This is a genomic window from Corynebacterium pollutisoli (genome assembly GCF_900177745.1).
Taxonomy (GTDB): domain Bacteria; phylum Actinomycetota; class Actinomycetes; order Mycobacteriales; family Mycobacteriaceae; genus Corynebacterium; species Corynebacterium pollutisoli.
Genome location: NZ_FXAR01000001.1, coordinates 623,486 through 667,646, shown reverse-complemented (window position 1 = coordinate 667,646; position 44,161 = coordinate 623,486). Strand labels below are relative to the sequence as shown.

Here is a 44,161-nt window from a genome sequence, read left to right as displayed (position 1 = left end):
CGGTCATGGCCCGCAGGGCCTGCAACGCAGCAACGGTGTTCATGCCCCGGACACTAAACCGGAAACAACGCGGCGTCGACAAGCAACCAACCCGGCCTGTGGATAACCACCAACCATCCACAGAAACGGTGCCTCTCGGCGACCTAGTCCTTGACAATCCCCTCGAGCCATGATCTCACGGAGGCGAGGACGCCGTCGTGGTCGAGGCCCACCTCGGCGAGCAGTTCGGAGCGCGAACTGTGCATCGGGAACACGGAGGGGAAGCCCAGGCGGCGCAGCGGCGTGTCGACCTCGGCGGCGGAGAGCACCTCGGCGAGGAGGGAGCCGACACCCCCGCGGACGATGCCGTCCTCGATGACCACCACGAGGTCGTGGTCGTCGGCGAGGCCGACGAGCGACCCGGCGACGGGGACGATCCAGCGGGGGTCGACGACGGTGACGTTGACGCCCTCCTCCTCCAGCGCGGCGGCCACGGTCAGCGCCACCCCGGCCATGGAGCCGACGGCGACGAGCAGCACGTCGAGGCCCTCCGCCGCGTCATCCGAGTAGCGGAGCATGTCCACGCCGTCAGCCAACTGCATGAGCGCGGGGATCTCCTCGGGCAGGGCGCCCTTCGGGTAGCGGACGACGGAGGGGCCGTCGGTGATGTCGAGGGCGGCGTCGAAAAGCTCCCGCAGCTGGGCGCCGTCACGGGGGGCGGCGACCCGGATGCCGGGGACGATGCTGGTGAGCGCCATGTCCCACACACCGTTGTGGGAGGCGCCGTCGGGGCCGGTGACGCCCGAGCGGTCGAGGACGAAGGTGACGGGCAGGCGGAGGAGGCCGACGTCCATGAGCAGCTGGTCGAAGGCGCGGTTGAGGAACGTCGAGTAGATCGCCACGACGGGGTGTTTGCCGGCCAGCGCGAGGCCGGCGGCGGAGGTGACGGCGTGCTGTTCGGCGATGCCCACGTCGAAGAAGCGGTCCGGGTAGGCCTCGGCGAAGGCGGCCAGCCCGGTGGGTCCGGCCATGGCGGCGGTGATGGCGACGATGTCGTCGCGACGCTCGGCGGCATCGAGTACCGCGGAGGTGAACACGGACGTCCAGTCGGGCTTGGCCTGGCTCAGTGCCTCACCGGTGAGGGGGTCGATGACACCCGTGGCGTGCATCTGGTCAGCGACGTCGTTGACGGCCGGCCCGTAGCCGTGTCCCTTCTCGGTGATGGCGTGGACGATGATCGGCCCGTCGTAGTCGCGGGCGTAGGTCAGTGCGTGCAGCAGGGACTTGAGGTCGTGGCCCTTGACGGGGCCGACGTACTTCATACCCAGTTCGGGGAACATCTCGGTGGGGATGATCTGGGACTTCACGCCCTCCTTGAAGGAGGCGAGTGCCTCGAAGGTGCGCTCCCCGACCCAGCCCATGGATTTCAGGGTCTTCTTGCCGTGCTCCATGATCTCGTCGTAGGAGCGTTCCATGCGGAGGCGGGCGAGGTTGTCGGCGAAGCCGCCGATGGTCGGCGAGTAGGAGCGGCCGTTGTCGTTGACGACGATGACGACGTTGCGGTCGTGGCCGGAGGCGATGTTGTTGAGTGCCTCCCAGCACATGCCGCCGGTCAGTGCCCCGTCACCGACGACGGCGACGACCTGGCGGTCGAGGCCGGACAGTTCGAAGGCCTTGGCCATGCCGTCGGCGACGGACAGGGCGGCGGAGGCGTGGGAGGACTCGGTCCAGTCGTGCTCGGATTCGCCGCGGGCGGTGTAACCGGAGATGCCGCCCTTCTGGCGCAGCGTGTCGAACTCCCCCGCGCGTCCGGTGAGGATCTTGTGCACGTAGGACTGGTGGGAGGTGTCGAAGATGATCGGATCGTGCGGCGAGGTGAAGATCTTGTGCAGGGCGATGGTCAGTTCGACGACGCCGAGGTTCGGGCCGAGGTGGCCGCCCGTCGCGGACACCTTCTCCACGAGCAGCTGCCGGATCTCCTCCGCGAGCTCCTCGAGCTGCTCCAGCCCGAGGTTATTCAGGTCTACGGGTGACGACAGTCCACTGAGAATACCCATCGTTGTCTGCTCGACTCCTTACAACCTTGTTCGACCGGTTCCGATCATCTTACCTGTCCCCGATTCAGCGGGACAGTTGCGCCATGACTTCGAAATGATGCGTTCCGGGGAACGCGTTGAGCACCGCCAGGCGGGTGAGCCGGTAGCCAGCCTCGCCCCAGGCCGCGGCGTCACGGGAGAAGGTCGCGGGATCGCATCCGACGTGGATGACGCGCTCCGGGTTCTGCTTCGCGACGCCCGCCACTACCTCGTCGCCCGCGCCCGTCCGGGGCGGGTCGAGGACGACGACCCGCGGCGCGGGCAGCGAGCCGATCGCCTTCTCGACGAGCGTGTTGTGCCACTCCACCCGGTGACCGTCGAACTCCTGGTTGCGGGCGGACGTCGAGTAGTCGACGGAGTGGATGACCGCCCCGTCCCCCAGCGCGGAGGCCAGGGCGGGCACGAACAGGCCGACGCCGCCGTAGAGGTCCCAGCCGACGCCCTCGCCGGCGGGCAGGTCCGCCAGCCACTCACGCACGAGCGTGGTGTAGGCGTCGGGGGCGGCGACGTGCGCCTGCCAGAAGCCGGTGGCCGGGAAGTGGAAGGTGTGGCCGTCGGCGTGCTCGGTGACGGTGCCGGATCCCTCGAGCACCTGCTGCACGTTCTCGACACGACGCCCCCGCGGGGCCCGGCGCGTCTCCACGACGTGCCGCTGACCGGCGGAGTCGCGGACGGCGACGATCTCCGCGCCCGGGGTGTAGGTGCGGTCGAGGAGGTCGTCGACAAGCCCGGGGACGACCTGCGTGCACGGCACCGAGATGATCTCGTGGGAACCGTGCGCGCGGAAACCCGCCCGTCCCTGCTTGTCGACGCCCAGCCGCACCCTGGTCCGCCAGCCCCGCACGGGCGGGAGGGGGTGGAGTTCCGGGGCGGGCGGCTCGCTGACGCGACCGAGGCGGGTGAGCTGGCTCAGCAGGATGTCGGCCTTGAGGCCGGTCTCGGCCTCGGGGTTGAGGTCGCCGAAGTCGCAGCAGCCGGCCCCGGCGGCGGCCGCCGGGCAGGCCTGCTCGACGCGCAGCGGCCCCGGGGTGAGCACCTCGGTGACTTCGGCGCGGGCGAAACGCTTCTTGTCCTGGGTGAGGCGCACGCGCACCACGTCGCCCGGGTAGGCGCCGCGCACGAACACGACCCGCCCGTCCAACTCGGCGATGCCCTCACCGCCGTGCGCCATACGGGTGATCTCAAGGTCGGTCACGAGCAGCTCCTGGGTTCAGCGACGAAGGGAAAGAGGTCAGCCTACACGCCCCTACTTCTCGGTCGGCTCCTCGGTGGGGACCTCGTCGACCTGCTGGGACTGTGCCTTGAGTGCCTGGGCGGCCTGCTGCTGGGCCTGCTCGGCGCGCTGCTGCATCGCCTGCTGCACCTGTTCGACGAGCTGCTTCGGCAGGACGACGGGCAGGGAGTTGCCGGCGAGGATCGGGTCGGAGCCGCGGTAGACGAAGGTGCGGGCGGTGATCTCGCGGGCCAGGTCGCGCAGGCCCTCGGCGCGGTCGTGCGGGGCGGTGGTGGTCATGCGCAGCATCCAGCGCGGACCCTCGACGCCGATGACGCGGATCTTGCCGTGCTCGCCCTGGCCGATGATCTCCGGGCCCCACGGGCCCTGGTCGACGTCGGTCTCCAGGCCGTCGCCCATCATGCCCTGGGTGATCTGCTCGCCCGCCTCGGCCCACTGGCCGGCGGAGTTGGGGGCGGCGAAGGCGACGGGGGTGATGCGGCCGAACTCGGTGACGATGTGGACCATCTTCGGGCCCTGCTCCCCCATCTCCACCTGCACCTGGGAATTCTTCGGCAGGGGGATGCGCATGGAGCCGAGGTCGAGGATGCCGAGGGAGAAGTCGGAGAAGTCGAACTCGGCGATGTCCACGGTGTCGCCGTCGAAGGGGCCGGTGTCCCCCGCGACGGTGGCCTCCTGCGGCTCGACGTCCTCCGGCACCTCCGGGGTGGGGTCCTCGTAGGTGGACTCCGCCGCTTCCTGCTTCTTACCGAACGGCCACATAGCCATGGTTGATCGTCTCCTCGTGGTGTACGTTGCCGCCCACTGTACTAGCGGCTAATGGGTGCCGGTGGATCCGTGGCCCCCCTCGCCACGCTCGGTGACGTCGAGATCCTCGACCTCCGCGAAGTCGACGAGCTCGACCCGCTGGACGACGAGCTGGGCGATGCGCATGCCGCGGGTGATCTCCACGGGGGTCTGCGGGTCGAGGTTGATGAGGCTCACCTTGATCTCCCCGCGGTAGTCCGCGTCGACGGTGCCGGGGGCATTGACGATGCTCAGCCCCTGCTTGGCGGCCAGCCCGGAGCGCGGGTGGATGAGGCCGACGGTGCCCAGCGGCAGGGCCAGGGCGATGCCGGTGCCGACGAGCTGCCGCTGGCCGGGGGCGAGGGTCACGTCCTCGGTGCTGTAGAGGTCGACGCCGGCGTCGCCGCGGTGGGCGCGGGCGGGCAGGGGCAGGTCCTTGTCCAGTCGCTTGATGCGGACCGGGCTGAATTCACTCATGTACGTCACGGGACCAATCTAGGCCATGGATCGATGGGTTAGAGTGGTGAATCGTGAGTGACACCGGTTCAGCTTCTTCCGCCGCCCCCCGCACCCTCTACCGCGAGCGTCAGTGGGTGCCTGTCTACTGGTGGGCCCTGGCGGCGTTCCTCGTGATCCTGACGGCCCTGCAGCTGTACCAGAACCGCACCATCGCCTGGCTCATCGTGCCGCTCATCGTGCTCTCAGCCGTGGCGGTGTGGATCCTGGTCAGCTGGTCGTCGACCGTCATCACGGTGGAGCAGGATCCGGACGGGACGCGGTGGCTGTCGGTGAAGTCGGCGAACCTCCCCCACGACGTGGTGTCCCGTTCCCTGGCGGTGCCCGCCACCGCGAAGCGCAACGCCATGGGCCGCCAGCTCGACCCGGCGGCGTTCGTCGTCTCGCACGGCTGGATCCACGAGATGGTCATGCTGGTGCTCGACGATCCGGAGGACCCCACCCCCTACTGGTTGGTGAGCACCCGCCACCCGGAGAAGCTCCTCGAGGCGTTCCTCCCGGAGCAGACGGACACCTCCCTGGCGCACCTGGAGCGCTGACCGGCGGAGACGCGGATACGCGAAGGGCCCGGCAGGATCACTCCCGCCGGGCCCGACGTGTGCCGTCTAGGCGCAGTCCTGGCAGATCTCGGAACCGTCGTCCTGGGTGAAGGCGACACGGTTACGACGCTGCACGAGGAAGCACTCGGCGCAGGTGAACTCGTCGGCCTGCTTCGGCACGACGGTGACGTTGAGTTCCTCACCGGACAGGTCGACGGCCGGGAGGTCGAAGGGCTCGACGATCTCGCCGTCGTCGTCGATGCCGGGGCTCTGGCTCTCAGCGGCCTTGAGACCCTCGAGGGAGTCGGTCTCCAGCTCGTCCTCAACGCGACGTCGCGGTGCGTCGTAATCAGTCGCCATACGTCGTACATCCTTCACGTGTTGATCAACCGCGTCCACGGCCGATGTGCGTAGTGTCGAGGCGCATATTAAGCCACAAATTCCTCCATGTCATACTCCCAGGCCACCGGCGTGTTACCGGCCCTGAAGGGGACGCATGACACCGGCGTCGGCGACCAGTTCCTGCCAGGCCGCTGACAAGGGGCCGGCGGCGACGGAGACGGGCTCGCCGGCAGAACCGGGCGTCGACAAGCGGGGGGTGTGGGCGACTGCCCCCGCCTCCCGGGCGATGAGTGCGCCGGCGGCGAAGTCCCAGCAGTGCAGGCCGTGCTCGTAGAAGGCGTCGACGGTGCCCTCGGCGACGCGGCAGAAGTCGAGGGCGGCGGCACCCATGCGGCGGATGTCCCGGACCCGGGGCAGCATCTCGGCGAGCAGTGCCGCCTGCTGCGCGCGCCACGCGGAGGAGTAGGAGAAGCCGGTGGCCACGAGCGCCAGCGCCGGGTCGGTCACCTCGTTGCACGCCAGGCGCACCCGCTCCCCGTCGCGCTCGACGTGGGCACCCTGCCCCACCGCGGCGGAGTAGACGTGGCCGCGGGGGACGTTGACGACGCAGCCGGCGAGCACCTCCCCGTCGACGGCCGCGGCGATGGACACGGCGTACTCGGGCAGGCCGTAGAGGAAGTTGACGGTGCCGTCGATGGGGTCGACGATCCACGACACCCCGCTTGTCGACGCCCGCGAGCTGCCCTCCTCGCCGATGATCCCGTCGTCGGGACGCAGGGTGAGCAGGCGGTCGGCGATGAAGTCCTCGGCGAGCGTGTCGACGATGGTCACCGGATCCACCGCCGACGACTTCGTGGCGGAGTAACTGCGGATGTCCCCCAGTTCCGCCCGCTTGGCGAGGATCTTCCCGGCGGCCTCGACGGCGACCTCGACGGCGATGTCCTTGAGCGGCAGGGGATCGTGTTTCGTCATGGGCCCCATTGTGCCCGCAGTTTGTATGCTTGGCGCCATGAGCACAATCGGCTTCGGTATCGACATCGGCGGGTCGGGCATCAAGGGTGCCCGCGTGAATCTGGAGGACGGCGAGTTCGTCGGCGACCGCATCAAGATCAAGACGCCCCGGCCGGCGACCCCGGAGGCGGTGGCCGAGACCGCCGCGGAGATCGTGCGCCTCGCCGAGTGGGACGGGCCCGTCGGCCTGACGATGCCCTCGGTGATCAAGGGCCAGATCGCCCGCACCGCAGCGAACATCGACGAGTCGTGGATCGGCACCGACGTCCATGAGCTCTTCGCCCGCCACCTCGGCGAGCGCGAGATCTCCGTGCTCAACGACGCCGACGCTGCCGGCATCGCCGAGGTCGCCTTCGGCGATCCGCGCTCCCGCCAGGGCTCGGCACTGTTTCTCACCTTCGGCACCGGCATCGGTTCCGCCCTGCTTGTCGACGGCCACCTCTTCCCCAACACCGAACTCGGCCACATCATCATCGACTCGGTGGAGGCGGAACGGCGGGCGTCGTCCGCCGCGAAGGACCGCGACGAGCTCAGCTACAAGAAGTGGGCGAAGCGCGTGACGAAGGTGCTGCGCGAGTACGAGCGCCTGCTCAACCCGGGCGCGTTCATCGTCGGTGGCGGAATTTCCCGGGAGCACGAGAAATGGGTCCCGCTTCTCGACGTCGAGGCCCCTGTTTTCCCCGCCCAGCTGCGTAATCGCGCCGGCATCGTGGGCGCGGCGATGGCCGTGGCGGCACACGTCGCACCCTGAGGCGGTTGAACCGTCACGGAATAATTGATCTATACTGGGCGGTTGATTGCGAGGGCGGTGCACCGCACCGTCGCAGCGGTGATCGCCCCGTCTCTGGTACGGGGCCGACACATTCAAGTAGGCAAGGCGAAAGGGCGTACGTGGCAGCCACCGATTCTTCAGGCAATGCAGCGACTGACAACGCAGACAACTCTGCGGTCGAGTCAGCCGCCGATACTCCGGTGAAGAAGGCCGCCAAGAAGGTGGCCAAGAAGACGGCCCGCAAGGTCGCCAAGAAGACCGCGCGCAAGGCGGCGAAGAAGACCACCCGCAAGGTGGCCAAGAAGACCGCCAAGAAAACCACCCGCAAGGCCACCACCAAGGCCGCGACCGACGCCGAGGCACCGGAGGGTGCAGAGGACGAGCTCGAGGATGAGCTCGAGCCCGCCGAGCCCGACTTCGACGAGGCCAACCTCGAGGAGGATGAGCTCGGCGAGGAGGGTGTCGAGGAGGAAGAGGAGGAGGACACCGGCGCCTCCGTCTGGGACGAGGACGAGTCCGCCGCCCTGCGCCAGGCCCGGAAGGACGCGGAGCTCACCGCCTCCGCCGACTCCGTCCGCGCCTACCTCAAGCAGATCGGCAAGGTCGCCCTGCTCAACGCGGAGCAGGAGGTGTCCCTGGCCAAGCGCATCGAGGCCGGTCTGTACGCCACCTACCGCATGGAGCAGATGGAGGAGGCCTTCGCCGGCGGTGACAAGGACGCCAAGCTGACCCCGGCGGTCAAGCGTGACCTGCGGGCCATCGCCCGTGACGGCCGCAAGGCCAAGAACCACCTGCTCGAGGCCAACCTGCGTCTCGTCGTCTCGCTGGCGAAGCGCTACACCGGCCGCGGCATGGCGTTCCTCGACCTCATCCAGGAGGGCAACCTCGGTCTCATCCGCGCGGTGGAGAAGTTCGACTACACCAAGGGCTACAAGTTCTCCACGTACGCCACGTGGTGGATCCGCCAGGCCATCACGCGCGCCATGGCCGATCAGGCCCGCACCATCCGCATCCCGGTGCACATGGTCGAGGTCATCAACAAGCTGGGCCGCATCCAGCGTGAGCTGCTGCAGGATCTGGGCCGCGAGCCCACCCCGCTGGAGCTGGCGAAGGAGATGGACATCACCGAGGAGAAGGTCCTCGAGATCCAGCAGTACGCCCGCGAGCCGATCTCCCTCGACCAGACCATCGGCGACGAGGGTGACTCCCAGCTCGGTGACTTCATCGAGGACTCCGAGGCCGTCGTCGCCGTCGACGCCGTCTCCTTCACCCTCCTGCAGGATCAGCTGCAGGACGTGCTGCAGACGCTGTCCGAGCGTGAGGCCGGTGTCGTCCGCCTGCGCTTCGGCCTCACCGACGGCATGCCGCGCACCCTCGATGAGATCGGCCAGGTGTACGGCGTCACGCGTGAGCGCATCCGTCAGATCGAGTCGAAGACGATGTCCAAGCTGCGCCACCCCTCGCGTTCGCAGGTGCTGCGCGACTACCTGGACTAATTGTTCAGCTTATCGACGCCCCCGTTCAGGGTTGAACGGGGGCGTTTCCGATTCACATGACACGGCGAGAGTTTCCGCGGTAATAGAACGAGGGGGAAGCAAAACCTTCCTACCGAAAGGCACACATCATGTTCAACGACCTCTCCTACATCGCCGAGATCCCCTCCTCCTGGGTGGAGTACGGTGGCCTCCAGTACATCGGTGCCGGCATCCTGGACATGTTCGCCGAGTTCGCCGAGTGGTTCAGCTCCGGCTCCTCCTACGAGCAGCCACCGGCCCCCGCGTGTCCATGAGCACGCGGGGGTCGCGCGATTCCGGGCCTTCTACCGCGGCTCGCGTGCGACTGGCACGGCCAGTTCCTGTGGCCGGTAGACGGCGGGCAGCCCCTCGCGGCCGTAGCTGAGGCGGCGGTGGACCCACTCGATCGGCCCGGGCCAACCGAACAGGTCCCAGACGAACGCCCACAGCAGGGTGGCCAGCCACACACCGAAGGCGAGGCCCATCTGCGGCAGGATACCTGCCTCGCTGCCCCAACCGAGCAGGAAGGACTGGGTGATCACCATGAACAGGATCGACTGCAGGATGTAGCCCGACATGGAACGCTGGCCCAGGGCGACGAAAGCCCGGAGGGCCGGGTTGAGGGTGTCGACGGTTCCCTGGAACAGCAGCGCCACCAGTGCCAGGGCGGCGGGGCCGGTGAGGAGGCCGACGCCGGTGTTGATGACGGAGAACGGGACCTCCCAGGTCTCGGGCAGGACGCCGATGGCGGCCAGACCCCAGGGCAGACCGACGATGAGGACGACGGCCGCTCCGACGGCCACCCAGGAGCGGAGGAGGGTGCGGTGGGCGGCAGCGTCGATGAGCACGCCCCGGCGGGCCCACACGAACCCGATGATGACCAGCGGGCCGAGCATGAAGACGAGGATGGGGAAACTGGCGACGGCCGCGAGGCCGGCGGCGGCGTTGAACCCGAGGTAGTGGAGGTAGGAGTCGGCGGACGACTGGAATTCACCCGGTGTCATCGCGAAGTCCGTGACCGCGGGGAAGAACATGAGGGCCACGCCGATGGCAGTGTAGATGACGACGTTGAGGCCCAGCATCACCCACGCGATGATCATGAGGGTCCGGTCGCGGAGCGTGATCATCGAGATGAGCACCAGGGCCACCAGCGAATACTGCAGGATGATGTCGCCGAAGAACAGCAGCACCAGGTGCACCACGCCGATGAGTGCCAGGAACCCGTAGCGCCGCCACAGCACCCGCTTCGCCTTGCCCGGCGGGAAGCCGCGCCGCCACAGGCTCAGGGTGATGAGCCCGACGCCGAAACCGAGGAGCGTGGTGAACAGGGGCAGGCCGCGGACATGGACGAACATCGCGTGGAGGACCACGGCGATCTGCTCGGCCATGCCCGCGTCACCGTGGATGCCGCCGAAGTAGCCGGCGGAGTCGGCGGTCTCCGGAGCGGCCCAGGCGGTCGGCAGGTTGGCCAGCGCGATGCCCAGCAGTGCCAGGCCACGGGCGAGGTCCGGGGCGATGTAGCGGACCTTCTGGGCCGGGGCGGGGGCGGCGACCGGAGTGGACATGGCTAACTGTCCAGCCAGGTGTTGAACGAGTTCTCGATGCAGGTCTGCTGCTGGGCGGGGTCGGAGATCTCGAAGCACTCCATCATGCCGGTCTCATTGATGATGAAACCGGCGAACACCCAGAACAGGATCGAGATGACGATGGCGATGAGCGAGAGAATGAGGCCCGCCACCGACATACCCATGCGGCGGCCCGGGCCCGGGATGCGGCGGGCCCGGACGATCGCCACGATGGCGATGATGAGGCCGATGAGCCCGGGGATGAAGGCGAAACCGGAGAACAGGATGCTCACGCCGCCGATGAGGGCGACGATGCCGACACCGAGGGCCCACGGGGCGACGCGGTTCTTCTCCTCCTCCATCGCCCAGGTGGAACCGCCGGGGCCGACGCCGTAGCCGGCCCCGCCGTAACCGGCACCGTAGTCCGGCTGCGGGGTGGTCCCGCCGCCGTACCCGGCCTCCGGGGTGTTGTCACCGCCGGAGGGGTACCGGTAGGCGTCGTAGTTCGGTTGCCCGCCGGTGGGCCGGTTCGGGTCGTTCTGGTCGAAGGGGTTGCTCATCGCGGGCACCTTTCAGAGAGATACGTTTTGTCCCCTCAGGGTAACCGCCCGAGTGGTGAGTTTTCCTGTCTGAATCCGTAGAATCGGGCAAATTCCGGGCAGAATCAGGGTATTCCCTGACTCCTCTCACCACTGCCGCAGATAGGCGATGCGGTCGCGGAGCTGTTCCTCCGTGCACAGGGCGGTGGGCGGGCCGCCGCAGGCGTTGCGGGCCTCGGTGTGGATCGCCCCGTGCGGGCGCCCGGTGCGCCCGGCAGTGATGGAGACGATCGCGTTGAGCTCCTTGCGCAGCTGCGGCAGCACGTCGCTGGCGACGCGCTCGGCGGCGGCCTTGTTGCCCTCCGACTGGCGGGCCTGCTCGTTGGCGGCGGCGACGGCGTCGCGGGCGTCGAGCTGCTCCTCCTGGCGCTTACGCAGGAGGGCCTTCATCTGCTCGGCGTCGAGCAGCCCGGGGAGGCCGAGGTAGTCGGCCTCCTCGTCGGAACCGGTGAAGGTGGCGGTGCCGTAGGTGGAACCGTCGTAGATGAGGGAGTCGAGCTCGGCGTCGGCGCCGAGGGATTCGTAGGACTTCTCCTCGTCCTTCTCGTTCTGCTCGCGGTTGGCCTCGGCGAGCGCCTCGTCGTCCCAGCCCTCCTGGGGGCGGTCGGGTTTGCCGAGGACGTGGTCGCGGGAGGTCTCCAGCTTCTCCGCCAGGCCGAGCAGGACGGGCACGGAGGGCAGGAACACCGACGCGGTCTCACCGGGCATGCGCGACCGCACGAAACGGCCGATGGCCTGGGCGAAGAACAGCGGTGTCGACGCCGAGGTGGCGTACACGCCGACGGCCAGGCGCGGGACGTCGACACCCTCGGACACCATGCGGACGGCGACCATCCACTCGTCGGTGCTGTTGGAGAACTCCTCGATGCGGGCGGAGGAGCCGGGCTCGTCGGAGAGGATGACGGCCACCGGCGTGGAGGACAGGTTCCGGAGGATCGCGGCGTACGCGCGCGCCGTCGTCGTGTCCGTGGCGATGACGAGGCCACCGGCGTCGGGCATGTTCTTGCGCAGCTGCAGCAGGCGGGTGTGCGCCGCCTGCAGCACCGCCGGGATCCAGTCGCCCTTCGGGTCGAGCGCCGTCTTCCAGGCACGGGCCGTCTGCTCCGCGTTGAGCGGCTCGCCGAGGCGGGCGGCGTACTCCTCACCCGCGGAGGTGCGCCAACGGGCCTCACCCGAGTAGGCGAGGAACACGACGGGGCGGACGACGCCGTCGGCCAGCGCATCGGCGTAGCCGTAGGTGTGGTCGGAGCGGGACACCAGGTGTCCCTCCCCGTCCTCCTCGTAGCGGACGAAGGGGATGGCCGAATCGTCGGAACGGAACGGCGTACCGGTGAGCGCGAGGCGGTGCTCGGCGTCGGCGTAGGCCTCGCGGATGCCGTCGCCCCAGCTCTTGGCGTCACCGCCGTGGTGGATCTCGTCGAGGATCACCAGGGAGCGCTTCGCCGTGCACACCGCGTAGTGCTTGAAGGGGTGCATCGCCACCTGCGCGTAGGTGACCACGACGCCGTCGTAGGACGGGTTGACCGCGGAGGCGTTGGTGAAATGCGGGTCCAGCGCCAGGCCGACGCGGGCCGCGGCCTGGGACCACTGGATCTTCAGGTGCTCGGTGGGCACCACGACGATGACGCGGTCCACGGCGCGCGACGACTTGAGCTCGGTGGCCACGCGCAGTGCGAACGTGGTTTTACCGGCGCCCGGCGTCGCGACCGCCAGGAAATCCTTCGGTTTGTGGAGCAGGAACTTCGTCAGTGCCGACCGCTGCCAGGCGCGGAGCTGCCCCTTGCTTCCCTGTCCTCCCCCACTCACTTGCGACGCAGGCCCTTGTAGATCCGTTCGCAGTCGGGGCACACCGGCGAGCCCGGCTTGGCCTGCTTGGTCACCGGGAAGGTCTCACCGCACAGGGCGACGACCATGTTGCCGCTCACGGCGGACTCGACGATCTGGTTCTTCTTGACGTAGTGGAAGAACTTCGGGGTGCCGTCGTCGAGGTCGGTGTCTTCCCTGATGTCTGGGCGTTCGATGGTCTTCGTACTGGTCTTCACGCGAACCATCATGCCCCACATCTGACCTGATTGGCACACAGGGCTACCCTGAGCAGTATGGATCAGGACACCTTCGGCTCTGTGGAGGACCCGGGAGAGGAATCCTCCTCCCGGGCGGCGCGGCGCTTCCGCCTGCGCCGTCGCCGCGCGGAGCTGATCACCACCGCGCAGCGCTCCCCCGCCGAGAATCTGCGCCACCGCGAGCGGGTGTACACGTGGCTGCAGGCCTCCCGCCTGCCGGCGCTGCTCATCAGCGCCGGCAGTTATCTGTGGCTGGGTGACTGGATCTTCTCGGGCATCCTCTTCCTCATCTCCGTGCCGTTGCCGTGGATCGCGGTGGTCATCGCGAACGGCAAGGGTGAGGTCCGGGACAAGCGCACCCGCAACACCTACAAGCCGCAGGTCGCCCGCGAGTACTACGCCGCCGTGGAGGCCGAGCGCCGCGCGCAGCTGGAGTCCCCCGCCCGTCCGGAGCTGGAGACGGGGCAGTCCGACATCATCGACCATGACGACACCGAGGAGAATCCGACGTGAGCCTCGCCGCCCTCGCCCCCGAGCTGACCGCCCTCTTCGCCGACGCCGGGTTCACGGCCGACGGCATCGCCGCCCACCTGGGCCCGGACGCCACTGAGGCCCTCCACCGCGGTGAGCCGGCCGCCGTGCGTTACGCCGCCGCGGATGATTCGACCCTGTCGCGTCTCATCCGGGTCTTCGTGCTGCGCGACGCGGTCCCCGCCACCGAGCTCGCCGAGCTGCTCGGGGCCACCCTGGCGACGAAGCTCATCGACGCCCGCGCCGTCACCGTCGACCGTTCCGGCACCGTCCGCCTCGTCCTGGACATCCGCCCGCACGTCATCGTCGGTGAGAACCGGTGGGTGTTCTCGGACGCGGACGCCTCCATGACCGAGCACGTCCCCGGCCCGGACCACGTCCTCGGCGTCGGCGCGGCCAGTCTCTCCCTCCTGCAGTCCACGCCGGTCACCCCGGTGGACACGGTCCTCGACCTGGGCACCGGCTCCGGCGTGCAGGCTCTGGGCCAGCTGGGCACCGCCGAGCAGGTGACGGCCACGGACATCCATCCGCGGGCCCTCGAGCTGGCGGCCGCCACCTTCGCCGGGGCGGGCGCACAGGTGGAGCTGCTGCAGGGTGCCTGGTTCGAACCGGTCGCCGGTCGCCGTTTCGACCGCATCGTGGCCAACCCGCCGTTCGTCGTCGGCCTGCCGGAGGTGGGCCACGTCTACCGCGACTCCGGCCTCAACCTCGACGGGGCCTCCGAGCTCGTCGTCTCCCGCGCCCCGGAGCACCTCGCGCCGGGTGGTACCGCGCATCTGCTCGCCGCGTGGGTGCACACCCACGAGCAGTCCTGGGCGGCGCGGGTGGCGTCGTGGCTGCCCAAGCGGGGTGTGGCGGCATGGATCATCGAGCGCGACGTCGCCGACCCCGCGCACTACGTCGGCACGTGGCTGCGTGACGAGTCCATCGACCCCCGCTCCCCCGCGGCCGCCGCCCGCACCGAGGCGTGGCTGCGCCACTTCGACGAGCACGGCGTCACCGGCATCGGTTTCGGTTTCGTGGCCATCCGCGACATCGGCGACGAGCCGTCGGACATCATGGCCGAGCCCATGCCGCAGGCCTTCACCGATCCCCTCGGCCCGGAGATCGAGGAGTACTTCGACCGCATCGGCTGGCTGCGGGAGCGCACCGCCACCGAGCTTGCCGACGCCACATACCTCGCCCGCCCCGGCCTGGCCCGGGAGGACATCTCCCAGGCCGACACGGACGCCGGCGTGGGCTTCGCCCCCGCCGCCCTCCGACTGACCCGTACGGACGGACCACGGTGGAGGCACGACGTCGACAAGCATCTCGCGGCGATCGTCGCCGGCCTGCACCCGCACGGGCTCTCGCTGCGGGAGACGGTCGGGCTCTACGCCCTGGCCAACGACCTCGAGGAGGAGGCCCTGTTGGATTCCGCTGTGCCCGCCGTCGTCGACCTGGTCCGCCACGGACTCGTGCTGCCGGCGGAGGTGATCCTGTGAAGGCCGTCCTCACCCGGGTGAGCTCCGCGTCCGTCGCGGTCGACGGCGAGGTCGTCGGCGAGATCGGTCCCGGCCTGCTGGCGCTCGTCGGCGTCGGCCGGGAGGACGCGCCCGACGCCTGGGAGACGATGGTGCGCAAGATCGCCGAACTGCGCATCCTCGACGGCGAGCGCGGCGTCGAGGAGGCCGGTCAGTCGGTGCTGCTCGTCAGCCAGTTCACCCTCCACGGCCGCACCGCCAAGGGCCGCCGCCCCAGCTGGTCGGACGCCGCACCCGGGGAAGTCGCCGAACCGGTCATCGGGAGGATCGCCGCCGGGCTGCGCGCGCGGGGCATCCACGTCGAGGAGGGCGTGTTCGGGGCGATGATGCAGGTCGCCTCCGTCAACGAGGGCCCCTTCACGGTGCTGGTCGAATGCTGATTCACCGCCCGGGAACAAAACCGGGCGCCCGCGCGTTGAGCGGATAGTACCCGCGAACTTAGGAGGCCTCCCGATGACCAACCCTTCCCTGCAGGATCCTGACGTAGAGACCACCGACCGTGGAAGCCGCCGCGGCCAGACCAACGACAACCCGTCCGCGGACCTGGTCCGCGTCTATCTCAACGGTATCGGCCGTACGGCTCTGCTCAACGCGGAGGAAGAGGTGGAACTCGCCCAGCGGATCGAGGTCGGCCTGTACGCCGCCCACCTGCTGGAGACGGACAAGAACCTCACCCGCGCCATGAAGCGCGACCTCAAGGTGCTGGCGAAGGACGGCAACAAGGCCCGCGCCCACCTGCTGGAGGCCAACCTCCGCCTCGTGGTGTCGCTGGCCAAGCGTTACACCGGCCGCGGCATGCCGCTGCTGGACCTCATCCAGGAGGGCAACCTCGGTCTCATCCGCGCGATGGAGAAGTTCGACTACGCCAAGGGCTTCAAGTTCTCCACCTACGCCACCTGGTGGATCCGCCAGGCGATCACCCGCGGCATGGCCGACCAGTCCCGCACCATCCGCCTCCCCGTCCACCTCGTGGAGCAGGTGAACAAGCTCTCCCGCATCAAGCGTGAGATGTACCAGCACCTGGGCCGTGAGGCGACGAACGAGGAGCTGGCCGAGGAGTCCGGCATCGAGGAGTCCCGCATCGAGATGCTGCTGCGCCAGTCCCGTGACCCGGTGTCGCTGGACATGCCGGTCGGCGCTGACGAGGAGGCCCCGCTGGGTGACTTCATCGAGGACGCCGAGGCGACCGACGCGGAGTCCGCCGTCGTGGCCACCATGCGCCACTCGGACATCCGTTCCGTCCTGGGCACCCTGGAGGAGCGCGAGCAGGACGTCATCCGCCTGCGCTACGGCCTCGACGACGGTGTGCCGCGCACCCTCGACCAGATCGGCCGCCGCTTCGGTCTCTCCCGCGAGCGTGTCCGCCAGATCGAGCGTGAGGTCATGAGCAAGCTGCGCGACGGCCACCGGGCCGCCCGCCTGCGCGAGTACGCTCTCTAGACAATTTCTCCCACCACCACCGAGCCGCCTTCCCGACCCCCGGGAAGGCGGCCGTTTGTGGGGTAGGCTTCTACCCATTGTCGGACATGTAATGCAGAAAGGCGTTGTGGCCGTGAAAGACCTGGTCGATACCACTGAGATGTATCTGCGGACCATCTATGAGCTCGAGGAAGAGGGCATCACCCCCCTGCGTGCCCGCATCGCCGAACGCCTCGAGCAGTCCGGCCCGACCGTCAGCCAGACGGTCGCCCGCATGGAGCGCGACAACCTCGTCGTCGTCCGCCCCGACCGTTCCCTGGAGATGACCCCCGAGGGCCGCGAGCTGGCCACCGCCGTCATGCGCAAGCACCGCCTCGCCGAGCGGCTGCTCACCGACATCCTGGGCCTCGACATCCACCAGGTCCACGATGAGGCCTGCCGTTGGGAACACGTCATGAGTGAGGCCGTCGAGGAGCGGGTTGTCGCCGTCCTCGAGGACGCCTCCCGCTCCCCCTTCGGCAACCCGATCCCGGGCCTCGCCGACCTCGGGGTCGTCGCCCCGGTCACCGTCGACCACGGCATCCGCGCCGTCGACCTGCCGGAGGGCACGCCCACCGAGGCCCGCATCGTGCAGATCAACGAGATCCTCCAGGTCGATCCGGAGCAGTTCGCCCTGCTGGTCGACGCCGGGATCACCGTCGGCTCCACCGTCACCGTCACCCACGAGGGCGGCACGGTCCGACTGTCCTGCGGTGCCGCCGAGGTGACGATCCACCCTGACCTGGCCCACGCCGTCCGGGTGGAGATCGTCTGATGAAGCTGTTGGTCACCGGCGGTGCCGGTTACGTCGGTTCCGTCTGCGCGCAGGTCCTGCTCGAGGCCGGCCACGAGGTGGTCGTCGTCGACAACTTCACCACGGGCAACCGGGCCGCCGTCCCTGCCGACGCCCGCCTCGTCGAGGGTGACGTCCGCGACGTCGCCGCCGAGGTGCTCGCCGAGGGCGGTTTCGACGGGGTCATCCACTTCGCCGCCCGCTCCCTGGTGGGTGAGTCGATGGAGAAGCCCGAGGAGTACTGGCAGCACAACGTGGTCACCTCGCTGGCGCTGCTCGACGCCATGCGCGCGAACGGCGTGACCAACCTGGTGTTCTCGTCCACGGCCGCCACCTACGGCGAGCCCGAGGTGGTGCCCATCACCGAGGACATGCCGACCTCCCCGACCAACCCCTACGGGGCGTCGAAGCTGGCGATCGACTACATCATCACCTCCTACGCGCAGGCCCACGGCCTCGGTGCGACGAGCCTGCGCTACTTCAACGTGGCGGGTGCCTACGGGCAGATCGGTGAGAACCGCGAGATTGAGACCCATCTCATCCCCCTCGTGCTGCAGGTGGCCCTCGGCCACCGGGACAGGATCTTCATGTTCGGCGACGACTGGCCCACGCCGGACGGCACCCCGGTGCGCGACTACATCCACATCCGGGACCTCGCCGACGCGCACGTCCTCGCCCTGGAGACGAATGAGCCGGGCACCCACCGGATCTACAACCTCGGCTCCGGCGACGGCTACTCCGTCCGGCAGGTCATCGAGATGTGCCGACAGGTCACCGGCCATCCCATCCCCGCCGAGGTCGCACCCCGGCGCGCCGGCGACCCGGCCACGCTCATCGCGTCCTCGGCGAAGATCCAGGAGGAGCTGGGCTGGAACCCGACGCGCACGGACCTGGAGACCATCGTCACCGACGCCTGGGCCTTCACCAGCCGGCTCGGCGACGCGTCCTGGTCCGCGAAGAAGCGCTAGCCGGCCCACCCCCACTTTCGTGGGGGATCCTCCACCCCGTGCTGGGCGCGGACGATCCGTGATCCCTCGCGCACCGAGGCGAGCATAAACTCGAACTTCCCGCACTGCGCCGGGGCGATGAGCAGCCGCGAGAGCATGTGGGTGGGGTCCTCCTCGAGGGCGGCCAGGAGTGCGTGGGTGGTGCGCATCGTCAGCTGCAGCCGCACCATGCACAGGGCGTGGATGCACAGCGCGTTGTGCCGGATGACGCCGGTGAACGTGCGGGCCACGGCCAGCATGAGCTGCCCGCCCGTCTCCGGCGCGCGGAGCACGTCCTCGATGATGAGGTCGCGCAGTTCCAGCGTGCCCAGCAGGGTTGCGGTGGTGAGCAGCACATCCTCCTCGGCGAGGAGGTCGTCGAGGGGGACGTCCCGCGCTTCGTCGATGAGCAGCCGCAGGTCGGCGGCCAGCGCCGGGTAGTCCATCGGGGACAGGTCGCGCGCCCGCCCGAGGGCGAAGGACGTGAGCTGCTCACACCCGTCCGCGTCGTGGTGCGGGGTGCCGTGCCGGAAGTGCTCCTGCGCCTCCTCCCGGGTGAGGTCCGGCAGTGTCCCCTGCGCCAGCAGCGGCTCCATCGCGCGGGCGCCGGACACCGGGGCGACGACGTCGCGCGACCACGCCGGGTCGAGGTCCGCTAGCAGCCGGGGTGAGCCGTAGCCGATGGTGACGGGTTCACCGGTGAGGATCTCCCCCACCACCCACGCGAGGTCCAGGTCGAGCATGCCGATGTGGGACATGTGCACGAGGGCGTCGATGATCTCGTTGATCTCCTCCTCCGGGCGGGTGGTGACGAGGAACCCGAACACCATGTCCGGGTCGATGTCCTCCACCACCTGCGCCAGCTCGGGGAGCATCCGCAGGTCGTCGAGGTCGATGCGCAGGACGGGGCCGAGGGAGTAGCAGTCGGTGGGCGAGGTGGATGTGAAGGTGACGAGGACGAGGGAGTCGTGCGGGTAGAAGCCGAGGATGCCCGGCAGGTTGGCGGCGATCTGTCCTGGAGTGGTCAACGCGGAGGTGGCTGTCGTCATGCCTCTCACCCTGCCCCGGATCGGGGCGGGAGGGAGGGGCGTCGATAAGCATCGGGCCCGGATCTGTGGATAACCGGACGTTGTCCACAGGCGCGCCGGGCCCCGGGTGGCGGTTCATTGACCGACAGGGCAAGATGGTGCGGCTACACTGGACCCTCATTGGAATAACACCCGCGTGAGGTGCGTTGAAAGCGGATGTATGCCGCATGAAGCCGAAGGAGGATAATGGGTATGCAGGACAACGAGCGCCGGATGTACGAGCTCGAGTACCCGGCCCCGGAGGTGGGAGCCGGGACGCCGGAGGGTCCGACCCTGATCGTCGCCCTCCAGGGCTACGCCGATGCCGGCCACGCCGTCGAGTCGAGCGCCGACCATCTGCTCGCCGCGCTGGACTCCCGTCCGGTGGCGTCGTTCAACAATGACGAGCTGATCGACTACCGCTCGCGCCGCCCCGCCGTGACCATGGACAACCACCAGATCACCGGCATGGAGAACCTCGACCTCGGGATTCGTGTGCTGCGCGACACCGAGGGCCGTTCCTTCCTGCTGCTGTCCGGACCTGAACCGGATCTGCGCTGGGAGGCGTTCACGGAGGCCGTCGCGGACCTGGTGGAGAAGTTCGGCGTGCAGAAGACCATCTGCCTCTACGCCGCCCCCATGGCCGTGCCGCACACCCGCCCGCTGGTGGTGTCCGCGCACAGCAACACCCCGCAGCTGGTCAACTCCATGTTCACCTATGACTCGAAGGTGATCCTGCCGGGGTCGGCGTCGATGATGATCGAACGCGCGCTGCACAAGCGCGACCTCCACGTCGCGGGTTTCACCGCGCACGTGCCGCACTACCTGGCGGCGTCACCGTACCCGGCCGCCACCCACGAGCTTCTCGACGCCGTGGCACGCGCCGCCGAGCTCTCCCTCCCGCTGCGCGCCCTCGAGCATGACATGACGCGCGTGACCCAGCAGCTGTCCGAGCAGGTCGACGACAGCCACGAGATCCAGCAGGTCGTCGCCCACCTCGAGCGCCAGTACGACGAGGAGCTGGAGCGCTACCGCGCCTCCAACCCGAAGGCGATGCTGCCCGGGGAGCACGAGATGCCCTCCGGCGATGAGATCGGTGAGGAGTTCGAGCGTTTCCTCGCCGCCCTCGACGCCACCGAGGAGGACAACCGGACCGAGGAGGTCGGTGGCCCGGCGGAGCTGCCGGAGGCCGATCCCGGGGACGAGTTCCCCGACGACGAGTAAACGGTTGCAGATGCAGCGCCCCGGCGGCCCCCTGGTGGGGTCGGCGGGGCGTTGTCGTGCGTGTACCTGTCACCACGCCCCCAGGGGCCGTACGGCTAGGGTGAATAGGTGTGAACCTCGCCCAGATGCTGCCTGACCTGTCCGACGTCCCGGAGTCCCTCCTCGACGAGTCCATCTTCGACAGTTTCCTCAGTTGGGTCCGCGGGCGCGGGATCGAGCTGTACCCGGCGCAGGAGGAGGCGGCACTGGGCATCCTTGCCGGCGACAACGTCATCCTGGCGACACCGACCGGGTCGGGTAAGTCGATGGTGGCCAACGCGGCGCACTTCATCGCCATGGCCCGCGGGCAGCGCTCCTTCTACACCGCCCCCATCAAGGCGCTGGTGAGCGAGAAGTTCTTCGCGCTGTGCGAGATCTTCGGCCCCGAGAACGTCGGCATGATGACCGGCGACGCCACCGTCAACGGAAAGGCCCCCATCATCGCGGCGACGGCGGAGATCGTCGCCAACATCGCGCTTCGCGACGGCGCGGACGCTCGCATCGACCAGGTCGTCATGGACGAGTTCCACTACTACTCCGACCCGGAGCGCGGCTGGGCGTGGCAGGTGCCGCTGCTGGAACTGCCACAGGCGCAGTTCCTCCTCATGTCCGCCACCCTCGGCGACACCACCTTCCTGCAGGAGGACCTCACCTCCCGCACCGGCCGCACCACCTCCCTGGTCGCCGGCTCGACCCGCCCGGTGCCACTGGATTTCTCGTACGTCTACACCCCGGTCCACGAGACGATCGAGAACCTGCTGGAGGACGGCAAAGCGCCGATCTACGTAGTGCACTTCTCCCAGCGGGAGGCCACCGAACGCGCCCAGGCGCTCACCAGCCTGAAGATCATCGACGACGAGACCAAGGAGAGGATCGTCGCCGAGATCGGCAACTTCCGCTTCACCACCACCTACGGCAAGACCCTGTCGCGGCTGCTGCGTCGCGGCATCGGCGTCCACCACGCGGGCATGCTGCCGAAGTACCGCCGCCTCGTCGAGCGCCTCTCCCAGACCGGCCTGCTCAAGGTCATCTGCGGCACCGACACCCTCGGCGTCGGCATCAACGTGCCCATCCGCACGGTGCTCATGACCGGGCTGGCGAAGTTCGACGGCACCCGCCAGCGCATCCTCAAGTCGCGTGAGTTCCACCAGATCGCCGGCCGCGCCGGGCGTGCCGGCTACGACACGGAGGGCACCGTCGTCGTCGAGGCCCCGGAGCACGAGATCGAGAACTGGCGCCTGCGTCAGCGCGCCGGCTCCGACCCGAAGAAGCTGAAGAAGCTGCGCCTGAAGTCCGTCCGCGACGGCGAGGTCACCTGGTCGGAGAAGACCTACGAGCGCCTCACCGTCGCCGAGCCGGAGCCGATGAGCTCGCAGTTCCGCATGACCAACTCGATGCTGCTCAACGTCATCGCCCGCCCCGGCAACGGCTACGAGCACCTCAAGCACCTGCTGCGCACCAACCACGACACCCGCGCGAAGCAGAACCGCGACATCCTCCACACCCTGGAACTGTTCAAGGGCCTCATCAACGCGGGCATCGTGGTCAAGGCCGAGAACGGTACCGACGACGAGGGCCGCCCCTACCACCTCACCCAGGAGCTGCAGCGCGACTTCGCCCTCAACCAGCCGCTCTCCCCCTTCGCTCTGGCGGCACTCACGCTGCTCGACAGCGAATCCGACTCCTACACCGTCGACGTCATCTCCACCTTCGAGGCCATTCTCGACGACCCCCGCCCCCTCCTCCAGGCCCAGCAGAAGCAGGCCCGCGGTGAGGAGATCGCCGCCCTCAAGGCCGAGGGCGTGGACTACACCGAGCGCATGGCGATCGTCGAGGACATCACCTGGCCGCAGCCCCTCGCCGAGGAACTCGAGGACGCCTACGAGACCTTCACCGCCGGTGCCCCCTGGGCCCGCGAGTTCGAACTCTCGCCGAAGTCCGTCGTGCGCGACATGATCGAGCACGCGATGACGTTCTCCGACCTCATCGCCACCTACGGCCTGGCCCGCTCCGAGGGCGTCGTCCTACGCTATCTCACCGACGCCTGGCGCACCCTCCGCCAGTCAGTCCCCCTGGAGTCGCTCAACGACGAGCTCGAGGACGTCATCGAGTGGCTCGGCGAGCTCATCCGCCAGGTCGACTCCTCCCTCATCGACGAATGGGCCCAGATGGGCGACGAGGACACACCGATCTCGAAGGAGGATCTGGAGCGCGAGCTCGCCTTCGGCCTCGAGGATCCGACGGCGCTCACCGCCAACAAACGTGCCTTCACCATCATGGTCCGCAACCTCATGTGGCGCCTGGTGGAGCTGTTCGCCTGGGAGAAGGAGGACAAACTCGCCGACCTTCTCGACTACCTCGAGCGCGACGAGAAGCCCGACTGGGGTGCCGAACTCGACGCCTACTTCGACGAGTACGCCGACCTCGACACCGGCCAGGACGCCCGCTCCGGTGAGTACTTCACCCTGTCCCAGGACGGCCGCGAGTGGACCGCCCGCCAGATCATCAAGGACCCCGAGGGCGACAACTCCTTCCAGCTCGTCGCCGTCATCGACCTCGACGCCTCCGACGCGGAGGGCGAGGTGCGCCTGAAGTCGCTGGAGATGGTGCGGCGTTAGGTGGCAGCGAGGGTGGTGTACAGGCTCACCCCGATCATGCTGAACCAGGCGGAGGATCCGACGGGGCGTCGCAGCTTTATCGGCCCCCACGAATCAGCTAAAGCACGCCTCGGGCCCCCTGCCCCCGGCCACTCCGGGCAGCTCATCGCGGGGCACGCCCGAGTCGATCACCAACGGATGATGCCGCCACGGTGCGGGCGGGTTTCGTCTCCTAGGCGTGGATCCCCTCCACGATCCCCCGCATGGTCTGCGCGGTCTCAGTGGGGGTCGTGCCGACGCGCACGCCGACGGCCTCGAGTGCCTCTTTCTTCGCCTGCGCGGTGCCGACGGAACCGGTGACGATCGCCCCCGCATGCCCCATGGTCTTCCCCTCCGGGGCGGTGAAGCCGGCGACGTACCCGACGACGGGTTTCGACACGTTCTCGGCGATGAACTCGGCGGCGCGTTCCTCGGCGTCACCGCCGATCTCACCGATCATGACGATGGCCTGCGTGTCGTCGTCTCCCTCGAAGAGGGTGAGGGCGTCGATGAAGTCGGTGCCGATGAGCGGGTCGCCGCCGATGCCGATCGCGGTGGAGATGCCGACGTCGGAGAGCTCGTTCATCATCTGGTACGTCAGCGTGCCCGACTTGGAGATGAGCCCCACCGGGCCGGAGCCGGTGATCGTCGCCGGGATGATGCCGGCCAGGGACGTCTCCGGGGTGATGAGGCCGGGGCAGTTCGGGCCGATGATCCGCGAGGTGTCCCCCGCGCGGGCCAGCATCTCGGCGGTGTCCTGGACAGGCACGCCCTCGGTGATGACGACGATGAGCGGCATCTGCGCGTCGATCGCCTCGATCACCGCATCCTTGACGTACGGCGCCGGGACGAAGACGACGGAGACGTTCGCGTCGGTGGCCGCGCGGGCGTCGGCGACGGTGGCGAACACCGGGAGGTCCTCGCCACCCAGGGCCACCGTCTCCCCCGCCTTCTTCGGGTTGGTGCCGCCGACCACGCGGGCGCCGGCCGCGAGCATGCGCTCGGTGTGCAGGCGACCTTCCCGTCCGGTGATGCCCTGGACAATGATGCGGGAGTCGGCGTCGAGAAGCACTGCCATGTCAGATCCTTTCGCTATGCGACGCTCGGCGTCATCGCGGCCAGTTCGGTCACCTTGTCCCCGGCCTCTTCCATGTCCGCGACGACGGTGACCAGCGGGTGGTCGAAGTCCTCGAGGATGGCGCGGCCCTCGTCGACGCTGTTGCCGTCGAGACGCACGACGATCGGGCGGGAGGCGTCGTCGAGCCTGGTGAGGGCCTCGACGATACCGGTGGCGACAGCATCACAGGAGGTGATGCCGCCGAAAACGTTGACGAACACGCTGCGGACATCGTCGTCCGACAGCACGATCTCCAGCGCCGCGGTCATCGTCTCCGGGGACGCGCCGCCACCGATGTCGAGGAAGTTCGCGGGCTTCTGCCCGCCGTGCTTCTCGCCCGCGCCGGACACGACGTCGAGGGTCGACATGACCAGCCCGGCACCGTTGCCGATGATGCCCACGGAGCCGTCGAGGGTGACGTACTTGAGTCCGTGCTCGCGGGCGCGCTTCTCGACGGGGTCGAGGTGGCCCGCGGCGTCGGCGAGCTCGGCGCGGTTGTCATGACGGAAGGCGGCGTTGTCGTCGAGGGTGATCTTGCCGTCGAGGGCGATGACCCGCCCGTCGACGGTGAGAACCAGCGGATTCACCTCGACGAGGGTGGCGTCCTCGGCGCGGTAGACGTCGAGAAGCTGGTGGAGGACGGGGATCACCGCCGGGCGGACGTCCTCCGGCAGCGCGGCGACCAACGCCTCCGCATCGAGCTCCCCGAGGGGATCGACCTCGACGCGGGTGATGGCGTCGGGGCGCTCCTCGGCCAGCTTCTCGATATCGACGCCACCCTCCACCGAGAACATCGCCAGAAAGGTGCGGGCCGCACGGTCGAGCAGGATGGAGAAGTAGTACTCCTCCTCGATGTCGACGCACTCGACGACCATGACCTTCTCGGCGCGGTGGCCGCGGATGTCCAGTCCGAGGATCGCGTCGGCGGCGGCGTGGGCGGCGTCGGGGGTCTCGGCGACGCGGATGCCCCCGGCCTTGCCGCGCCCGCCGATCTTGACCTGCGCCTTGACGACGACCGGGCCGCCTATCTGTTCGGCGGCCTCCCGGGCTTCCGCGGGCGAGGTAGCGACGGTGCCCTGGAGGACGGGCACTCCGTGCTCCTCGAAGATGTCACGGGCCTGGTACTCGAAGAGGTCCATGCGCCGAGTCTATAGATCATCACAAAGATGCGACGGAAACCGCGGCTAACCTGAGACTATGAACAACAGGGACGACGTGCTCGAGTATTTCGGGGCCCGAGACGCCGAGCTGGCTCTCTACGACGCTTTCGAGTCTGCGGTCCTCGAGCGGTGGCCCGACACCCGCATCACGGTGCACCGGACGCAGGTCAGCTTCTACAACCGTTACCTGTTCGCGGTGGCCTCCCTGCCCTACCGGCGGATGAACGGCTGGCCGGAGCACTGTCTGGTGATCACCTTCGGGGTCACGGACCAGCTGACCTCCCCGCGCATCGCCGTGGCGACGGAACCGTACCCTCGTCGTTGGACCCACCACGTGGTGGTCTCCCGCCCAGAGGAGATCGACGACGAACTCATGGGGTGGGTGGGTCAGGCATGGACGTTCTCGATGGAGAAGTGACCGCCCGGTCGACCGCCTGAGCCAGGTCCTCGAACGCCACCTTCTCCGTCTGTACCCGCGCGATGAGTGAGGACAACTGGATGGACCGCTGCGCGCCCAGCATCTCGGTGAGTCGCGCCGAGGAGGTGACGTGGAACTCCCACTGCCGGGTGTCGAGCGGGTTCGCCGTGCAGCGGTCCCGGGCCAGGAAGACGCAAAACACGTACACGTCAGCGGCGCGGGTACGCTCTACCGCCCATGTGTTCTCCGCGGCATTCCATCCCCGCGCCTCCCGGATGGAGAAGGTCGGGGCGGAGAAATCCACCTGCTGCCACGACTGCAGGTAGGCGGTGGACTTCACCTCCACCTTCAGCCCCGAGGTGGTGACCAGGTCGAAGGCATCCCATTCGACCCGGGTGTTCTCCCGACCACTCCCAGTGCGAGGCCGACGAGGTACTCCGCCAGGATGCCCCGCAGTGCGTTGTCGAGCGTGTGGGAATAGGCCCAGCTCCAGAAATCCTGCAGCGTCGCGACGCCGAGACCGTCGCCGCCGATCACCGGTTCACCGCCGGTCTTCCTCGTCGGCGGGAGGGGTGGTCCAGGTGTGGCGGGGCTGTCCATGGTCCACCATTCTAGAGACCAAAAAAATGAACAACATATAACAATCCGACAGTTTATTTTGGCAATCTCACGTGCACCTTTCGTTAAGCATGTACGGTGGGTCATACAACCGAATACTTATGCATCCGATTATCAACTGAGGAGTCACCATGACTAACCGACTGATCAAGACCATCGCCGTCGCCGCCACCGCAGGCCTGCTCGTCACCGCCTGCACCGACACCGGCGACGACACCGCCGCCGAGGATCCGGGCACGGTGACCACCACCACCCCGGCCGGCGAGGACCCGACGGAGACCACCGTCACCACTGCCGACACCGCCGACCAGGTGGAGGGCGAGGACCCGGTGTTCCGCGCGATCGACGCAGTCATGGCCGAGTACCCGGACGGCGTCATCGTCAGCATCGACCGCGAGGACGACGCCGACTCCTACGAGATGGATGTCGTCCAGGGTGAGGAGGTCGTCAACCTGCAGGTCGACTTCGACGGCACCCTGCGTGAGGATGACCGCGAGGGCGACGACGACGATGTCGCCAACGCCCAGGCCTCCACCGTCTCCGCCACCGACGCCATCAACGAGGCGCTCGAGCTGCACCCGGAGGGCCTGCTCGACGAGCTGGACCTCGAGGATGAGGACGGCGCCCTGCTGTGGAAGGTCTCGCTTGACGACGCCGACCGCAACGACCTGGCCGAGCTGGACGTCGCAGCCAACTAATCACGCTGCCCCATCGTGCGACCCCGCCACCGCCTTCCCGGTGACGGGGTCGCCCCCTGTCCGGGTCTGTTTCTGAAACCTTCCTCCCTCACGATTCATCTTCGTTTCATGTGTGCTTCCTAGGGTGGAAATCAGTACCCCCGGAAACCAAGGAGAGAACCATGAAGATCCGCACGACCCTCGCCCTCGCCGGCATCGCCGCGCTGACCCTCGGCGCCTGCACCGACACGGGCACCACGGAGACCACCGTCACCGAGACGACCACCGCCGAGGCCGCCCCCACAACGGCGACCACGGCGACCACGGCAACCACAGCGGCGGCCGAGACCACCGAGACCACCCAGGATCCCACCCCCGTCACAGGCGAGGATCCGGTCTTCGCCGCCATCGACGCGGTGCTTGCCGACCACCCGGACGGCATCGTCACCGACATCGACCGCGAGGACGGGCGCGTCGTCTACGACATCGACGTGGTGGTGGGCGACCAGGTCATCGAGCTCGAGGTCGACGCCGACGGCAACGTCCGCGAGGACGAACGCGAGAGCGATGACGACGACGTCGCCGATGCCCGCGCAGCGACGGTCACCGCCGCCGACGCCATCCGCCAGGCCCTCGACCAGATCCCGGACGGCGTACTCGACGAGGCCGAACTCGACGAGGATGACGGGGCGCTCAGGTGGGAGATCGAACTGGACGACGCCGACGGCAACGACCTGGCCGAGATCACCATCCCCGCCAACTGACCCCGGGAACGACGAATGCCCCGCACCAGACGGTGCGGGGCATCGACGTGGGTCGTCGATAAGCAAAGAGCTTAGCGAGCGGCCTCGATCTGGACGGTCTGAGCGACTGCCTGGATGACAGCGGCGACCTTGACGGCCTCCCAGACCTGCTCCTTGGTCAGACCCTCCTCACGGACGGTCTTGTCGTGGGCGACGACGCAGTTCTCACAGCCGTTGATGGTGGAGACGGCGAGGGACCACAGCTCGAAATCGGCCTTCTCGACGCCCGGCTTGGAGATGATGTTCATGCGCAGGCCGAACTTGACGTTGGTGTAGTCCTCACCGAGGAAGTGCTTCGCACGGTAGGCAACGTTGTTCATGGCCATGACGGTGGCGGAACCGAGAGCAGCCTCGAAAGCCTCGTCGGACAGGTGCTCCTTGGCCTCCTCGGAGACCTCGGCGAACACGGTGTCGTTGCGGGTGGCGGCGGCGGAGGCGAGGAGGGTGCCCCACAGCTGCTGCTCGTTCAGCTCGGTGGACCGGGTCAGGGAGCCCAGGTTGAGCTTCTGATCCTTCGCGTACTCGGGAAGCGCGCTGCGCAGGTTATCGATCGACATTACTTGAGGGACTCCTGAACGACATCCATCTTGTTGATGTTCTTGGTCGGGTCGTTGGCCTCCCAGTTGCAGGCGCAGACCTCCTCGGACTGCAGAGCGTCGAGGACGCGCAGGACCTCGTCGACGTTGCGGCCGACCGCGTCCGGGGTGACGGAGACGAACTGGATGATGCCGTCCGGGTCGATGATGAAGGTGGCGCGGTCGGCGACACCGTCAGCGTTCTCGACGCCGAGGGCACGGATGAGCTCGTGCTTGATGTCGGAGAACATCGGGAACGGGACGTCCTTCAGCTCCTCGTGGGTCGCACGCCAGTTGAAGTGGGAGAACTCGTTGTCGACGGAGCCGCCGAGGATCTGGGTGTCGCGGTCCTGGAACTCCTCGTCGAGCTTGCCGAAAGCGGCGATCTCGGTCGGGCAGACGAAGGTGAAGTCCTTCGGGTAGAAGAAGACGACCTTCCACTTGCCCGGGTAGGTGTTCAGGGACACGGTCTCGAAGTAGTCCTCCGGCTGCTGGGCGTTGGCCTCAGCCAGGTTGCCGCCCTTGAGGGCCAGCAGCTCGAACTCCGGGAACTTCTCTCCAACGGTCATGATTGCCATGCGAATATCTCCTCAGAAAAAGTGGGGGATGTGACGGCCGTCACGGAAAGGTCTTACTAATTCGCCTTTCCGAAGCCGGTACCCATTATGCCCCCGATTCCCCGATCCGTCAATAGCCAATTCCGATACCCGCATTGTAAAGTGATAGGCATGAACAATAAGGAGTACCGTCCCACCCTCTCTCAGCTGCGCACCTTCGTCACCATCGCCGAGAACAAGCACTTCGGCACCGCCGCAGCCAAGCTCAGCATCTCCCAGCCCTCGCTCTCCCAGGCGCTGGTCGCACTCGAGCAGGGACTGGGCATCCAGCTCATCGAGCGCTCCACCCGCCGCGTCATCGTCACCCCCGCCGGCGAGGAACTCCTCCCCTACGCCAAGGCCACCCTCGACGCCGCCGAGGCCTTCCTCACCCACTCCCGCGGCGCCCACGGCACCCTCATCGGTCCGCTGACCATCGGCATCATCCCCACCATCGCGCCGTACATCCTGCCGTCGCTACTCACCTCCGCGATCGAGCAGTACCCGGAACTCGAGCCCCGCATCGTCGAGGACCAGACCCGCCACCTCGTCCAGATGCTCCGCGACGGGCAGATCGACCTCGCCATCATGGCCCTGCCCTCCGAGACCACCGGTGCCACCGAGATCCCCCTCTACGAGGAGGACTTCGCCGTCGTCGTCCCCGAGGGCCACGAACTCGCCGGCCGCACCGATCTCGGCCTCGCCGACCTCGACTCCCTCGATCTACTGCTTCTCGACGACGGCCACTGCCTCCACGACCAGATCATCGACCTGTGCCGCAAGGCGGACCTCAACCCCACCGATGCCACCAACTCCGTCACCCGCGCCTCCTCGCTGACGACGATCATGCAGCTCGTCGCCGCCGGCCTCGGCGCCACCCTGGTCCCGGTCTCCGCCGTGGAGACCGAATGCCACCGCCCGGGCCTGGCCATCGCCACCTTCAAGGACGACGTCACCGCCTCCCGCCAGATCGGCCTGGTGTTCCGCAACTCCAGCTCGCGGGCGGAGGAGTTCGCAGCCCTCGGCGACATGGTCACCGAGTCCTTCCGCGGTTCCCTCCAGACGGCCTGACCCGGCCCGGCCTACGGCCGCGGGGCCGGCAGCGGACCCTGCGCCGCCTGCCGGTACAGGTGGGCCTGCGCCAGCAGCAGCGCCGGACCGATGACGATCATCGCCAGGCCGAACGTCACCATCGCCAGCACCATCGCCGCCACACCGGAGACGAAGGTGAACAGCAGCAGCGGCAGGTAGTTGCGGGCACCCGCGCGGAGACCCGCGCCGAAGGCACCGCCGAAACCGGCCCGACGGTCCACCGCGAACCACACCATGAACATGGTCAGCGGAGCGACGAGCAGCGCCAGGAACAGCACGATCATCAGCCCGGCGAACAGACGCGACAGGGTCGCCAGCGCCTCGTCCTGGGTGGCCATCTGCATGTTCGCGATCTCATTGCCGCCCATGAGGATCGGCCCGATCACCAGCGACAGGATGATGCCGGAGATCACCTGGATGACCACGAACACCCCGAACGCCGGCCAGAAGTTGACGTTGCCGGTGAAGTCACCGAACCCCATCTTCTCCTTGTCCACCTGCCGCAACGCCCCGTGGTAGATGAAGATCGACAGCACCCCGAAGATGAGCCCCATCACCGCCTGCGCGGCCTGGTAACCGAACCCCGCCTGGTACGCGAGATCCGCCGAGGGACCGCCGAAGGCGACGTCCATGCCGATCGACAGGGCGAACACGGCGACACCCAGCGCGAGCGCACCGAGGATCCACACCTGCCAGTTCCGGAAGGTCTGGCCGAACGCCCAGCTCACGGCCTCCATCGGGCGGACCTTCCCGTCACCGGTCGGCTGCCCGCCGCCGTGGGGCGCGGACTCCCGGTACCCGGCGTAACCCTGGTAGGGCTGGTAGGGCTGCTCACCGTAGCCGGGGGCGTCCTCCGGGTGCGGGGTCGACGGGTACGAGGGGTAGGACGGGTACTGATTGTCCGGCCGGTTCTCGGGGTGGTCGAACCGGTCGTCGTGCGGGTCATTCGGGGTCGTCATGTGCACCACAGTAGGCCACGCCCCCGGAGACGGTAGGATTCAACGTCAGCCATGACTACCCGTGAAGATCTTTACGCCCGCCTCCAGGACGTCTCGCTTGCCGACGAGCGCTCCTTCCGCCGCCGCCTCCACAAGGCCCGCGCGCCGCAGGCGCTCGCCGCGATTGCGGCGGACCTCGACCGCGCCGTCGAGAAGCAGCAGCTCATCGACGCCGGCATCCCCGAGATCACCTACCCCGAGACCCTGCCCGTGTCCGCGCGGCGCGAGGACATCGCGGAGGCGATCGAGAACAACCAGGTCGTCATCATCGCCGGTGAGACCGGCTCCGGCAAGACCACCCAGATCCCGAAGATCTGCCTCGACCTGGGGCGTGGCCGCCGCGGGCTCATCGGTCACACGCAGCCGCGCCGCCTGGCGGCCCGCACCGTCGCCGAGCGCATCGCCGAGGAGCTGGGGCAGGACATCGGCGAGACCGTCGGCTACGCCATCCGTTTCGACGACCGCGTCTCCCCCACCTCCGCCGTCAAGCTCATGACCGACGGCATCCTGTTGGCGGAGATGCAACGCGACCGCTTCCTCAACGCCTACGACACCCTCATCATCGACGAGGCCCACGAGCGTTCCCTCAACATCGACTTCATCCTCGGCTACCTGCGCCGCCTGCTGCCGAAGCGACCGGACCTCAAGGTGATCATCACCTCCGCCACGATTGACCCGGAGTCCTTCGCCCACCACTTCGCCGACGCCGACGGCAAACCAGCCCCCATCATCGAGGTCTCCGGCCGCACCTTCCCCGTGGAGATCCGCTACCGGCCCATGGAGTTCGAACGCGACGGCAAGGTCATCGACCAGGATCCGCTCGACGCCCTCTGCGAGGCGTGCGAGGAGCTCATGCTCGAGGGCCCCGGCGACATCCTCTGTTTCTTCCCCGGTGAGCGCGACATCCGCGACGCCATGGAGGCGATCGAGGGACGGAAGTGGAAGGGCGTGGAGGTCACCCCGCTCTTCGGTCGCCTGTCCAACCAGGAGCAGCACCGAGTGTTCCAGCCGCACTCCGGCCGGCGCATCGTCCTGTCGACGAACATCGCCGAGACCTCGCTGACGGTGCCCGGCATCCGGTACGTGGTGGACACCGGCACCGCCCGCATCTCGCGGTACTCCACGCGCAACAAGGTACAGCGCCTGCCCATCGAACCGATCTCGCAGGCCTCGGCCAACCAGCGCTCCGGTCGCTGCGGCCGTGTCGCCGACGGCATCGCCATCCGCCTGTACTCGCAGGAGGACTTCGACTCCCGCCCCGAGTTCACCGACCCCGAGATCCTGCGCACCAACCTGGCCAGCGTCATCCTGCAGATGGCCCTCATGCGGCTGGGTGACATCGCCGAGTTCCCCTTCGTCCAGCCGCCGGAGAACCGCGCCATCCGCGACGGCCTGCTTCTGCTGCACGAACTCGGGGCCCTCACCGACGAGGAACGCGACGGCCAGCCCGTCCTCACCCAGACCGGCCGGGACATCGCCCGCATCCCCGTCGACCCCCGCATGGCACGGATGCTCGTCGAGGCCAACCGCCTCGGCGAGCTCGACGCCGTCATCGTCATCGTCGCTTCCATGACCATCCAGGACGTGCGCGAACGCCCCCTCGAGCAGCAGGCCCAGGCCGACCAGAAGCACGCCCGCTTCAAGGACACCACCAGTGACTTTCTCAGTTCGCTGAAGCTGTGGGACTACATCAACCAGTCCCGCGACGACCTCTCCGGCAACGCGTTCCGCCGCCGCATGAAGTCCGAGTACCTCCACTACATGCGCATCCGCGAGTGGTACGACCTGGTCCGCCAGCTCCGCGAGGTCACCCGCCAGCTCGGCTGGTCCACCCGGGCCGAGGTTGCCGGGGACCGCGCCGCCGACGCCATCCACCAGTCGCTGCTGTCCGGTCTGCTCTCCCACATCGGTGCCCGCGACGGCAACACCCGTGAGTTCAAGGGTGCCCGCGGCACCCGCTTCATGATCTTCCCCGGATCCTCCCTGGCCAAGAAGCCGCCGGAGTTCCTCATGGCCGCCGAACTGGTGGAGACGTCCCGCCTGTGGGCCCGCGACGTCGCCAAGATCGAGCCCGCCTGGGTGGAGAAGCTCGCCGGCCCGCTGCTCAAGCACCAGCACTCCGCGCCGTCCTGGTCCCGGAAGCGGGCCTCGGGCATCGCGCACCAGAAGTCGACCCTCTACGGTGTCACGATCGTCGCCGACCGGATCGTGCCCTATCACCGCGTCGACGCTGAGGCCGCGCGTGACATGTTCATCCGGCACGCCCTCATCGAAGGTGACTGGACGACGCACCACACGTTCTTCCACTCCAACGTGGAGAAGCTCGAGACCGCCGCCGAAATCGAGGAAAAGGCCCGCCGCCGTGGCCTCGTCATCGACGAGGAGGCACTGTTCGACTTCTACGACTCCCGCCTGCCCGAGAGCATCACCACCGGTCGTCACTTCGACTCCTGGTGGAAGAAGGAGCGGCAGAAGAACCCCGGTCTGCTCGACTTCGACCCGGAGTCCCTGCTCGGCGACGAGGCCGAGTCCATTACCGAGGAGGCCTTCCCCGACCGCTGGCGCAAGGGCAGCATCGTCTACGACCTCGAGTACCGCTTCGAGCCCGGCCACCCGCAGGACGGCGTCACCATCCTCGTTCCCGTGCCGCTTCTGGCCGGTATGGACCGCGAGGGCTTCGACTGGCTCGTCCCGGGTCTGCGCGAGGAACTGCTCACCGAGCTCATCCGCACCCTGCCGAAGGACAAGCGCCGCACCGTCGTGCCCGCCCCCGACGTGGCCGCCCGCGCGCTGCACAGGCTCGTCCCCTACCAGGGGTCCCTCGTCGAGCAGTTCACCCAGGTCCTGCACTCCCTCGGTGGTCGCCACATCTCGGTCGAGGACTTCCGCCCCGCCGCGCTGCCCCCGCACCTGAAGATGACCTTCGGTGCGGTGGACAAGCGCGGCAAGGTCATCGACGCCGACAAGGACCTCGGTGCGCTCATCCAGCGCCAGGCCGGCTCGATCAAGTCGTCGGTGAGCAAGGTGTCCCGCTCCTCGGAGGCGAAGGCCGTGCCGAAGTGGACCGCCGACACCCTCGGCACCGTTGCCGAGGAGGTGAGCACCGTCGTCGACGGCCACGAGGTGACCGCCTACCCGGCGCTCGTCGCGACGAAGGACGGCGTGGAGATCCGCGTCCACCCGACGAAGGCCGCCGCCGATGCCTCGATGATGACGGCCACACTCACGCTGCTCCTGCGGGAGATCTCTGTCAACGCCGGTCAGATGACGAAGGGGCTGCCCCTCCAGCAGCGGGTCGCCGTCGACCACTACCCGCACGGCGGGGCCGCCGGGCTCGTGGAGGACGCCCGCGTGGCGGCCATCCGTGACCTCATGCTCGCCCACGGCGGACCGGTCCGGTCGCCGGAGGAGTTCGAGGAACTGCGGAAGAAGGTCGCGCCGGAGGTGCCGGGAGCGGTGCGCCGCACCGTGGTGTCCCTGGCCCCGGCGCTCATCGAGTACCAGTCCGTCGCAGACGAACTCAGCTCCTGGAGCGGAGAGGCCATCGACGACATGAAGGCGCAGCTGGAGTTCCTGCTGCCCCGCAACGCCGTCACCCTGCACGGGGCAACGCAGCTGCGTCACCTGCCGCGCTACCTGCAGGCGATGCGCATCCGCCTGGAGGAGATGGCGCAGGACCCGGACAAGGACGCCGACCGGCAGGACGAGGTCGAGGAGGCTCAGTCCTACCTGCAGATGCGTCTGGCCAAGCTGCCCGCCGGGCGGGAGAAAACCCGGGAGGTCAGGGACATCCGCTGGATGATCGAGGAACTGCGCGTCAGCCTCTTCGCGCAGCGACTGGGTACGGCCCGCCCGATCTCGCTGCGCCGGATCCAGAAGGCCGTCGACAAACTGCGGTGACCGGTCAGCCCTCGAGTGCCGCGGCCTCCTCGCGGGCGCGGCGGCGCATGAGGCGGATCTCCGACTCGAAGTCCTCGGCTGACTCGAAGGACTTGTACACCGAGGCGAAACGCAGGTAAGCGACCTCGTCGAGGACGCGGAGCGGTTCGAGGATGGCCAGGCCGATGTCGTTGGCGTTGACCTGGGAACTGCCGTGCGACCGCACGGTCTCCTCGACCTCCTGCGCCAGGCGCTTGAGCGCGTCATCGGAGACATCACGCCCCTGGCAGGCGCGACGGACACCGAGAACAACCTTGTCGCGGCTGAACGGTTCCGTGACGCCGTTGCGCTTGATGACCAGCAGGATGGCCTTCTCAATCGTCGTGAAACGGCCTTCACAGGCCGTGCATTCACGACGCCGACGGATCGACGCCCCCGAGTCGATGATGCGCGAGTCGATGACGCGCGAGTGATCGTGATGGCAGAACGGGCAGTACACGGCGTGCCGTCACCACCTTTCCTTGGACCGATGACGAAGCTTTGATCAGCCCCCGATCCTACCCCTGCCCCCAAGCTCCCCTGCACCCCCGTGAGGTTCTCCGCCTAGCGGACTTCGACAGCCGGCACCGGGGCGGGTGCGTGGGCCGGATAGGCGGATTCGCCGGAGTCCCCCAGGATGGCGGCACCGATGAGGGCGCTACCGAACAGAGCGCCGACCAGGTAGGTCGTCCACACATCCCGGCGACGGCGGGCACGGTCCTCCCACGTGGCATTAGGGCGTGGAAGCACGGGGTCGATTACTCGGCGCTGCGTTCGATCGGCGGGCTGCAGGGTTCGAACACCGCGCTCTGCCGCGGTACCCTCCTTGAAACCGGAGGGCTCCCAGACAGCAGCTCCCGGAACACGGACCTGCTGCGAACCTCGGACGGCGCTACCTGCATGGGAGTCGTTGATGAAGATGGTCATGATGTGGTCCTTTCGTTGTCTGCGGCGAGAATATCGGGGCCACCCGACACACTCGAACAGCGCTACCGTTCACATGTTCGAACTAGCTGCTATGTTCGATTTATAGCAGCCGTTCGAAACTTTGTCCACACTCGCCCGCGATCAGTCGAACATCCGTACCAGGACGTGGTAGACATGTATCAGGTGAATGGCACACTGACGTACCGCCGTTCGACAACCGTCCAGCACGCCATCCAGCATCCAGCCCCGACAAGGAGCGCACGACCATGACAGCCTCAACCCCCACCCCGACGGGCAAGCCGGACCCGTCGTCCCTGTCCGACCGCCAGCGACGCATCCTCGAGGTCATCCGGGACGCCGTCGTCCTGCGCGGGTACCCGCCGAGCATCCGGGAGATCGGCGATGCCGCGGGCCTGCAGTCCACCTCCTCGGTCGCCTACCAGCTCAAGCAGCTGGAGAAGAAGGGCTTCCTGCGCCGCGACCCGAACAAGCCCCGCGCGGTCGACGTGCGCACCCTCCCCTCGACCGAGTCCCCCCGCAAGCCGGGGCGCAAGGCCGCCGCCAAGCCGGCCTCCACCCCGGAGGACGCCAGCCCGGCGAACTTCATCCCGGTACTCGGCCGCATCGCCGCGGGTTCGCCGATCCTGGCCGAGCAGACCGTGGAGGACTACTACCCGCTGCCGGCCGACCTGGTCGGCGACGGCGAGCTCTTCATGCTGCAGATCGACGGTGAGTCCATGCGCGACGCCGGCATCCTGCACGGTGACTGGGTCGTCGTGCGGTCGCAGCCGGTGGCGGAGCAGGGTGAGTTCGTCGCCGCCCTCATCGACGGGGAGGCCACGGCCAAGGAGTTCCACAAGGACTCCACCGGCGTGTGGCTGCTGCCGCACAACGAGGACTTCTCCCCCATCCCGGGTGACAAGGCGGAGATCATGGGCAAGATTGTGTCGGTGTTCCGCAAGCTCTGACGCCCGTCGGCCACCCCCGCCGGTTCGGGCACTCCCCACCCCGAAGAGTCACACCTTCCCAAGCGAACGGGCATGTCACGGCGTCATGGTCCGCCGTGGAGTCCGCTCGTTCGACCCGCGTCTCTCCCCCGTTGCCGCTGGCCAATAGGTGAACGTCTGACCTGTAAACCCGAATTTTGCGACAATAGCAGAAACGGACATTTATCCATGTCCGATTCCCACGGGCACGGCGTTAGAGGAGACTCCATGTACGCAGAAGAGCGGAGGCGGCAGATCGCCTCCCTCACCGCCGTCGAGGGGCGGGTCAATGTCACCGAGTTGGCCAACCGTTTCGATGTGACGGCCGAAACTATCCGACGTGATCTCGCGGTGCTGGACCGCGAGGGCGTCGTCCACCGCGTCCACGGCGGCGCGGTCGCCAGCCAAACGTTCCAGACCACCGAGTTCTCCCTCGACGCCCGTTTCCGCTCCGCGCCCACCGCCAAGTCCGCCATCGCCCGGGCGGCTCTGCGCTACCTGCCCGAGCCGCACGGTGGCCTGTTCCTCGACGCCGGATCCACCATCGGCACCCTCGCCGACCTCATCGCGGAGCAGCCGAACGCCTCGCAGTGGTCGATCGTCACCAACAGCCTGCCCATCTCCCTCAACCTGGCCACCCGTGGTCTCAACGAGGTGCAGCTGCTCGGCGGTTCGGTCCGCGCCATCACCCAGGCCGTCGTCGGCGACACGGCCCTGCGCACCCTGGCGCTCATGCGCGCCGACGTCGCCTTCATCGGGACCAACGCCCTCACCCTCGACCACGGCCTGTCGACGGCCGATGCGCAGGAGGCGGCCATCAAATCGGCGATGGTCACCAACGCCCACAAGGTGGTCGTGCTGTGCGACTCCACGAAGCTGGGCACCGATTACCTCGTCAGCTTCGCGGGCATCGACGACATCGACGTCGTCATCACCGATCCCTCGGCCCCGGAGTCCTTCGTCACCGCGCTCCGCGAGCGCGAGGTCGACGTCATCATCGCCGAGGACTGACCGGCAGACAGCAACGCCCGCGCTCCCCCTCCCTGGGGCAGCGCGGGGGTTCCTGTCTGTCGAGATCTAGCCGAGGATCATCTCCGCGGCGATCTCGCGGGCGGCGGTGGCGCCGGAGGCGTCCAGCACGGCCTCGGCCACCTCCTGACACTGGGCGAGGTCGAGGTCGGCGAGCTGGGCGCCGACGCCGGCCACGGCGGTGGAGGCGGCGGACAGGGAGGTCACACCGAGTCCGGCCAGGACACACGCCAGCTTCGGGTCGGCGGCGGCCTCACCGCACACGCCGACGGGAGTCTCGGTGAGCTCACCGACGCGGCAGGTCTCCTTGACCAGGCGCAGCACTGCCGGTTGCCACGGGTCGGTGAGGTACGCCAGCGAGGGTGAGAGGCGGTCCGCGGCCATCGTGTACTGAGTGAGGTCGTTGGTGCCGATGGACACGAAGTCGAGATGCGGCATGATGCGGTCGGCCATGATGGCGGCGGCGGGGACCTCGATCATCGCGCCCGGGGTGAGGCCGCGCTCGCGGCACAGCTCGGCGAACCACTTGGCCTCACGCTCACGGGCCACCATGGGAGCCATGACCCAGGTGGGGGCGTCCTCGCCGCGGCCTTCGGCGGCGAGGGCGATGGCGTCGAGCTGGCGGACCATGATGCCGTCGTTGCCCCAGGCGATGCGCAGTCCACGGACGCCGAGGGCGGGGTTCTCCTCGTGCTCCATGTTGGCGTAGGCGATGGGCTTGTCGGAACCGGCGTCGAGGGTGCGGATGACCACCTTGGAATCCGGGAAGGCGTCGAACACCTTCCTGTACACCGCGGCCTGTTCCTCGACGGTGGGCTCCTTGGAGGCGGAGAGGAAGCTCATCTCGGTGCGGTAGAGGCCGATTCCCTCGGCCTGAGTGTCGGCGGCGACGCGGGCGGCCTGTCCGTCGGCGACGTTTGCCAGCAGCTGCACGCGGTGGCCGTCCTTCGTCTGGGCGGGGCCGCGCCACTGGGCGACGATGGCGGCGCGCTCCCGGGAGGAGGCGACGGCCGCGCGGGCGGACTCTTCGTCGGCGTCGAGGGTGATGGTGCCGCTGGCGCCGTCGATGAGCACCGGCTCGCCGTCGGGGATCTCGTTGATGCCCTTGCCGGCGGCGACGATGCAGGGGACGTTGAGCTGGCGGGCGATGATGGCGGTGTGACTGGTGGGGCCGCCGAGCTCAGTGACCAGGGCGACGACGAGCTCCGGGTTGAGGGTGGCGGTGTCGGCCGGGGAGAGGTCGTCGGCGAAGAGCACCTTCTCCGAGGTGATGTTCGGCAGGCCCGGCTCGTCCTCGCCGCGCAGCTCGGCGATGACGCGGTCGCGGATATCCCTGAGGTCGGTGGTGCGCTCGGCCATGAGCCCGCCGGCGGCCTCGAACATGTCCACGAACTTCTGGGTGGCGGCCACGGTGGCGTAGTCGGCGGGGTGTCCTCCGCTGATGTTCTTCTTCACGGCCTTGCGCCAGCCGCGGTCGTTGACCATGCCGACGGTCGCCTTGAGAACCTCGGCGGCGGCACCGTCGACGGTCTCGGAGCGGGCGGTGAGCCGCTCGGCGACGGTGTCGGCGGCGACGGTGAACCGTTCAAACTCGGCGTCGCGGGCGTCCTCGGCGACGGTGGCCCCGGATTCGGGGAGCTCGGGTCGGGCGTGGACCCAGATGGCGGGGGCGTAGGCGATTCCGGCGACGACGCCGGTTCCCTTGACGAACGTGGATTCAGTGGCCATGGCGATGTAGTCCCATCTCACAGTGCAGAAGTCGTGTGACCTCCAGAACACCACAAAATCCACCCTTTAGCAACGATACAGACACGCCCATCTTGACAACCAAACACATTCGGACAATGATGAGGTCACAACCAGACATGTAGTGTGACTTACGTCATCATTTTCGTAACGACCCGCCGCAGACGCGCCCCAGGTGCCTCGGGAACACCCGACCGCCCCCTACGATTGATCCAGCTCAGGCGACCGCCACCCCCGCGGGTGGCCGGTGACCTGACGTTGACCGCGTCGACCACAGTTTTTCCGAACGGACAGAACGGACAGGGAGCCCACCGTGATTCTCACCTTGACCCCCAACCCCAGCATCGACGCCACGATGCAGCTGGCCGACAGGCTCCGCCGCGGTCTCGTCCACCGCCCCACAACCATCTCCCAGGTCGCCGGCGGCAAGGGCGTCAACGTCACCCACGCGCTGACGCTGGCCGACAAGCTGAGCCTCGCGCTGTTCCCGGCGGACGGCAACGACCCCTTCGTCGCGCTGGCCCGCCAGGCGGGGATCCCCTTCCACTCCATCCCGGTGTCCGAGGGCGTCCGCATCAACACCACCCTCACCGAGCCGGACGGCACGACCACGAAGATCAACGGTCACGGCGCCACCATCGAACCGCCGACCCGCCGCATCATCGAGGAGACCGTCACCCGCCTCGCCGGCAACGCGTCCTGGCTGGTCATGGCCGGTTCGCTGCCGCCCGGGGTCCCCGAGGACTGGTACACCACGCTCATCGCGACGGTTCGCGCCACGCACCCGGATCTGCTCATCGCCGTCGACACCTCCGACCGGGCGATGCACTCCCTCGGCGCGGGTCTTGAGACCGCCGCCCCGACCCTGATCAAGCCGAACGGCCTCGAGCTCGGGCAGCTCGTCGGCCGGGACGGCGAGGCGATGGAGGCGGCGGCCGCGCGTGGCGACATCGCCGACGTGGTCGAGGCCGCCCGCATCGTCGTCACGCGGGGTATCGACGAGGTCCTCGTCACCCTCGGTCCCGCCGGCGCCGTGCTGGTCACCTCATTCGGTGCGTGGATTGCCACGCCCCCGCCGGTCGACGTGCAGTCCACCGTCGGGGCCGGCGACAGTTCCCTGGCGGGTTACCTCATCGCCCGCGCCGAGGGTGCGGACCCGGCGGGTTGCCTCGCCCGGGCCGTCGCCTACGGCACCGCGGCGACCGGCCTGCCCGGCACCACCATCCCCTCCCCCTCGCAACTGAATCTCAAGGAAACCCATGTCCGTCATCTCCCCTGACCTGGTGCGACTCGACGTCGACCTCGGCGCAGGCACCACCGACGTCATCTCCGGGCTGGCCCGGGTCGTCCATGCCGCCGGCCGTGCCGACGACGCCACCCTGCTTGCCGACGCCGCCCTCGCCCGCGAGGCCCAGAACCCCACCGGCGTGCCCGGGCAGGTCGCGATCCCCCACTGCCGGTCCGCGGCGGTCACCGAACCCACCCTCGCCTTCGCCCGTCTCTCGCGCCCCGTCGACTTCGGCGGCCCGGACGGTGACGCCGAGCTCGTCTTCCTCATCGCCGCGCCGGAGGGTGGTGGCAAGGTGCACCTGAAGATCCTCTCCAAGCTGGCCCGCGCCCTCGTGCGCGGCGACTTCCGCGAGCGCCTCCGCGCCGCCGCCACCCCGGAGGAGGTCGTCGCCGCCGTCGACGACGTCATCGGCGATCTCCCCGCGACCACCCCGCCGGAGAAGACCCGCATCGTCGCGGTCACCGCCTGCCCGACGGGCATCGCGCACACCTACATGGCGGCGGACTCCCTCACCCAGACCGCCGCCGCCCGCGCGGACGTCGAACTCCACGTGGAGACCCAGGGATCCTCGTCCACCGACGCCCTCGACCCGGAGATCATCCGGCAGGCGGACGCGGTCATCTTCGCCACCGACGTCGGCGTGCGCGACCGCGAGCGCTTCGCCGGCAAGCCCGTCATCGAGGCCGCCGTCAAGCGCGCCATCAACGAACCCGCCGTCATGATCGACGAAGCCGTGACCGCCTCCCGCGACCCGCAGGCGCGGCGGGTGAGCGGCACGGCGTCGACAGCGGAGAAGAAGCAGGAGCTGGGCTGGGCCCGGCGCATCCAGCAGGCGGTGATGACCGGTGTCTCGTACATGATCCCGTTCGTCGCGGCCGGCGGCCTGCTGCTCGCGCTCGGCTTCCTCGTCGGCGGGTACGACATGGCCAACGGCTGGGAGGCCATCGCGCTGCAGCACTCGCCGGGCAACCTGCCCGGCAACGAGGTGCTTGTCGACGGCGCCCCCGTCACCTTCGACCGCTCCGGTCTCGCGCTGTACCTCGGTGCGGTGCTCTTCGCCACGGGGCAGATGGCGATGGGCTTCATCGTCGCCGCCCTGTCCGGCTACACGGCGTACTCGCTGGCGGGCAGGCCGGGCATCGCCCCCGGTTTCGTCGGCGGCGCGATCTCGGTGCTCATCGGCGCCGGTTTCATCGGCGGTCTGGTCACCGGTGTCCTCGCCGGCCTCATCGCGTACTGGATCGCATCGTGGAGGGTGCCGCGGATCCTCACCTCCCTCATGCCGGTGGTGATCATCCCGCTGCTCACCTCCCTCGTCGTCGGACTGCTCATGTTCCTGCTGCTGGGACGCCCGCTGGAGGGCATCATGACCGGACTGACGGACTGGCTGTCGTCGATGTCCGGCTCCTCGGCGGTGGTGCTGGGCATCATCCTCGGCCTCATGATGTGCTTCGACCTCGGCGGCCCGGTGAACAAGGCGGCGTACCTGTTCGCCACCGCCGGCCTGTCAACGGGTGACACCGCCTCCATGCAGATCATGGCCGCCGTCATGGCCGCCGGCATGGTCCCGCCCATCGCCCTGTCCGTGGCCACGCTGGTGCGGAAGCGGCTGTTCACCCCGGCGGAGCAGGAGAACGGCAAGTCCGCGTGGCTGCTCGGTTTGTCCTTCATCTCCGAGGGCGCGATCCCCTTCGCGGCGGCCGACCCGCTGCGCGTCATCCCCTCGATGATGGCTGGCGGCGCGGTCACCGGCGCCGTCTCCATGGCCCTCGGAGCGGGGTCCCGCGCCCCGCACGGCGGCGTGTTCGTCCTCTTCGCCATCGACCCCTGGTGGGGCTTCCTGCTGGCCATCATCGCCGGTACGGTCGTGTCCGCGGTGGCGGTCATCGGGCTCAAGCAGTTCTGGCCCTCCCGGGCAGTGGCAGCTGCCACAGTGGATGCCTAAACTGGCGTTCATCACCCGTTAAAGAAAGGACCACCATGGCTTCCAAGACCGTGACCGTCGGCTCCGCAGTCGGCCTGCACGCCCGCCCCGCCGCCATCGTCGCTGACGCCGCCGGCGAGTACGACGACGACATCATCCTCACCCTCGTCGGCGACGAGGACGGCGAGGAGGCCGACGCCGCCTCCTCCCTCATGATCATGGCGCTGGGCGCCGAGAAGGGCGACCAGGTCACCGTCACCTCCGACAACGCCGAGGCCGTCGAGAAGATCGCCGCCCTCATCGAATCCGACCTGGACAACTAGTCCCCGGAATCACCGACGCCTCCCGGTCCCCACCGGGAGGCGTCGTCTCGTTCTACTGGTAGGCGATGATGATGGCGTCGTGCCGCTGCGCGGCCTCGGCGAAGAACTTCTGCAGCGGCGGCAGATCATGCGAGTACGTCAGCTCACCGACCTCGCCCAGCGCCTCCGCGATCATGGCCACCTGCACCGGGGCCAGGGCGTTCCGCGTCGGCTTGTACTGCCACATCTCGCCGCCGTTGAGCGCCGGCTCGGCATGGGTGAGCAGCAGATCCTCATCGAGGATGAACCAGTCGTCGCTCAGACGCAGGGTGGGATGATCCCCGGCCTCGATGAGCTTGTCGACGACCGCCACCCGGTTCGGGGTCACCGTCAGGCGGAGGTAATCATCCTTGGAGACGGCGAGATACACAGGAACACGCATGCCTACCGTTGTACCACCGTGAGCGGGTGGTCCGTCGGCCTCACGGGCCAAGTCCCCGGTGGTTTGTGATGAAAATCGCGGGATCAGGCGAGGGTGACGTAGAGGTCCGTGATCATGTCCGCCGGATCCGCCTCCGGGGAGGGTTCGGTGACGTAGGTCTCCCAGCACACCGGACCCGCCGGCCGCCCGGATTCCCTGACCGCCTCCGTCAATTCCTGCCAGGTCCGGCCCAACGTGTCGTAGGAACCGTGGTGCCGGGTGGTGAACGC

Annotated in this window: 45 protein-coding genes (1 of these 45 only partly in view); 22 read left to right on the top strand and 23 right to left on the bottom strand. The window is 68.4% G+C overall.

The genetic code is table 11. From position 1 onward, the window contains the following. Positions 1–143: 143 nt before the first annotated feature. From dxs to dut, 4 genes are all read right to left on the bottom strand, one after another. Positions 144–2,036 (bottom strand): 1-deoxy-D-xylulose-5-phosphate synthase, encoded by a 1,893-nt coding sequence (gene dxs / locus B9Y70_RS03245; protein ID WP_085548781.1) that lies wholly within the window; start codon positions 2,034–2,036, stop codon positions 144–146. A 64-nt stretch (positions 2,037–2,100) separates the two neighbouring features. Continuing rightward, entirely contained in the window at positions 2,101–3,276 is a 1,176-nt protein-coding gene (locus B9Y70_RS03240) for a class I SAM-dependent RNA methyltransferase (RefSeq protein WP_338025215.1), read from the bottom strand. A gap of 45 nt (positions 3,277–3,321) precedes the next feature. Next, entirely contained in the window at positions 3,322–4,077 is a 756-nt protein-coding gene (locus tag B9Y70_RS03235; RefSeq protein WP_143337483.1) for a DUF3710 domain-containing protein, read from the bottom strand. A 48-nt stretch (positions 4,078–4,125) separates the two neighbouring features. Next, the gene (dut, locus tag B9Y70_RS03230; protein ID WP_085548780.1) at positions 4,126–4,572 is read right to left on the bottom strand and encodes a dUTP diphosphatase; all 447 of its coding nucleotides are present in this window, start codon (positions 4,570–4,572) and stop codon (positions 4,126–4,128) included. A 53-nt stretch (positions 4,573–4,625) separates the two neighbouring features. Here dut and B9Y70_RS03225 point away from each other — a divergent pair, with 53 nt between their 5' ends. Next, on the top strand, positions 4,626–5,150 hold the full coding sequence (locus tag B9Y70_RS03225; protein ID WP_085548779.1) for a DUF3093 domain-containing protein: 525 nt from the start codon (positions 4,626–4,628) through the stop codon (positions 5,148–5,150). A 66-nt stretch (positions 5,151–5,216) separates the two neighbouring features. Here the strand turns inward: B9Y70_RS03225 and B9Y70_RS03220 are convergent, their stop codons facing one another. Then, complete coding sequence (locus tag B9Y70_RS03220; RefSeq protein ID WP_085548778.1) at positions 5,217–5,510, bottom strand: DUF4193 domain-containing protein; 294 nt, start codon at positions 5,508–5,510, stop codon at positions 5,217–5,219. Positions 5,511–5,624: 114 nt separating this feature from the next. Continuing rightward, positions 5,625–6,464 carry an inositol monophosphatase family protein gene (locus B9Y70_RS03215; protein ID WP_143337482.1) on the bottom strand — a complete coding sequence of 280 codons (840 nt, stop codon included), beginning with the start codon at positions 6,462–6,464 and terminating at the stop codon, positions 5,625–5,627. Positions 6,465–6,501: 37 nt separating this feature from the next. Between B9Y70_RS03215 and ppgK the strand changes: the two genes are divergently transcribed. From ppgK to B9Y70_RS12740, 3 genes are all read left to right on the top strand, one after another. Beyond that, positions 6,502–7,254 (top strand): polyphosphate--glucose phosphotransferase, encoded by a 753-nt coding sequence (gene ppgK, locus B9Y70_RS03210; RefSeq protein ID WP_085548776.1) that lies wholly within the window; start codon positions 6,502–6,504, stop codon positions 7,252–7,254. A 20-nt stretch (positions 7,255–7,274) separates the two neighbouring features. Further along, on the top strand, positions 7,275–8,771 hold the full coding sequence (locus tag B9Y70_RS03205) for an RNA polymerase sigma factor (RefSeq protein WP_476728485.1): 1,497 nt from the start codon (positions 7,275–7,277) through the stop codon (positions 8,769–8,771). Between the two features lie 128 nt (positions 8,772–8,899). Then, positions 8,900–9,064 carry a hypothetical protein gene (locus B9Y70_RS12740; protein WP_159449775.1) on the top strand — a complete coding sequence of 55 codons (165 nt, stop codon included), beginning with the start codon at positions 8,900–8,902 and terminating at the stop codon, positions 9,062–9,064. A gap of 30 nt (positions 9,065–9,094) precedes the next feature. On the opposite strand, the gene B9Y70_RS03200 is transcribed toward B9Y70_RS12740, so the two are convergent. From B9Y70_RS03200 to B9Y70_RS03185, 4 genes are all read right to left on the bottom strand, one after another. Then, complete coding sequence (locus B9Y70_RS03200; RefSeq protein WP_085548774.1) at positions 9,095–10,354, bottom strand: DUF418 domain-containing protein; 1,260 nt, start codon at positions 10,352–10,354, stop codon at positions 9,095–9,097. A 2-nt stretch (positions 10,355–10,356) separates the two neighbouring features. Beyond that, positions 10,357–10,914, bottom strand: coding sequence for a CD20-like domain-containing protein (locus tag B9Y70_RS03195; RefSeq protein ID WP_085548773.1), 558 nt, complete (start codon positions 10,912–10,914; stop codon positions 10,357–10,359). A 126-nt stretch (positions 10,915–11,040) separates the two neighbouring features. After that, positions 11,041–12,759, bottom strand: a complete 1,719-nt coding sequence (locus tag B9Y70_RS03190; RefSeq protein ID WP_085548772.1) for a DEAD/DEAH box helicase — start codon at positions 12,757–12,759, stop codon at positions 11,041–11,043. Then, positions 12,756–12,995, bottom strand: coding sequence for a DUF3039 domain-containing protein (locus B9Y70_RS03185; RefSeq protein ID WP_085548839.1), 240 nt, complete (start codon positions 12,993–12,995; stop codon positions 12,756–12,758). Before B9Y70_RS03185 ends, B9Y70_RS03190 begins: the two co-directional genes overlap by 4 nt. Positions 12,996–13,052: 57 nt before the next feature. Here B9Y70_RS03185 and B9Y70_RS03180 point away from each other — a divergent pair, with 57 nt between their 5' ends. The 6 genes from B9Y70_RS03180 to galE all read left to right on the top strand — a co-directional run bounded on the left by B9Y70_RS03180 (position 13,053) and on the right by galE (position 18,289). Next, positions 13,053–13,529 carry a DUF3099 domain-containing protein gene (locus B9Y70_RS03180; protein ID WP_085548771.1) on the top strand — a complete coding sequence of 159 codons (477 nt, stop codon included), beginning with the start codon at positions 13,053–13,055 and terminating at the stop codon, positions 13,527–13,529. Next, positions 13,526–15,031, top strand: a complete 1,506-nt coding sequence (locus tag B9Y70_RS03175) for a DUF7782 domain-containing protein (RefSeq protein ID WP_085548770.1) — start codon at positions 13,526–13,528, stop codon at positions 15,029–15,031. The genes B9Y70_RS03180 and B9Y70_RS03175 overlap by 4 nt, the downstream gene beginning before the upstream one ends. Next, positions 15,028–15,450: a D-aminoacyl-tRNA deacylase gene (gene dtd, locus B9Y70_RS03170; RefSeq protein ID WP_085548769.1), complete on the top strand. Its 423-nt coding sequence runs from the start codon at positions 15,028–15,030 to the stop codon at positions 15,448–15,450. The genes B9Y70_RS03175 and dtd overlap by 4 nt, the downstream gene beginning before the upstream one ends. 73 nt (positions 15,451–15,523) lie before the next feature. Then, the gene (locus B9Y70_RS03165) at positions 15,524–16,510 is read left to right on the top strand and encodes a sigma-70 family RNA polymerase sigma factor (protein WP_085548768.1); all 987 of its coding nucleotides are present in this window, start codon (positions 15,524–15,526) and stop codon (positions 16,508–16,510) included. 112 nt (positions 16,511–16,622) lie between these two features. Then, the gene (locus B9Y70_RS03160) at positions 16,623–17,303 is read left to right on the top strand and encodes a metal-dependent transcriptional regulator (RefSeq protein WP_085548838.1); all 681 of its coding nucleotides are present in this window, start codon (positions 16,623–16,625) and stop codon (positions 17,301–17,303) included. Beyond that, complete coding sequence (gene galE, locus B9Y70_RS03155; protein WP_085548767.1) at positions 17,303–18,289, top strand: UDP-glucose 4-epimerase GalE; 987 nt, start codon at positions 17,303–17,305, stop codon at positions 18,287–18,289. Before B9Y70_RS03160 ends, galE begins: the two co-directional genes overlap by 1 nt. Here galE and B9Y70_RS03150 read toward each other — a convergent pair. Beyond that, positions 18,286–19,356 carry a DUF4192 domain-containing protein gene (locus B9Y70_RS03150; RefSeq protein ID WP_085548766.1) on the bottom strand — a complete coding sequence of 357 codons (1,071 nt, stop codon included), beginning with the start codon at positions 19,354–19,356 and terminating at the stop codon, positions 18,286–18,288. The two genes, galE and B9Y70_RS03150, sit on opposite strands and share 4 nt — an antisense overlap. 231 nt (positions 19,357–19,587) lie before the next feature. Between B9Y70_RS03150 and B9Y70_RS03145 the strand changes: the two genes are divergently transcribed. Both B9Y70_RS03145 and B9Y70_RS03140 read left to right on the top strand, forming a co-directional pair. Next, a complete protein-coding gene (locus B9Y70_RS03145) occupies positions 19,588–20,598 on the top strand; it encodes a PAC2 family protein (RefSeq protein ID WP_085548837.1) in 1,011 nt (336 codons plus the stop codon). Positions 20,599–20,723: 125 nt separating this feature from the next. Then, positions 20,724–23,255, top strand: coding sequence for a DEAD/DEAH box helicase (locus tag B9Y70_RS03140; protein WP_085548836.1), 2,532 nt, complete (start codon positions 20,724–20,726; stop codon positions 23,253–23,255). 211 nt (positions 23,256–23,466) lie between these two features. On the opposite strand, the gene sucD is transcribed toward B9Y70_RS03140, so the two are convergent. Together sucD and sucC are read right to left on the bottom strand one after the other, a co-directional pair. After that, complete coding sequence (sucD, locus tag B9Y70_RS03135) at positions 23,467–24,351, bottom strand: succinate--CoA ligase subunit alpha (RefSeq protein ID WP_085548765.1); 885 nt, start codon at positions 24,349–24,351, stop codon at positions 23,467–23,469. Between the two features lie 14 nt (positions 24,352–24,365). Next, the gene (sucC, locus tag B9Y70_RS03130; protein WP_085548764.1) at positions 24,366–25,529 is read right to left on the bottom strand and encodes an ADP-forming succinate--CoA ligase subunit beta; all 1,164 of its coding nucleotides are present in this window, start codon (positions 25,527–25,529) and stop codon (positions 24,366–24,368) included. Between the two features lie 58 nt (positions 25,530–25,587). Between sucC and B9Y70_RS03125 the strand changes: the two genes are divergently transcribed. Further along, on the top strand, positions 25,588–25,968 hold the full coding sequence (locus tag B9Y70_RS03125; protein ID WP_085548763.1) for a DUF5655 domain-containing protein: 381 nt from the start codon (positions 25,588–25,590) through the stop codon (positions 25,966–25,968). Here the strand turns inward: B9Y70_RS03125 and B9Y70_RS13005 are convergent. Both B9Y70_RS13005 and B9Y70_RS13000 read right to left on the bottom strand, forming a co-directional pair. After that, positions 25,922–26,308, bottom strand: coding sequence for a hypothetical protein (locus B9Y70_RS13005; RefSeq protein ID WP_240309106.1), 387 nt, complete (start codon positions 26,306–26,308; stop codon positions 25,922–25,924). The genes B9Y70_RS03125 and B9Y70_RS13005 overlap by 47 nt on opposite strands. An 8-nt stretch (positions 26,309–26,316) precedes the next feature. Continuing rightward, positions 26,317–26,568: a hypothetical protein gene (locus tag B9Y70_RS13000; protein ID WP_240309105.1), complete on the bottom strand. Its 252-nt coding sequence runs from the start codon at positions 26,566–26,568 to the stop codon at positions 26,317–26,319. Positions 26,569–26,717: 149 nt separating this feature from the next. Here B9Y70_RS13000 and B9Y70_RS03115 point away from each other — a divergent pair, with 149 nt between their 5' ends. Together B9Y70_RS03115 and B9Y70_RS03110 are read left to right on the top strand one after the other, a co-directional pair. After that, a complete protein-coding gene (locus tag B9Y70_RS03115; RefSeq protein WP_085548762.1) occupies positions 26,718–27,284 on the top strand; it encodes a PepSY domain-containing protein in 567 nt (188 codons plus the stop codon). A gap of 161 nt (positions 27,285–27,445) precedes the next feature. After that, positions 27,446–28,027, top strand: a complete 582-nt coding sequence (locus B9Y70_RS03110; RefSeq protein WP_085548761.1) for a PepSY domain-containing protein — start codon at positions 27,446–27,448, stop codon at positions 28,025–28,027. A 71-nt stretch (positions 28,028–28,098) separates the two neighbouring features. Here the strand turns inward: B9Y70_RS03110 and ahpD are convergent, their stop codons facing one another. Both ahpD and B9Y70_RS03100 read right to left on the bottom strand, forming a co-directional pair. Then, positions 28,099–28,623 (bottom strand): alkylhydroperoxidase, AhpD family, encoded by a 525-nt coding sequence (gene ahpD / locus B9Y70_RS03105; RefSeq protein WP_085548760.1) that lies wholly within the window; start codon positions 28,621–28,623, stop codon positions 28,099–28,101. Next, the gene (locus tag B9Y70_RS03100) at positions 28,623–29,219 is read right to left on the bottom strand and encodes a peroxiredoxin (protein WP_085548759.1); all 597 of its coding nucleotides are present in this window, start codon (positions 29,217–29,219) and stop codon (positions 28,623–28,625) included. The genes ahpD and B9Y70_RS03100 overlap by 1 nt, the downstream gene beginning before the upstream one ends. 150 nt (positions 29,220–29,369) lie before the next feature. On the opposite strand from B9Y70_RS03100, the gene B9Y70_RS03095 reads away from it, so the two are divergent. Next, positions 29,370–30,308 carry a hydrogen peroxide-inducible genes activator gene (locus B9Y70_RS03095; RefSeq protein ID WP_085548758.1) on the top strand — a complete coding sequence of 313 codons (939 nt, stop codon included), beginning with the start codon at positions 29,370–29,372 and terminating at the stop codon, positions 30,306–30,308. Between the two features lie 11 nt (positions 30,309–30,319). On the opposite strand, the gene B9Y70_RS03090 is transcribed toward B9Y70_RS03095, so the two are convergent. Continuing rightward, complete coding sequence (locus B9Y70_RS03090; protein WP_085548757.1) at positions 30,320–31,288, bottom strand: DUF2189 domain-containing protein; 969 nt, start codon at positions 31,286–31,288, stop codon at positions 30,320–30,322. Positions 31,289–31,339: 51 nt separating this feature from the next. Between B9Y70_RS03090 and hrpA the strand changes: the two genes are divergently transcribed. Then, positions 31,340–35,227, top strand: coding sequence for an ATP-dependent RNA helicase HrpA (gene hrpA / locus B9Y70_RS03085; protein ID WP_085548756.1), 3,888 nt, complete (start codon positions 31,340–31,342; stop codon positions 35,225–35,227). Positions 35,228–35,231: 4 nt separating this feature from the next. Here hrpA and nrdR read toward each other — a convergent pair whose 3' ends face one another. Both nrdR and B9Y70_RS12600 read right to left on the bottom strand, forming a co-directional pair. Continuing rightward, a complete protein-coding gene (gene nrdR, locus B9Y70_RS03080; RefSeq protein ID WP_085548755.1) occupies positions 35,232–35,705 on the bottom strand; it encodes a transcriptional regulator NrdR in 474 nt (157 codons plus the stop codon). Between the two features lie 104 nt (positions 35,706–35,809). Further along, entirely contained in the window at positions 35,810–35,995 is a 186-nt protein-coding gene (locus B9Y70_RS12600) for a hypothetical protein (protein ID WP_143337481.1), read from the bottom strand. Between the two features lie 443 nt (positions 35,996–36,438). On the opposite strand from B9Y70_RS12600, the gene lexA reads away from it, so the two are divergent. Next, complete coding sequence (gene lexA, locus B9Y70_RS03075; RefSeq protein ID WP_085548754.1) at positions 36,439–37,140, top strand: transcriptional repressor LexA; 702 nt, start codon at positions 36,439–36,441, stop codon at positions 37,138–37,140. A 246-nt stretch (positions 37,141–37,386) separates the two neighbouring features. Next, positions 37,387–38,169, top strand: a complete 783-nt coding sequence (locus B9Y70_RS03070; protein ID WP_085548753.1) for a DeoR/GlpR family DNA-binding transcription regulator — start codon at positions 37,387–37,389, stop codon at positions 38,167–38,169. 66 nt (positions 38,170–38,235) lie between these two features. Here the strand turns inward: B9Y70_RS03070 and ptsP are convergent, their stop codons facing one another. Beyond that, positions 38,236–39,915 (bottom strand): phosphoenolpyruvate--protein phosphotransferase, encoded by a 1,680-nt coding sequence (gene ptsP / locus B9Y70_RS03065; RefSeq protein ID WP_085548835.1) that lies wholly within the window; start codon positions 39,913–39,915, stop codon positions 38,236–38,238. 331 nt (positions 39,916–40,246) lie between these two features. Here ptsP and B9Y70_RS03060 point away from each other — a divergent pair, with 331 nt between their 5' ends. From B9Y70_RS03060 to B9Y70_RS03050, 3 genes are read left to right on the top strand one after another with little or no spacing between them, the layout of a single operon-like run. Next, complete coding sequence (locus B9Y70_RS03060; protein ID WP_085548752.1) at positions 40,247–41,212, top strand: 1-phosphofructokinase family hexose kinase; 966 nt, start codon at positions 40,247–40,249, stop codon at positions 41,210–41,212. Next, entirely contained in the window at positions 41,193–43,169 is a 1,977-nt protein-coding gene (locus B9Y70_RS03055) for a PTS fructose transporter subunit IIABC (RefSeq protein ID WP_085548751.1), read from the top strand. Before B9Y70_RS03060 ends, B9Y70_RS03055 begins: the two co-directional genes overlap by 20 nt. A 35-nt stretch (positions 43,170–43,204) precedes the next feature. Further along, on the top strand, positions 43,205–43,471 hold the full coding sequence (locus B9Y70_RS03050; RefSeq protein ID WP_085548750.1) for an HPr family phosphocarrier protein: 267 nt from the start codon (positions 43,205–43,207) through the stop codon (positions 43,469–43,471). A 52-nt stretch (positions 43,472–43,523) separates the two neighbouring features. Here the strand turns inward: B9Y70_RS03050 and B9Y70_RS03045 are convergent, their stop codons facing one another. Beyond that, complete coding sequence (locus B9Y70_RS03045) at positions 43,524–43,892, bottom strand: hypothetical protein (protein ID WP_143337480.1); 369 nt, start codon at positions 43,890–43,892, stop codon at positions 43,524–43,526. 83 nt (positions 43,893–43,975) lie between these two features. After that, a protein-coding gene (locus B9Y70_RS03040) for a GyrI-like domain-containing protein (protein WP_085548748.1) crosses the window boundary here: on the bottom strand, positions 43,976–44,161 show its end. The gene runs 279 nt beyond the window's last position; 186 of the gene's 465 nt are visible here — the last part of the coding sequence; its start codon lies beyond the right edge, outside the window — the gene reads right to left on this strand; it ends in the stop codon at positions 43,976–43,978.

Coding starts and splice junctions, on each gene's coding strand:
- dxs (WP_085548781.1), bottom strand. CDS start 2,036: ATGGGTATTCTCAGTGGACTGTCGTCACCCGTAGACCTGAATAACCTC.
- B9Y70_RS03235 (WP_143337483.1), bottom strand. CDS start 4,077: ATGGCTATGTGGCCGTTCGGTAAGAAGCAGGAAGCGGCGGAGTCCACC.
- dut (WP_085548780.1), bottom strand. CDS start 4,572: ATGAGTGAATTCAGCCCGGTCCGCATCAAGCGACTGGACAAGGACCTG.
- B9Y70_RS03220 (WP_085548778.1), bottom strand. CDS start 5,510: ATGGCGACTGATTACGACGCACCGCGACGTCGCGTTGAGGACGAGCTG.
- B9Y70_RS03215 (WP_143337482.1), bottom strand. CDS start 6,464: ATGACGAAACACGATCCCCTGCCGCTCAAGGACATCGCCGTCGAGGTC.
- ppgK (WP_085548776.1), top strand. CDS start 6,502: ATGAGCACAATCGGCTTCGGTATCGACATCGGCGGGTCGGGCATCAAG.
- B9Y70_RS12740 (WP_159449775.1), top strand. CDS start 8,900: ATGTTCAACGACCTCTCCTACATCGCCGAGATCCCCTCCTCCTGGGTG.
- B9Y70_RS03200 (WP_085548774.1), bottom strand. CDS start 10,354: ATGTCCACTCCGGTCGCCGCCCCCGCCCCGGCCCAGAAGGTCCGCTAC.
- B9Y70_RS03195 (WP_085548773.1), bottom strand. CDS start 10,914: ATGAGCAACCCCTTCGACCAGAACGACCCGAACCGGCCCACCGGCGGG.
- B9Y70_RS03180 (WP_085548771.1), top strand. CDS start 13,053: ATGGATCAGGACACCTTCGGCTCTGTGGAGGACCCGGGAGAGGAATCC.
- B9Y70_RS03165 (WP_085548768.1), top strand. CDS start 15,524: ATGACCAACCCTTCCCTGCAGGATCCTGACGTAGAGACCACCGACCGT.
- galE (WP_085548767.1), top strand. CDS start 17,303: ATGAAGCTGTTGGTCACCGGCGGTGCCGGTTACGTCGGTTCCGTCTGC.
- B9Y70_RS03150 (WP_085548766.1), bottom strand. CDS start 19,356: ATGACGACAGCCACCTCCGCGTTGACCACTCCAGGACAGATCGCCGCC.
- B9Y70_RS03145 (WP_085548837.1), top strand. CDS start 19,588: ATGCAGGACAACGAGCGCCGGATGTACGAGCTCGAGTACCCGGCCCCG.
- B9Y70_RS03140 (WP_085548836.1), top strand. CDS start 20,724: ATGCTGCCTGACCTGTCCGACGTCCCGGAGTCCCTCCTCGACGAGTCC.
- sucD (WP_085548765.1), bottom strand. CDS start 24,351: ATGGCAGTGCTTCTCGACGCCGACTCCCGCATCATTGTCCAGGGCATC.
- sucC (WP_085548764.1), bottom strand. CDS start 25,529: ATGGACCTCTTCGAGTACCAGGCCCGTGACATCTTCGAGGAGCACGGA.
- B9Y70_RS03125 (WP_085548763.1), top strand. CDS start 25,588: ATGAACAACAGGGACGACGTGCTCGAGTATTTCGGGGCCCGAGACGCC.
- B9Y70_RS13000 (WP_240309105.1), bottom strand. CDS start 26,568: ATGGACAGCCCCGCCACACCTGGACCACCCCTCCCGCCGACGAGGAAG.
- B9Y70_RS03115 (WP_085548762.1), top strand. CDS start 26,718: ATGACTAACCGACTGATCAAGACCATCGCCGTCGCCGCCACCGCAGGC.
- B9Y70_RS03110 (WP_085548761.1), top strand. CDS start 27,446: ATGAAGATCCGCACGACCCTCGCCCTCGCCGGCATCGCCGCGCTGACC.
- ahpD (WP_085548760.1), bottom strand. CDS start 28,623: ATGTCGATCGATAACCTGCGCAGCGCGCTTCCCGAGTACGCGAAGGAT.
- B9Y70_RS03100 (WP_085548759.1), bottom strand. CDS start 29,219: ATGGCAATCATGACCGTTGGAGAGAAGTTCCCGGAGTTCGAGCTGCTG.
- B9Y70_RS03095 (WP_085548758.1), top strand. CDS start 29,370: ATGAACAATAAGGAGTACCGTCCCACCCTCTCTCAGCTGCGCACCTTC.
- B9Y70_RS03090 (WP_085548757.1), bottom strand. CDS start 31,288: ATGACGACCCCGAATGACCCGCACGACGACCGGTTCGACCACCCCGAG.
- hrpA (WP_085548756.1), top strand. CDS start 31,340: ATGACTACCCGTGAAGATCTTTACGCCCGCCTCCAGGACGTCTCGCTT.
- lexA (WP_085548754.1), top strand. CDS start 36,439: ATGACAGCCTCAACCCCCACCCCGACGGGCAAGCCGGACCCGTCGTCC.
- B9Y70_RS03070 (WP_085548753.1), top strand. CDS start 37,387: ATGTACGCAGAAGAGCGGAGGCGGCAGATCGCCTCCCTCACCGCCGTC.
- ptsP (WP_085548835.1), bottom strand. CDS start 39,915: ATGGCCACTGAATCCACGTTCGTCAAGGGAACCGGCGTCGTCGCCGGA.
- B9Y70_RS03055 (WP_085548751.1), top strand. CDS start 41,193: ATGTCCGTCATCTCCCCTGACCTGGTGCGACTCGACGTCGACCTCGGC.
- B9Y70_RS03050 (WP_085548750.1), top strand. CDS start 43,205: ATGGCTTCCAAGACCGTGACCGTCGGCTCCGCAGTCGGCCTGCACGCC.
- B9Y70_RS03045 (WP_143337480.1), bottom strand. CDS start 43,892: ATGCGTGTTCCTGTGTATCTCGCCGTCTCCAAGGATGATTACCTCCGC.